Below are 57,671 nucleotides of genomic sequence, written 5' to 3'. Positions count from 1 at the left end.
GATCCGTTCGCCAAGCCACGGACGATCCGGTTCAATCACGATCTTGCGGGCAGAAACAGTATCGATCAAAGGCGTGCCGGTTTCCTTTTGCCAATCGACAATCGAACGCCCTGACGCATCAATCACCTCCAATGCCCGCACGATGCGCTGGCTGTCGGTCGGGCGCAGTGTCGCCGCCGCCTGCGGGTCTTTCTCTTTTAGAACAGCATGAAGCTGTGCTGCCCCTGCTTTCGCATCCTGTTCACGCCAGTAAGCCCTGACAGCATCCGGAATATCCGGCATGGCCGACAGCCCGCCGAGCAATGCCCGGAAATAAAGCCCCGTACCGCCGACAAAGATCAGCGGACGATCACCGGCAGCCTCGGTTTTCAAAAAATGTTCCACATCGGCAAACCAGCGCCCGGTGGAATAAGCAGTCGACGGCGCAACGTGACCATAGAGAAAATGCGGTGCTTCACGCAGATCATCAACACCCGGCCGCGCCGTCAGCACATCAAGCACATCATAGACCTGCATGGAATCGGCGTTGACGATCCAGCCATCAACCTCTTTGGCCAAGCGCAGTGCCAATGCCGACTTGCCGCTTGCCGTTGGTCCGGCTATCAGGATTGTCTGTCTTCTTGTCACACCAATCGTCCAATCAGGAAATGCTCATGCCCTTGATGGCCACGCTTATCGCCAATCCGGCTTCACCCAGTCTCAGCCCATCGCTGGGGATTAAAGCCTCAGCGGCAGTCAATGCAACAGGACTTTATTGGCTGGCCGACGGAATTGCCTGCGATCTCGCCTTGCGGACAGGTTCTGACCCGCTGGAAAGCCATGCGGAACTGGCGCGGATCGTTGACGGCGAGCCTATTGATATCGTGGTGCAGGAGCAGGATATCCGGCGCAAGAAAGTCCTGATTGCCGACATGGATTCCACCATGATCCAGCAGGAATGCATTGACGAACTGGCCGAAGAGGCTGGCCTGCGTGACAAGGTAGCCGCCATTACCGCCCGCGCGATGAATGGCGAAATCGAATTCGAACCCGCCTTGCGCGAACGCGTCGCCCTGCTCAAGGGCCTGCCCTATACGGTGATCGACAAGGTCATTGCCAGCCGTATCACGCTCATGCCCGGCGGGCCGGAACTGGTCCGCACAATGAAAAAGCACGGTGCCTATACTGCGCTCGTCTCCGGTGGCTTCACCGTCTTCACCCAGCGCATCGCCGCCATGATCGGTTTTCACGAGAACAGTGCCAATACTTTACTCGACAATGGCGTAACGCTGACAGGCGAAGTCAGCGAACCCATTCTTGGCCGCGAGGCCAAGGTCGCGGCGCTCAACGCCATCTGCGAGCGGTTCAATCTTTCCCCGGAGGAAGCCCTTGCTGTGGGTGATGGCGCCAATGATCTCGGTATGTTGCAGCTCGCGGGCACCGGTGTCGCCCTGCATGCCAAGCCGTCAGTTGCCGCGCAGGCAAAAGTGCGTATCGATCACGGCGATCTCACCGCGCTGCTTTATATCCAAGGCTATCGCAAGACTGATTTCGTTATCTGATAGCACATATGAAAAAGGCGGCCATTGGCCGCCTTCTTGTTGATCTCGATAGTATCAATTCATCTGCAGGGTCACGAAGCGCAACTCGCCGGTCTTTGATGCGAGCATCAACAGGGCGTTCTTGCGGCCTTCGTCGCGTAGCTTTTCAATCCGCTTGGCTACTTCTTCAGGTGTCTTGACGGTTTCCTGCGCGATATCGACGATGACATCGCCAGCCTCGATCCGCTTGTTCGCAGCGACCGATTCAGCCTGTACTTCCGTAATCAGAACGCCTTCGACCTCTTTGGCAATGCCAAATGTCTTTCTGGTTGCCTCATCGAGAACACCGAGCGACATCCCCAGAACATCCACGTCCTGCGAAGAGTCTTCGTCCTGATCGGTCTGCGACTTGGGCTTGTCCTTACCTTTGCCCTTGTCGTCAGTGTCTTCAAGGCGGCCAAGCGTGACCTTGACCGTCTGTTCCTTGCCCTTGCGGACAATGACCACATCGACTTCCTTACCGACAGGGCTTTCCGCAACGGCGCGCGGCAAATCTTTCACATTATTGATAGACTTTCCGTCGAATTTTGTAATGACGTCACCAACAAGCAGCGAACCATTGGCAACGGGTCCGCCATCAATAACCCCGGCAACCAGTGCACCCTTGCCCGATGTCATACCCAGACTTTCAGCGATATCATCCGTAACCGGCTGAAAGCGAATGCCCAGCCAGCCGCGCTGCACTTCACCATGGTCGCGCAACTGTTGAATAACGCCCGATGCAAGTTCGGCGGGAATAGCGAAACCAATGCCGATTGATCCCCCCGTTGGCGAAATGATTGCCGTGTTGATGCCAATCACCTGACCATACATATCGAACAGTGGTCCACCGGAATTGCCCCGGTTGATTGCCGCATCGGTCTGGATGAAATTGTCATAAGGGCCGGAATTGATATCGCGGTTACGCGCCGAAACGATACCGACAGTGACAGTACCGCCCAGGCCGAACGGATTGCCAATGGCCATAACCCAATCGCCAATACGGGCTTTCGAGGAATCGCCAAACTTGACCGCGACAAGCTTGTGCTTCTTTGGATCAACCTTGAGAACGGCCAGATCGGTCTTGGTATCCTTGCCGACCAGCTCCGCCTTCAGCTTGGAACCGTCGGTAAAATTGACTTCGATATCGTCGGCATCGGCAATAACGTGGTTGTTGGTCACGACAATGCCCTGCTCCGCATCAATGACAAATCCGGAGCCAAGCGACTGAACCTTGCGGGATGGATTGCTTTCGCCTGGCTTCTGCTTGCCAAAATATTCGTCGAAAAACTCCTGAAATGGCGATCCTTCCGGGACCTTTGGCATTGGGACAGGTCCGGAATCAGAATCGCCATCCTGACCTTTCACGGTCTGTGATGTCGAAATATTCACCACCGCATCCAGCAGGCCCTCGGCAAGATCGGCAACCGACGCCGGGCCTTGCGCTCTTGGCTGCGCTGACTGTGCTGCGGCGACAGTCACAAAGGCTGGTGCCACGCTGGTGGCGGACAGCGCAACCAGCGCTATTACCGCGGTGGCAGAACGGAAAAACGGGCGACCAGGAGTGAAAACCATGCGTTCGGGCCTTTGTATGTATGGACAGATTAAAAAATAAATGGCGACGGATTACAACAGAGCCGCGAGAGTAGACGAAAATATGGCCATGGTCGCAAGCTTGATCAAGTTTGGTAATGGCGGGACCGCCATTACCCCCGTGCGAGCCAGACGATTCCCACGCCAAGGGCGATGGAGGCGACACCGGCAATACGCAAAAAACCATCGGGCTGGGCACTGACATCCCGGGCGACGCGTTTTGCGATAAGTGGGAAACAGCCGTAGAGCAGCCCCTCAAAGACGAGGAACAGCCCTACGGCATCCAGAAAATCAATCATGCTTCACCTGCCCCGATTATGGGGCAGGTTTTGGAAGAGCAGGCGGTGCCGGTGGTAGAGTGCCATTGGCATCCTGGAAATAACGGAAGAACTCGGAATTGGGCGAAAGCACCATCGTTGTTCCCGTATTATCCAGCGCCGCACCATAAGCCGCCATCGAACGATAGAAGGCGAAGAAGCTCGGGTCCTTGGAGAAGACATCAGCGAAGATACGGCTGCGCTCGCCTTCACCTTCACCTCGGGCGATTTCCGATTCCTTGCGGGCTTCCGCAACGATCTCGACCACCTGACGATCGGCAATCGCCTTGATGCGCTGTGCAGCTTCACGGCCACGGGCGCGCAGGAACTCGGCCTGCGCGAGACGTTCAGCTTTCATGCGCTCATAGGTCTGCTGCGAGACTTCCTGTGTCAGATCAGTCCGGCGAACACGCACATCGGCAATCTCAAGACCAAGCGATTCCGCATCGGGACGCAGTTGCTCGCGCACTTCACGCATCATGCCCGCACGTTCATCAGAAAGCGCAGCTTCAAATCCACGCAGACCATAAACGCTACGCAAGGACGCATCGAGACGTGTCTTCAAGCGAGCCTGCGCAAAATCCACGTCACCCGACACCGTCTGGCGGAACTTGCGTGGATCGGTAATGCGATAGACGAGGAAAGCATCGACTTCATAGAACTTGCCGCCCGAAACCTGAACACGAATATTGTCGAGTTCAAAGCTCAGGAGACGATCTTCGACCATCTGGACATTGTCGGCTTCAAGAAAACCGAAAGGCAGTTTGAAATAGATGCCCGGTTGCGTTTTCACATCAACGATCTGACCAAAGCGCAGGACAATGGCCTGCTGACGTTCATTGACGACAAAAACCGACGAATAAACCAGCAGGGCGACGAATGCGATCAGACCCGCAATAAGAGGTAAACGGTTCTGGTTCATTACTTTGTCCCCTCGGTCTGGCGCTGCTGCTTGGTGATCTCTGACAAGGGCAGATAGGGCACAATTCCCTGACCATCTTTCTGGTCGACAATCACCTTGTTCGAGTCCTTCAGCACACGCTCCATTGTTTCGAGGTAGAGACGCTTGCGGGTCACTTCCGGCGCCTTGACGTACTGGTCGTAAACAGATGTAAAGCGCTGCGCCTCACCCTGTGCTTCCTGCACGATCCGGTTCTTGTAAGCGGCAGCATCTTCGCGGATCTGCGCGCCTTCACCGCGAGCCTGACCCAGCTTCTGGTTGGAATACTGGTTCGACTCTTCAACGAAACGGTCTTCATCCTGCTCGGCACGCTGCACTTCATCGAAGGCATCGGCAACTTCACGCGGTGGCGAAGCATCTTCGATCGAGACGGCGTTGACAGCTATTCCGGAACCGTAATCATCCAGTGTCTTCTGGATGATGCCGCGCACGTCATTGGCTATGCCAGCACGATTATCGCGGAAAATGTCCTGTGCCGGGCTGCGGCCAACGATTTCGCGCATCGCGCTTTCGGAGACCTGCTGCACCATATTCTCAGGATTTTGCACATGGAACAGGTAAGCAACCGGGTCGGAAACGCGGTAAAGAATGGAGAACTGAACATTCACGATGTTCTGGTCACCCGTCAGCATCAGACCTTCTCTGGCGCCGGATACACCCTGCCCGCCAATGTTCTTCTGCTTCTCGACGATCTGTACCTTTTCATAGGATTCGATTGGCCACAGATGGAAATGCAGACCCGGCTCGGCAATATCTGCCTTCGGCTTACCGAAACGCAGCTCTACAGCGCGTTCATCCGGCTGGACCGTATAGATCGACTGAAAAAGCCAAAAAGCAACGAGCGCAAGCGCAACAAGTCCGAAAATCGTCGAGCTGCTGCCAGTACCACCGGGAAGTGCCTGGCGCAGACGGTCCTGACCACGGCGGATAATATCTTCAAGGTCGGGTGGATTGCCACCGGGGCCTCCACCTTGTGGTTTTTGGCCCCATGGACCTCCACCACCGCCGTTATTGTTACCGCCGCCACCCCAAGGGCCGCCGCCACCATTCTGATTACTCCAGGGCATTCCTACCTCATATTTTGGACGAGATTCGCCACCCCATGGCAACGTCCCTCTAACCCGACTTCCCGTTTATAGGGATCGCGAGGCCCGCTTTCAACGCGCGGCGCGGTTTTTCATGCTTATTTGGTAAAAAGATGAATGATTATGCCCCCTTATCACGACATTTTCATATCAAGACCTATACGGAGTGCCATTTTCAGCGCCGTTCGTAAATTGCGTAGCGTGTCGGATAATTGTCTTTTTCGCCTGCGGGAAATTCTTCCTGAGAAACTTCGTTCCAGATCTTGGGATCAATCGGGGGGAAGAAAGCATCTCCTTCAATATTCGCCAGAACCCATGTGATGTGAAGCCGGTCTGCCCGGTCAAGCAGCTGGCGATAAATCTCACCGCCGCCGATCACACAGATTTCGTCAACCTTGTCAGCCGCCGCGTGGCTTCCGGCAATCATCAGCGCCTCGTCAACCGAACGGACCGCGATAACGCCCTCCACGGCAAAGGCCGGATCGCGGGTAATGACGATATTGGTGCGTCCCGGCAATGGCTTGCCAAGAGTGTCCCATGTCTTGCGACCCATTACGATGGGTTTGCCCATCGTAACAGCCTTGAAACGCTTCAGGTCAGAGGACAAGCGCCAGGGCAGACCATTGTCACGGCCAATAACACCGTTCTGTGCGACGGCCACGACAAAACTGATCATGGGACCTTGTTCCTTTCGAGAACCAGAATGTTGAGATCTTCTTCGGGTAAAAAGTCCTTGGCGGTCATTTCGAACGTGGTTGGTCCCGTCTTTTTGATCCCGGTGCCACAGAAACTGATCAAATTATCAGGATCACCCTTATCAACTGTCAGTTTGAAATTCTGAATGGGCCCCGCCCAATTGGCACCTGTGGTCAAGACGTAGGAAATCCAGCTTTCACGAAACGGATAGCTGTTCACCGCATATTTCTGCAAGACTTTGGCAACAGTCTGATCAAAATCCTTGTCGCGGCAATATTTTCGCGCATGCGCCGCATCTTCCGCTGACGGGGTTTTGGCCAGAGGATCAAACCGGATAGCAACAAAACCGCCGACGCTCGGCGTATAGCGATGCGAGACCCGTATCTCCTTGCCCGCCGGAAACTTCATCGACCACCAGAAGGTCGCCTTCAATATCCATGCCGGGGCATAGCTCAACTTGCCGTCGACAAGTTCGCCACTGTCGACAAGCAGCCCCCGGCTCATCCAGTCATTCTTCGTGTTGTCATCAAGGGCGTTGATCGCCGCTATCACTTTGCTGTCAAAGGGCGATACGGCTATCCCCTTCCCGGTCAAAATATCCGTAACGTCGAGACCACCAGCAACCGCCCTTTGCTGCAATTGCGGCTTGATGGGTTGTCCGTCTGCTGTGACACTAAAATCAAAGAAATTGTCCGACTGCGGGTCCGGTATTGATACCATGGACTGGGTGTCAAGCCGCATGTCAGGCATAGGAAATGCGACCACGCTTTCGACATCTTCCTTGGCGCTGTTGCTGAAGACGTAATCGACCCGGACCTGTTTTTGAGAGATAAACAGGTCTTCCTGTCTCATCCAAATGTCCTGATTGCGCAAAAAGACCAGACCGCCGGTTGCCAGCGAGGCGGTCGAGTCATTTGCCCATGACATGGAAGGGTAAGTAAGCGAAGCAAGCAGAGCAGTTAAACACAAGCGTTTCAGCACGATGTCCTCCAGACAATTGCCTATACGGCGATGGGTGCCTTGATGCTCGGTTCTGAGACGTAGTTCTCTAGATTGAAATCTTCGAACTTGAAGGCGAAGAGATCTTTCACGTCAGGATTGATACGCATAGTTGGCAAATGACCGGGGGTACGGCTTAATTGCAGCTTTGCCTGCTCGAAATGGTTGGCATAAAGATGGGCGTCGCCCAGCGTGTGAACGAAATCGCCCGGCTTCAATCCGGTAGCCTGCGCCACCATCATGGTCAGCAAGGCATAGGATGCGATATTGAAGGGCACGCCGAGGAAAATATCCGCAGAGCGCTGATACATCTGGCAGGAGAGCTTTCCGTCGGCCACGTAGAACTGGAACAGGCAATGGCAGGGCGGCAGCGCCATCTCGTCGACAAGCGCCGGATTCCACGCCGAAACGATCAGACGTCGCGAATAAGGATTCTGCTTTATCGCACTGACAAGATTCGCGATTTGGTCGATATGGCGGCCATCGGGCGCAGGCCACGAGCGCCATTGATAACCATAGACGGGCCCGAGGTCGCCGTTCTCGTCAGCCCATTCATCCCAGATCGTTACACCGTTTTCCTTCAGATAGGCGATATTGGTTTCGCCGTTCAGGAACCAGAGGAGTTCATGGATGATGGATTTCAGATGCAGCTTCTTCGTTGTCAGCACGGGAAAACCGGCAGACAGGTCGAATCGCATCTGGTAGCCGAAAACGGACCGCGTGCCGGTACCGGTCCGGTCACCACGATCAATGCCCGTATCGAGCACATGCTGTAAAAGATCAAGATAAGCGCGCATGGCTTCTCTTTAGCAGATTCGCTCTGTGAAATAGTAAAACTTCTATGTGATCCACAAGCACAGCTATCAAAATCCCCGGCGAATCACCGGGGATTGTATTTTATCCGTGAGGACAATCAGAGGCTGCCGAGCAGTCCGAGTTCTTTTGCCGTCAGATAATAGAAGGTGACGCGGCCCTTGGAACGGTCGGCTTTCATCTTTTCGCAGACGGCGTGAATGGCAGCATCGGCCTTGGCAGCATCGGTAACGCCAAGCTTCTTGCCAACCCAACTGGTGCGAACACGGCCCAATTCTTCCGGGTCCGAGCAGGAAACGAGCGAAGAATCCTTGTTGCGCAGAGCAATTCCGAGATGTTTGACGATTTTGGCTACCGTGGCTTCATCGGCACCGGCATCATAAATGCGTACATCTTTTAGATAGTCACTCATGGATAAATCCCCTGATTGTTAGGTTCAGCGCCCAAGCACTGTAACGCTCCCTGACACGAAAGACATCGCACAACCGGCAGATGCATGAGGCGATGTCTCATTAGACAAGAAGAAACATTCCCCACCAACAGGAACCTGTCAATGCCACTCTTTCATTTCGTCGCGACACGACCTATATAGGTCCTGCTGGTCTCGGCCAGCTATAGTGATAAACGGACGATGTAATAAGCCCATTGGACCCGGGGGCGGTACCCGGCGCCTCCACCAGAGTGCAGTTGAAAGACTGCATTGTGGCGGGGGCGAAATAGGATCGACAAGGGTGTAAAGATCGATCTTTTGCTCGGCATTGTACCACCGTTATCGGGCTAACTCAGTAGTTGCAAACGACAACTATGCGGAAGCACGTCTCGCTGCTTAATTGCGGTGTGATCGCTTCAAATTAAGTCCTAGGGGTTCGCACTTCTAGGCGGGGTTCGGAGGTACCTGGCAACAGAAACCTCCACTTTCCCCCTTCTGAACATCTCCAGCGCTGCAAGCCATCCTCAGGCTTTGCGCATTCTTTTCCATTTCATCAACATTCGCGCATGGCGGCAGGGCTGCACTGCGCCGTCAGGAGTCTATCCATGCATAAGAGCAATGACCGCTACGTGATCCTTACCGGCGGACCGGGAGCGGGCAAGACAACCCTCATCTGCGCCCTGAAAGAACGTGGCTATGCCACCGCGCCGGAAGCGGGCCGCGCGATTATCCAGAATTATCAGGCCATCAACGGACCAGCCCTGCCCTGGCAGAACAAGGCGCTGTTTGCCGAACTAATGCTTTCATGGGAACTGCGATCCTATGGAGAAGCCGCTGAACAGGAAGGAATCGTGTTCTTTGATCGCGGCGTGCCGGATGTTCTTGGTTATTTTGACCTCATTGGACTTCCAGTCCCCGAGCACGCAAGACAGGCGGCAAAACTGTTTCGTTACAACCCCAGCGTGTTCATCCTGCCGCCATGGCCGGAGATTTTCGAACAGGATGCCGAACGCAAGCAGACACTGGAAGAAGCAGAATTGACATACAGCGCGCTGGCAAACGCCTATGCGCAAAGTGGTTATAATCTTGTCGAGGTTCCCAAGTGCTCCGTTGCCGAACGCGCCGATTTCATCCTTGCCCGCCTTGGTGGTCTCTGAAAGCAAAAGGCCCGGAACTGTTCATTCCGGGCCTTTGTCTTATCAATGCTAGGGGCCGATTATTCAGCCGCGGCTTCCACTTCAACCACGCGGCGGCGCGCAATGGTTACCTGTGTGAGGATGAAGGCAGCCACGGCGCATAGGCCTATGCCCGCCGCCATCGGCAATGCTGTACCGTCGAAGAACAGGCCCGCAATGACCATGGCAACGGCTGCTGTCACGAAGTGCAGCGTTCCCATCAGGGCTGATGCTGTACCGGCAATCTCGCCATGATCTTCAAGCGCCAGTACCGCGGTCGTTGGGATGACCAACCCGAGGAAGCCGTAGCCGATGAAGAGGAACGTCGCCAATACAGGCAGCTGATTGAAGCCAAGCGCCATAACCACAACCATTGCAGCCATGGTGAACGAGAAGGCTGTCAGCGCCATGCGCATAACCCGTACCAGACCAAAGCGATCACCCAGCCAGCCCGTCAACTGCGATACCGTGAAGAACGAAACCGCATTGATCGAGAAGGCGATGCTGTATTGCGTTGGCGTCAGGCCATAATGGTCAATCAGCACGAAAGGCGAATTGGCGAGATAGACGAGGAAGCTTGAAATACCCAGACCACCGATGAAGGTGAGCGTCAGGAAGTTACGGTCGCCAAGCAGCAGACGATAAGCCGCCATGGCACTGCCAAGGCCACTTTCGACGCGTGCTGCCTGTGGCCGGGTCTCCTTTAGCTGCGTCGACAGCAGGATCAGGCCAATGAAAGCCGCAATCGTCACCGCCCAGAATACGCCGCGCCAGCCGTAAAAGCTGATGACAGCACTGCCTGTCAGCGGCGCCAGAATCGGCGAGATGCTGAATACCAGCATCAGCAATGACATCAGACGCGCAGCCTGCACACCCGTATGCATATCGCGAACGATAGCGCGCGGAATAACCATGCCTGCGGCACCGCCAATCCCCTGCAGGAAGCGGAAGGCGATCAGCGTTTCAATGTCCTTGGAAAGCGCGCAGCCAACACTGGCCACGGCAAACAGGCCGATACCCATATAAAGCGGTGCCTTACGGCCCCACATATCGGAAAGCGGTCCGTAGATCAGCTGGAAGATGGCAAATGAGATAAAGAAGGCAAGAAGGCTCATCTGCACGACATTGTTTTCCGCGCTCAGGTCCTTGCCGATTGATGGCAGCGCCGGAAGATACATGTCGATCGCAAATGGCCCGATGGCCGACAGGAGCCCCAGAATGAGGGCCGTACGAAAGAATGAGGTCGTCATGGTGTTTTTCTTTCAGAAAACGGCAGCGTGACACTCTTCAGCTTCTGCGCTGCATTGCTCTCAGGAGAGGTTCAGAATTCTTACCTGCGAAGCGGCGGCGCGCTTGGGAGGACGCTCGTCACATCACAAAACAGTGTGTCAATATTTTTAGACACAAGTGTCAAATTAGACACTATTGTCTAAAACGTCAATGCGCCTTATCTTTGGTTCATGAGAAATCCAAAAGAAGCAGCGCACAAGGCGACCGGCCCTATTCTTGGCCATACTCAACGCGGTCAATGTTCAAAACGACTATCGATATTGGATGCGGCGGCGGAGGTATTTTGCCGTGAAGGCTTTGCCGGAGCGAGTATTGACGAAATCGCTGTGGAAGCGTGCGTTTCGCGCCAGACTATATATAACCACTACCGCGAAAAGGAAACACTCTTTACCGCTGTGGTGGAAGATGTGATGAACCGCACCAACTCCAGTCTCTATTCCATTCTGGCGACATTTCCCGACAAGCCGGATAGTCTTGAGGATGATTTGAGCGCTTTCGCGGTTCGATTGACGAAGAATTGCCTGTGCAATCAGGACGGCAAATTCCTGCGCAAGCTCGTGCAGTCCGAGGGCGAACGCTATCCGCAACTGTTCGAGGGCTGGCGCAAGCATGGCCCCGGCAAGATCGGCACCGCCCTCGCCGCGCTGTTTGCCCGCCTCTCCTATGGCGGTGCGTTGCAGATGGAGGATTTTGATCTGGCCGCCCGGCAGTTTCTCGCCTTGGTCAACGCTGATCTGCAAATACTCACGCTGTTTGGCGAATCGCCGACCGATGAACAGCTGGAAACGGCAGCGCGCAATGCGGTGCGCACCTTCCTCAGGGCTTATTCGGCACCCGCGACAAATGCGACTGCTACGCAACCTCCCGTCAAAGCCGTTGGCTGAAACGCTCCCTCAAACTCAGGGAAATGGCAGCAACTTTGTCTCGTTCACAGCATCAGTGAGGAGGCTCACACAACCTCCCAAGATGTGAGGGACAAGCATTATTTACATCAGGCGCTTACAACCAGTCGCAATTCCTTTATCCATGCGCCATAATGGCTCAAATACGTTTGTCTTCTCTGCTTGACAGAGAGGGGCGAATCCATGGGATAAGAGTGCATGCCACAAGATATGATCCGCTACGATATACTGGCCCAGGAAGCGCTACGCGGCGTTATCCGCAAAGTCCTTGGAGAAGTCGCCAAGGCTGGTCTTCCTGGCAACCATCATTTTTTCGTCACGTTCCTGACCGGTGCGTCGGGCGTGCGCATATCCACACGTCTGCACGAAAAATATCCCGAGCAGATGACTATCGTGCTGCAGCACCAGTTCTGGGACCTGCAGGTGACTGACACGCTTTTCGAAGTTGGCCTGTCCTTTGGTGATGTGCCCGAGCGTCTTGTGGTTCCTTTCTCGGCTATTCGCGGCTTCTATGACCCCTCCGTCAATTTCGAGCTGGAGTTCGATGTCGAGGTGGAAGAAACCGTTGGCGACAACGATCAGGGCATTACCAGCATCGCGCCGGTGCCAACAGCCGAAAAGCCCAAAACTGCCTCTTCAGGTTCCAAGCCCAAGCCAGCAGCCAAATCGGCCAAGAAGCCTGTGAAAGCTGGCGGTGAGAAAACCGATGCGGCGCGCGAGGAAGGCGGCGAAAAGACATCAGCCTCCGTTGTTTCGCTGGATTCCTTCCGGAAGAAAAAGTAGCCGCTGATATGGCCGACATCGTCAATCTGCGGCAATTCAAAAAGCGCAAGGCGAAGGACGCAAAAGAGCAGACTGCGGCCGAGAACCGGATTGTTTTTGGCCGCACCAAAACCGAAAAGCAGTTCGAAYAGAGCGCCAACCGCAAGAGTGAACTGTTTCTCGACAGCAACCGGCTTGAGAGCCAGCCGCCTTCCATTGACGCCGACAAGGATAAGCCTTGAGCCTCGTGCGCAAACGCTCCGTGACCATCCGCGGTCACCGCACCAGCTTTTCCCTTGAAGACCCATTCTACGACATCATCACATCCATCGCCGCAAGCCGGGACATGACGGTCGCAGGTCTGATTGCCGACATTGACGAGGGCCGCGACCGTAATTCCAACCTCTCCTCTGCGCTCCGCATCTACGCGCTGGATTGGGTGATGAACGGGATGAAGCCCACCTCATAAGTTGCCGTTTTGACTCGTTGATCCTGTTCCAAGATACAGAGGCCGCCATTCGTGACAGGCACCCCTTACCCTCCCCCTATATGGGGAGGGTCGGACCGCAGGTCCGGGGTGGGGGAGCGAGGTGGCAACCTATTCAACTGTCATTGAGGGTTATTGCCCCCACCCCGCTGCTACGCATCGACCCTCCCCACATAGGGGGAGGATAAGGTGGTGCCTCCTGCAGCTTAAACGAGCTGGCCGACAGATTGGGTGTGTTGTTTGTGGTTCGTGGTTCGTGGTTCGACAAGCTCACCATGAGGGAGAGTGTGGATGCAACGCTAATCGCAGAGATTGCAGATCAAAAAAATTGCTGATCATAAAGCTTGCAGATCACAAGGGGTGCAGAATTTAGCTCCCTTTCAACATCCCTCTCCCTCATGGTGAGCTTGTCGAACCACGCACCCATGCACCATCAACCGCAGTCACCACATCACCCAAGGATATTACTGAACAGTCGGCCCAAGTGTTTTGAGAAAATCATCGACTGACTGCTTGTTGATGGAGCCGGTTCCCTGCGGTGGTTCGGCTTGTGCACCGCCATTGGCGGGAGCCTGCTGCTCGCGGGCTTTGCGCGCGGCCTCTTCAGCTGCCTTCTCCGCCGCTGCTTTTTCCGCTGCGGCTTTCTCCGCAGCAGCCTTATCCGCCGCCTGCCGTTCAGCCTCCACCTTGGCTGCGGCTTCCTGCTCCGCTTTCAGCTTCGCTTCTTCAGCCAGTTTCTGCCGTTCCGTCGCCTTGCTCTGATAAAACAGCGCCTCGCGCCGCAGGCGCTGCTTTTCCACCAGCGACGCCTGCATGGTTTCAACCCGCTGCTGCTCACGTTCCAGCGTGCGCTGCGTCAGGAACTGTTCCAGCGGCTGACGGTTGAGTGTCCATTTCGGCGCGCGCCATGGCCCTTCCCCGGTGAATTCTACAACCGGTTCGGCCCCGGCAACAACCAGCTTGCCCGGATCAAAGGAAAAGCGTCCCTGCGAAGCCATTGTCATATCAGGCAGATTGAGGCGCAGATCCGCATTGAGTGTCGCGCCTTCGCTTTTCAGCTGAAATGTCGAGGTTCGCGCCATGCCGCCCGCAATGGTAAAGGCGAACTCCGCCGCTCCGGCATTGAACGGCCCCGCATGCAGATATTTGCCAATGACGGCACTGACCGCATCTGATGTAATCGCCCCCGGCAGATTGTCGGCATCGTTCAAAATGGGCTTGAGCGCACCGGGATTGATGGCGTCAACAGCCAGATCGTCGACGGACACAACGCCGGAACCTGCAACAGACGCCATCATATCCGCAATGGATGTTCCGGTCGCATTGACCGATGCGACAATCTTGGCCGCACCCATCAAGGGTTCATGATCATCGGGCGTATAGAGATCATCAAGGGTCGCCTGCTCCAGCGTGAACTGGCCGGTGGCCAGACCATTGCCGCCCGTATTGCGCAGTTCAAACATGCCTTTGAAGTTGCCGCCGAGCACATCCCCTTGCGTGTCATCAAGCCGCAAATAGCCATCCTTCAGCGAGGCGGTTGATTGCAGCTTGGTCACAGGCCCCAGAAGTCCTGCGTCGGCCTCGTCAGCCTTGATTTTCAGATTGAAACCAACGGGAAACAATGGCGCTTTGGCAAAGACTTCCTTGGGCCATGATTTTTGCCCGCTCGCATCAAGCGTGCTGGTGCCGAGCATGAACTGCGCCACCGAGGACAGATCAAGCTTGCTGAAAGTCAGATTACCCTGAACATCGGGAATATTGTTCTCTGTTCCAAGATCAAGCCGGCCCGCCATCTTGGTATCATTCACTTTACCGTTAAGATCGGGCAGCACCAGCCTGCCCTTGGCAAGCTGAAAGCTGCTGGCCATATCCACCGGCATACCGCTGCCGAAGCCCGGCAGAGAATAACCAGCGGTTGCCAGATAGGGCTCTATGTCGCTGGCTTTGATCGATGCGCGTCCTTCGCCGTTCAACAGGCCGCCGGTGCTGCGCAAACTGCCATCGAGCAGTGCCTGGCCATCCGGCGCTTTAAGGGAAAGCTGGGTCTGAATGCCATCCTTGCCATTGCCCTTGAGCGCAAGATCAGCCTCAAGCTCACCAGCCAAGCCAAGCGGCAGCGCCGGAAGCCCCATCAGGGCCATCAGGTTCTCGCCATGGTCCGTGCGTGCATTCATGGTCAGCTCAAGCGCCCGGAGCTTGTCGGCGCCCTGACTGGTTGTGCCTGATAAGGTTACATTCATGCCACCGGTTTTTCCCGAGGCACTGAGGGAAAATTCATCCGCTGCATTTTTGCCATGGAGAGCATTGGCGAGGATGCTCAATTGCGTTTCCTCGAATAGTCCGGGAAATCTCGCGGCATGTTCATTCAAGGCTGTGACAAAAGGAAAGTCGGGAAATCGCTTCGCCAGTGCTGAAACAAATGGAGCAAGGTCATCTGCAAGAATGGTGGCATCCAGCGAACCCGTCGGTTCATCCTTGAACGGCTCCATCCTGCCCGTCGCGGTAATCGTTGCCCCGGAAAGATCGCCGACCGTCAAACGGTCAATATCGAAAACCCCATCGCGCAGGCGAAAACCCGTATCAAGGCTTTCAGCCACCAACCCGCCATGGCTGACCGGACCGGCTTTCAACCGCACATCGAGGTCTTCGCCCGCCAGTTGCGGCGATCCCTTGCCCGCCTCCGATGGTGCATTCCGGCCAAAGATTGCGGCAAAGGCTTCCAGCGCGTCGCCATCCAGCGCGCCGCCCTCCAGTGTCAACTGGGTCAGCGGCACGGATTCGCCTTTGGCACTGCGGATCAGCGAACCCTTTAGCGACGCGCCGCCAAGCGCTACCTCAAGATTGTCAATGCGCTGCAAATCATCATGCAGCTTCACGTCACCGGAAAAACCCGCCCCCTGAAGGCGCCTGATCGACTCGTCAACAGTATCCGTCAGCCATGCAGCGAGACCAGAGGGCTGACGTGAGGCCACGAGGAGTTTACCGTCAAAACCGAAATTCTCGCCAATCTGCAACATGCCATTGGCTTCAAATTGGGTCCGCCCGGGCAATTCCGCCCGAAGCTGGTTGATTTTCCACTCGCCACCTGACGGTTCCGCATCGATCGTCACTGAACGGATTGTCGTATCTCCAGCCACAATCGCAGGCAGCTTCAGATCAATCGTACCCGGAACGGTCGGTATCGGGAGCTGATCCATCAGGCGGCGGAACACTCCGAGCCGCTGCGCCGCCGTGTGCGGTTTCGGTTGGCTGCCCTTCGAATCTTCATTCTGATCGCTGAATGTGACCTGCTGGCCGTCAGCCCTGATTTCAAAGCGTGGGTTCTTGCCATAGTCAAAAAGCGCATTGCCATTGACGATGTAAGGATCATCAGCGGTCCCCTGCTCCATACGGAAGTCAGGAATGGATATCCGCGCATGGTCGGCCTCAAAGCGCCCGGTCACCCGCACGCTTGATAGTAGCGGCTTCTCAGCAACCGCTATATTCTTGTTCGCATTTTCCGCCTTGCCCGCACTTCCCATCTTGGGCGCGGTTTCATCAACAGAGCGGATATTGATATTGCCGGCATATTTCAGCGCCCCCTTGTCGAGGGTGATGCCGCCATCAGTTTCAAGCACCGCGGGCATACCATCAGGCGTGACCCGTGCATGTACATTCAGCGAGCCATCGGCTTTCACTTCGCCTGTCGAGGCTGAAACAGCCGTTTTCTCGCCATTGAAAAGCAGGGTGCCGTCAAACTTCCAGGGACCGCTCAACTTGGTCGCGGAAAGCGTTGCATCGAGATCATCAACCGTGCGCACCGTCGCCGTGGAAGCATCGCGCACCACCACCGATCCATCGGTGATCTTCATGTTTTCCAGTTTCACCTGCGCAGAGCCAATTGAGGTCTGCGGGCGGATGGCCCAGTCGATCACACCATTCTTGTCGATATTCACCTTGGCGGTCGGCTTTTCCAGCCGCATGTCGAAGATGAGGATTTCACCGCGCAGGAATGGCGCAAGCTCCGCATCCATCGAAAACTTGTCGATGGTCATGACAGGTTCCGATCCGGGATCACCCACTTTCACATCGGAAAATGTCACCGAAGGAAATGGCAGAAGGCGCGCACTGGCAGACCCGGCAACCGTGACCGGCCGCCCCAGAAGCGCCGAAGCTTCCCGCTCAAACGAAGAACGATAGCCCGCCCAATCGACAAAATACGGCACCACCAGTGCCGCAGTCAGCACCAGTACCAGTAATCCGCCGATGAAAACAAAAAGGCGTGCCAGTGTTTCACTCCATTCCTACGTTCCGAACACCCTATACGCCGCATCGTTCACAAATTGGGCGAACATGCGGATTCAAAACGCAAAGTTACAGACGTAAGATCTTGCCGGGATTCATGATATTGCCCGGATCGATAGCCCGCTTGATGGATTCCATCACATCAACCGCGCCGCCAAGCTCCAGCCGCAGGAATTTTATTTTCCCCTGCCCGATGCCATGCTCGCCCGTGCAGGTTCCATCCATGGCAATAGAGCGCAGAATGAGGCGTTCGACAAAGGCTTCCACTTCACGGATTTCGTCCGGGTTCTTGTCGTCAAACAGGATCTGTACGTGGAAATTGCCATCGCCCGCGTGCCCGACAATCGGCGCGACCAAACCGGTTGCTGCAATGTCTTTTTCCGTTTCAACAATACATTCGGCCAGCCGCGAAATTGGCACACAGACATCCGTGGCAAGCGATTGCTTTCCGGGTGCAAGCGCCATGCAGGCAAAATAGGAATTGTGCCGCGCCGACCACAGCTTTTCGCGCTCTTCCAGATTGGCAGTCCATTTGAATGCGCCGCCGCCATTGGCCGCAGCAATCTCGCCAAACAGTTCCGCCTGTTCCGCCACACCCGCATCGCTGCCATGAAATTCAAGGAAGAGACAGGGTGCGATGGGGTAATCAAGCTTCGCATAATTGACCATTGCCTGCATCTGCAAGGTGTTGACCAGTTCGATGCGCGCGACGGGAATACCCATCTGGATGGTTTCGATAACCGTGTTGCAGGCACTTTCCAGATCAGGAAACGTGCAGATGCCACCGGAGATCGCCTGCGGTATGCCGTAGAGTTTCAGCGTCAGTTCCGTGATGATGCCAAGCGTGCCTTCAGAACCAACCAGCAGACGTGTCAGATCATAGCCCGCCGATGTCTTTTTCACCCGTTTGGCTGTGCTGATCAGCCGGCCATCGGGCATGACGGCTTTGAGTGCCAGAACATTTTCGCGCATGGTGCCATAGCGCACTGCATTGGTGCCCGAGGCGCGGGTTGCCGCCATCCCGCCAAGGCTGGCATTTGCGCCGGGATCAATCGGGAAAAACAGACCCGTATCGCGCAGATATTCGTTGAGTTCCTTGCGCGTAACCCCCGGCTCCACGACGACATTGAGGTCTTCACTATAGACCTTGAGGATGCGGTTCATGCGCGACATGTCGATGGAAACCCCGCCCGCAGGCGCGTTCACATGGCCTTCCAGCGACGTGCCGGTGCCGAAAGGAATAATCGGCACATGCCACTCGCCGCACAGACGCACGATCTCCTGGATATCCTCAACATTCTCAACAAAAACAACCAGATCGGGAGCCTGGTTCGGAACATAGCTTGTAGTGTGAGCATGCTGTTCGCGGATGGATTTTCCCGTCTGCGCGCTATCGCCAAATCTTTTCTTGAGAATTGAAACAACGGTCGCAATACCATTTTCGTTGCGCACCATTGCTCCTGCATCAGCCAATGCCATTCCAGTCTCCAGAATTCCAATCGAGGATTCGTTCAAATTGCGCGCATTTTCAGTCAGTGCACGCGACTTGTCCAGTTGTAACTCTGTGTGACAGAACCGCAAGGGTCAGGGCTGGGTTTGAGTTAAATGATATGATCGGTGATGTCAGCACCGCCGGTGCATGGTCCGCGGCCCGTGGTTCGACAAGCTCACCGTGAGGGAGAGGGGTGATGCAACGCTAAGCGCAAAGAGTGCATCACAAACATTGCAGAACTTGGCTCCCTTTCATCACCCCTCTCCCTCACGGTGAGCTTGTCGAACCACGAACTACATTCATACAACCCCTAATCATCCTCATCATCATCACTCGGTTCCCAATCGGTCACCCGGACGAACCGCTCCTGCTCGCCGGTGCGTTCAAAAACGCTGCCAATGGGCGAGTCGAGCAGCGGAATAATGCTGGGATCATAATTGGCGATGGTGTTGACGTCGAATATCCCGCTGTTCTCAGGATCACCCATGTAGTCATCACTCTCGAAACCAGAGAGAAAACGCCAGCCGCTATCAAGCTCATTATCCGGATCCTCACGGTACATGAAGCGCACGGGATATCCGTCGATTGTTATCGTATCAGTTGCGATACAGCCGCCGTAATTGCGGACCAATGGCCGTATCTCGTCCTTGGTGAGTCGATAGGTTTTATCCATGCCTAATTTTAGTTGATCGTCAGCGACTTGGCCAGCCTGCGGAAACGTTCTGCATATTTATCCTTCTCGCTGTCGCGCACGATCAGGATGGCGCGAACATAGCGGGCAGTCTCGAACCGGGCGATCTGCGCGACATAAAGTGCATCGCCGCTGGCAGCATCAGTGGCGCTTCCGTCGATCTGAACCCATTCTCCCCCATCCGCTTCAGAACTCGTTTCATTGTTGGAGCGAACGTCCTTGATGCCGGTCAACGACGCAAAGGCCTGCTTGGCAAAATCCATGCGTTGATCCGCCTCGGGCGCGGTACCAAGATTAGAGGCAATGATCACCACCGGCTGCGAGGAATTGGCGGGAATATCCTGCGGACCATCAGTCAGAAGATAGGTTGCCCCGGCAATGGCGCGGATCGGGCGAAACCCCTCCAGTTGACCCACTTTGAATGGCAGAGCGGCCACCTGCTCTTCCAGTGTTGGCGGCGTGCGCACGGCAATTGAACGCAACGTATCTTCCACATCCGCATCGGAAGGACCACCCGCAGCGCCGTCAGGAACCTGCATGGTGATCATTGCTGTGGTCGTTGGCCCCTGCGTCAGCACGATCCATTTGCGATACTTGATACCCGATGCGATCTGGCTGCCGTGAACAAACTTGGCAGCGGACGCGCCCTTGACGATCCAGTCCCGAACCGCGTCGGTGACCACGATGCCGGTCGGAGCCAGGCCTTCCGCGTTAAACTTGCCAGATATCTGAGCATAGGCTTCAGCCGGCAGTTCGGTCAGGACGATTGACGCACCCGTCTTGATGTCTTCGAAGCCGCTGAATGTGGATGATGCCTGCATGTTCTTGGGAACAACCAGCCCGACGCTTGATCCTTCCGGGAAAACCGCTTCCTGCGCAAACGCCATCTGTCCGCCGCCAAGCGACAGTGCGATAAAGACCAGAATGGCAGTTATATAGCGCATGAAGGCAATCCCCGTTTCGGCCCTGTCAGTAGCAATGACTGGAACGGTCTGGCAAGCGATTGGTTTCACACCAGTGGATCAGCTCAGATACTTCTTGAAGAATGCAACCGTCCGGCTCCAGGCAAGGTCAGAGGCTTCCTTGCTATAGCGTGCGGTGGATGTGTCATTGTTGAACGCATGGTTCACACCTTCATAAACCTCGATATCGAAGGTCTTGCCATTGTCCTCAAGGGCCTTCCTGTAGCCGTCAATGCCCGCATTGATCCGCGTATCCAGTCCCGCATAGTGCAACAGCAATGGTGCTTTGATCTTCGCCACATCCTCGGCTTTCGGCTGGCGGCCATAATAGGCAACACCGGCGCCAAGCTCCGGCGAATTCACCGCTAGATCATTGACCAGTCCGCCACCCCAGCAAAAGCCCATCACGCCGACCTTGCCATTTGTGTATTTTTCCGCCCTGAGATAGTCGATGGTCGCCACCCCCTCGGCAATCGTCTTATTCGCATCAAGACTGGCAATCAGGTCCCGCGCCTTGTCTTCATCAGCGGGCGTACCACCGGCCGATGACAGAAAATCCGGTGCCAGCACCGTAAAGCCTTCCAGCGCCATGCGCCGGGCGACGTCGCGAATATGACCATTGAGACCACGATTCTCGTGGATGATGATGACCGCAGGCAGTTTACCTGTCACGTCTGCCAGACGCGCGCGGTATCCCTTCATATCGCCTGACGAGCCCGAATAGATCACATCCTTGGTGAAAAGCCTTGCATCATCGGTGGCAACAATGGCGGCCTGTGCGGAGTTTGCCGCCAGCATCGGTGCGATGACAGCCGCAGCTGCGCCGGAGCCCGCCAGCTTGGCGAGCTTGTCCATGAACGCCCGCCGGTCAAGGGTCAGATGCGTATATTCATCATAGGCATCGACCATGGCCTGATTGATCTTCGGGGTCTTCGGCTTGTCCATTATGGTTCTTTCCATCGAAGAGGGCTGCCGGGCCGTCGAACCCCTGCCGTTTCCCATCATCCCTTGAGACGATGGGAAAGGACACCGGTGGAGAGCGCAACGCCGAGTCCAGTCATCACTGCTGCGCTAATTTCCCAGACACCGACCGGCTCGTCAAGGAAGATGGCACCACCAAACGTTGCAAGGACAGGAGTAAGCGCGCTGAAAGCCGCCGCCTGACTGCCACCGAGGGCACGCACGGCGATCCCATAGGCGAGCATGGCGGCGAGCCCCGACAGAATACCCTGGCTCAAAAACTGCAAACCAATCTCGCCGAGCGGCACCGTCATGATCGTTGTTCCGAAGACCAAGGCAAGGCCAATATGGATGATGAAGGACCACACGGCGATGAGCGCGCCGCCTTCCAGCGCGGTCAGGCCCGAGCGGCGGAATGCATGGGTGTATCCAGCCCACAGCAAGGCCCCCAGCGGCAGGAAGACAAAGCTGATCCATGTGATTTCATGGCCTGCAACGGCGCGCACCAAGAGGATGGCAAGACCGCCGATAATCGCGGCAAGGCCGAGACTGCGGAACAGATCGGGCCGCTCGCCAAACAGAACCACTCCGATCAGCGCAGCAGCCAGCGGCATTGATCCGCCAAGCAGCACGCCGACGGCGGATGCCGGAGTGGAATGAATGGCAAAGGTGGTGAACTGGAAAAACAGGGCACCGGCGCCGCCCACCATAATCACCAGAAGGATCAGCGGTACATTGCGTGGAATAAGACCAGTGCGCAGCCAGACCGGCGACAGAACCAGCGCGGGAACACCATACCGGATCAGGCCAAGATCAATGGTACCCAGCTGTGTGCCTGTACTGTGGCGCGTGGCGATAATCCATGTGGCCCAGATGAGAACCGTCACCAGCGCCCCGGCATAACCTGCGCCTGATGATGTGGACTTCTTGTAGTCCTGAACGAGAGCAACCATCGGAATATCCTTTCAAAATCAGTCCTGATGACTTCTGTTGAAAGGAGATTACCGCCAATGGCACGAGCATGTCCTTGCAAGTTGATGCCACCACAACTACCATTTCAGCAATATTCGCAAAGTTTTATCGAACTGAAAGGTGATTTATGCCAAATCTGGATAAATTCGATATCGGCATTCTTGAAGCACTGCAGGATGACGCACGGGCAACCAATGTGGAAATTGCGGAGAAGGTGAACCTGTCGCCCTCACCCTGCCTGCGCCGTATCCGCAATCTGGAAAAATCAGGAGTGATCCGTGGCTACCGCGCCGATATTGATCGCAAGGAGGTCGGGCTTGGCCTCACTGTGTTTGTCGAAATCAAGGTCGGACAGCACAGCAAGGAGAACTCCGATGCCCAGCAGGCCGCGCTGATCGCCTTACCTGAAGTGACCGGAGCCTTTCTGATATCAGGAACCGCCGATTTTCTGGCCGAAGTGGTGGTGGAGGATTTGAGCGCCTATGAGCGTTTCCTGACGGAAAAATTGCTGGTGATGCCCGGTATTTCGGACATCCGCTCCAACTTCGCCATCCGCATCATCAAATCAGGCGCTCCGCTGAAACTGCCAAGGCGCTGAAAAAACGAACGCTTCCTTCTGGCAACCTAAAACACCTATCTCGCCACCGTCCTTAAACATCCATCTCTCTGTGATTCCAAAATCACCTATCTCGCTGTCATCGTAAAGCACCTACCTCGCTGTCATCTAGCATCGCTCTCTCCGTCATCTTAGCATCCCTCCCTCCGTCATCCTCGGGCTTGACCCGAGGACCCATCGTTGAGGTCAGTAATATTGCAATGTATCGGTACCGATTTTGCTTGTTTGCCGTGGGTCCTCGGGTCAAGCCCGAGGATGACGGAGGGAGGGATGCCCAGCATCTTTCATGATACCCAGCAACTTTCATGCAGATGAATGCTGGCAGCACCGGATCACTCCAGCACTGCCAACACAAGGCACTCTATTTATCCTCACAAAATGAAATGCGATTGCTGAACGGATCGGTCACATGCAACTCGCGGCCCCATGGAGCATCTTCAAGACCGGGTTTCATGAAGCGATAGTTCTTGGCGTGGAGTTCCTTATGAAAGGCTTCAATACCCTTCATCCGCACAAAAACCCGCGCACCGGGGCTTGCGTCACCGGAATGCTCGCTCAGATGCAGCGTCAAGCCGGAGCGTGAGACCTGGCAATAAAGCGGGAAATCGTCACCAAACCGGTGTTCCCAATCCAGCGTAAAGCCAAGAAAATCCAGATAAAACTCTCTTGCCTTGTCCACATCGAAAATCCGCAGGATCGGATTGGCAGGCCCGAAGGATACAGCATCCTTCCCGGCAGGTTCTTCTGCCGCAATTTTTGCTGCAAGCACGTTCCAGTTATCGAGACCGAACCCGGCCGCAACCAGTTCCAGACCATCACTGTGCGAAATATCGATATTTTTGGCAGCCAGTGCCTGTCGCAGCGATTTGGCCATCGCCTTGGCGTCGTGAAAAGTACGCATCGTCTATCCCTATCGTCATGTGAACGAGGAAAGTCAGTGCCCGCATTGCCGACCCGTTCACCAGACAAGGATGAAACGAAGCTTCTTTTGATACATTCACCTTGGGTTAGGAACCCGCGAGCGGCTGGCTGTATCTGCCTGCTTTATGGATAAGGGCAGTTTGGAAAGCAGTCAACAAAAAGCCTCCCGGACGGCAATCCGGGAGGCTTGTCATGCGGGGCTATTACTTCGGCAGCGTATAGGCGACGACGTAATCGCCCGGCTTGGTATTGATCGAGCCATGCCCACCGGCGACGATAACGACATACTGCTTCCCATCAGCCAGCGCATAGGACATTGGTGTCGACTGGCCACCGGCGGGAAGACGCCCTTCCCATAGCTGCTTACCGCTGGTCACGTCATAGGCGCGCAGGTAATTATCAACAGAAGCGCCGAGGAATGCCACGCCGCCAGCCGTGATGATCGGACCGCCAAGGCCGGGCACGCCGACCTTGAATGGCAGTGGCAGCGGCGAGGAATCATAGACCGTGCCGTTGCGATGCTTCCAGGCGATCTTGCCTGTGCGTAAATCTGCACCCGCCACGTAGCCCCACGGCGGTGTCTGGCAGGGCAGACCAAGCGGCGAGACAAACGGTCCCATCACCACCGCATAGGGCGCGCCTTCATTGCGGTTGAGGCCCTGCTCGCTGCCCTTTGTGCCAGCACCGGGCGCTGGCACGTCGGCGCGGGGCACCAGCCGCGAGGTAAAGGCGAGATAGGTCGGCATCCCGAACATGATCTGGCGTTCAGGATCAACGGCAACGCCGCCCCAGTTGAACACGCCGAAATTGCCGGGATAGATCAGCGAGCCCTGTAGTGACGGCGGCGTATACCGGCCCTCATAACGCAGCTTGAGGAAGTTGATGCGGCAGGCGAGCTGATCGAACATGCTGACGCCCCACATATCCTTGCCCTGCAAGGGTTGTGGCATGAAGGTCAGGCCCGAAACCGGCTGCGTCGGCGATGTGTGATCGCCCTCGATAGCACCGCCCGGTGCAGGCACTTCCTCGACAGGAATGATCGGCTCACCCGAACGCCGGTCGAGCACATAAAGATCACCCTGCTTTGTCGGACCAACCAGCGCCGGAACCGTGCCGGTTGCCGTATTCACATCGACAAGACTTGGCTGCGAGGGCACATCCATGTCCCACAGATCATGATGCACAGTCTGGCGCACCCAACGCAGCTGGCCGCTGTTCAAATCAAGCGCCACAATGGACGACGAGAATTTCTCCACATTGGCCGAACGCCCTGCCCCAAGCTGATCGGGCGTCTGGTTGCCGAGCGGCACATAGAGCAGTCCGAGTTTTTCATCGGCACTGGAAATTGACCAGCTATTGGGGGAATTGGCCGTATATTTCTGCCCTTCCGGCAGCGGCGTCGTCACATCAGGATTACCGGAATCCCAGTTCCACACCAGCGCACCGGTGTTGATATCGAAGGCGCGAATAACGCCTGACTGCTCGTGGATGGAGTAATTATCATTGACTGCGCCGCCGACAATAATCTTGCCCGCGGCAATAACCGGCGGCGAGGTGGAATAGTAATAACCGGCTGGATTATAGGGCATGCCGTTTTCAAGATGCACGGTGCCCTTGTCGCCAAAAGCCGGACAAACCTGGCCATTGGCCGCATCAAGCGCAATCAACCGTGCATCGGCGGTTGGCATATAAACCCGCTCTGCACAGGGCTGACCGGCGGCAATCGCCGTATCCGCATAATAGGAAACACCGCGGCAGGTCTGATGCTGCCGGTCATTATTGTCCTTCACCTGCGGATCAAAGCGCCATTTTTCCTTGCCGCTTGCCGCATCCAGCGCAATGACGAAATTGTGCGGTGTGCATATATAAAGCGTATCACGCACTTTGAGCGGCGTGACCTGATAGGTCGTCTCAGGCACATCAGTCGAACGGCGCACATCGCCGGTCTGATAGGTCCATGCCACCTGCAGATTGGCGACATTATCAGGCGTGATCTGCTTCAGCGGCGAATAGCGCTGGCCGTAAAGGCTGCGGCCATAATAATGCCAGTCATCATTGGGCACACCGCCAAGATCCGGCTCTGTAACGACCGCCTCCTTGCTGAGCTGGCCCGCGAGATCAAGCGGGTCCTGCGTCATGGAATAACCGGCAACACCAAGCGCTACCAGAACCGTCACAAACAGCGCAGCACTACCGGCTGCCGAACTTTCACCGCCTGCCCGCACAAGTTTGCCGCGCACCCATGGGGTCAGCAACCAGAGCGCGAGGAGAATAATCACACCGCCGCGCGGTGCAAGCTGCCACCAGTCAAACCCGATTTCCCAGATTGCCCAGCCAAGCGTGCCGATTACCAGCACCGCATAAACGAGCAAGGCGGAGGGTCGCCTTCGGAACAAGAGAATGGAGGTGAGAAGAAAGGCAAGAGCCGCGATGATGTAATACCAGCTGCCGCCAAGAGCGGCGAGCCAGACACCGCCCCCACCAAGGGCAGCCGCAATAATGAGAAAAAGGAGAGCCGTTAGAGTGATTGCCATGGTAGGGGTCCTTTCCAAGCTCAATCAAGATCGAATGGTCCTGACATGAGGCTGCGAACGGGCCATCGGCTGCCAGATTCCTCTTAATCACTAAGGCGTATGCCTTAATTCAAACCGGTGCAATATCGATGATTGAATTTTTCAATCGCAAGTTTCAGGGGAAACAATCAGGTAAATGCTGTATGTTCTTGCTTTGTATCGCATTGACCTAGTTTTTTGGTGCCGAATCACTACATTGGAGACAAATGTCCGGATTGCCAGACGATATTCCGTTTTTCGACGAACCTGATGCGCCTCGCCAGCCCTCGGGCATAGCTGCACGCGCCATGCAGGCGCGCGGCATGCCGCCTTACCTCAATGGCCTCAACCCCGAACAGCGCCTTGCGGTTGAAACCACTGAAGGTCCCGTGCTGGTTCTGGCCGGTGCAGGCACGGGCAAGACGCGGGTCCTGACCTCACGCATCGCCCATATCCTGTCGCTCGGCAAAGCCTATCCCAGTCAGATCCTTGCGGTGACCTTCACCAACAAGGCGGCGCGCGAGATGAAAGAGCGCATCGGCGTTCTCGTCGGCGGTGCGGTGGAAGGCATCCCATGGCTCGGCACATTCCACTCGATCGGCGTCAAGCTTTTGCGCCGCCATGCGGAACTGGTCGGTCTACGCTCTGATTTTACCATTCTCGACACGGATGATGTCATCCGCCTGATCAAACAGATCATTCAGGCCGAAGGGCTGGATGACAAGCGCTGGCCCGCCAAACAGTTCGCGCTGATGATTGATGGCTGGAAGAACAAGGGCCTCGGTCCCACGGAAATCCCTGAAGGCGATGCCCGCGCCTTTGCCAATGGCAAGGGCCGCGAGCTTTACACCGCCTATCAGAACCGCCTGAAAACCCTCAACGCCTGCGATTTCGGCGATCTGCTCTGCCATCCCATCCGTATGTTCCGCGCCTATCCGGATGTGCTCAAGGAATATCACGCAAAATTCCGTTATATCCTCGTGGACGAGTATCAGGACACCAACACCGCCCAATATATGTGGCTGCGCCTGATTTCACAGGGCTCAAAGAATGTCTGCTGCGTTGGCGATGACGATCAGTCGATCTATGGCTGGCGCGGTGCCGAAGTCGACAATATCCTGCGCTTCGAAAAGGATTTTCCCGGCGCCGTCGTGATCCGTCTGGAGCGCAATTACCGCTCGACGGCACATATTCTTGGCGCAGCCTCGTTCCTGATTTCCCACAATGAAGGCCGCCTCGGCAAAACCCTGTTTACCGATGCGGCAAACCCCGAAGACGCCAAGGTGAATGTCCACGCCGCATGGGATTCCGAAGAGGAAGCCCGCGCCGTCGGCGAGGAAATCGAACAGGCGCAGCGCAAGGGTCACAAGCTCAATAATATGGCGATCCTCGTGCGCGCCTCCTTCCAGATGCGCGAGTTCGAAGACCGTTTTGTTACCCTTGGCCTGAATTACCGCGTCGTTGGCGGTCCGCGTTTCTATGAACGGCTCGAAATCCGCGATGCCCTCGCCTATTTCCGCGTTGTCGCGCAAGGATCTGATGATCTGGCGCTGGAGCGCATCGTCAACACCCCCAAACGCGGTCTGGGTGAAGCAGCGATCCGGCAGGTGCATGATTATGCCCGCGCCCGCGATATTGGCATGCTGGATGCCGCTGCCGATCTGGTGCAGACGGAAGAGTTGAAACCCAAACCCCGCTCCGCCCTGCGCGAAGTGGTGGAGAATTTCCACCGCTGGCAATCCCTGATTGATTCTACGCCGCACACGCAATTGGCGGAAATGATTCTCGATGAGTCAGGCTATACGGCCATGTGGCAGGCGGATCGTTCGGCCGAAGCACCGGGGCGGCTGGAAAACCTGAAAGAACTCATCCGCTCCATGGAGGAGTACGAGTCCCTGCGCTCCTTCCTCGAGCATGTGGCGCTGGTCATGGATGCCGAGCAGAACGAAAATCTCGATGCCGTCAATATCATGACGCTGCATTCGGCCAAGGGGCTTGAGTTTGAAACCGTGTTCCTTCCCGGCTGGGAGGAAGGTCTTTTCCCGCATCAGCGTGCGCTGGATGAGGGCGGGCGTTCCGGCCTTGAGGAAGAGCGGCGGCTCGCCTATGTCGGCGTAACCCGCGCCAAGAAAAACCTGCATATCTGGTTCGTCTCCAACCGGCGCATTCATGGCCTGTGGCAATCGACAATCCCGTCGCGTTTTCTCGAAGAACTGCCGGAAGCGCATGTCGAGGTTGTCGCGACTGGTAATTCCTATGGCGGTTACGGCTCCGGCGGCGGTTATGGCCAGTCGCGTTTTGACCGAGCCGACCCGTTTGAAAACACTTATTCCACCCCCGGCTGGCAACGCGCCCAGCAAAACCGCTCCGATGCCACGCGCAACAATTGGGGCTCGCGCTCCGGCTCAAAGGTCGAGCGCATCGGTTACGGCGAAACGGATTCCGGCCACGGCGCCGGACGCGGCTCGGTCAAGGGCCGCATGATCGACGGCGAACTGGTGGCCAAATCCGTCAGCGAAACCCCATCGAATTTCGATGTCGGCGACCGGGTTTTCCACATCAAGTTCGGCAACGGCAATGTGTCGTCAATCGAAGGCAACAAACTGACCATCGATTTTGACAAGGCCGGTCAAAAACGCGTGCTGGATAGTTTTGTAAAGCAGATTTGAGCCAACGTTCATGACGGACCGCAGGTCTGGGCGTGTAGCGGCACCAACTTGGAAGTGTTGGCAAGTATTCACCCCCCTCTGTCCTGTCGGACATCTCCCCCACAAGGGGGGAGATCACATTGACATGAACGCTTTTGCACAACAGGAAAAGTTTCAGATTGTGCAAAGGCGGTAGTGATGGCTGATCTCCCCCCTTGTGGGGGAGATGTCCGACAGGACAGAGGGGGTGAATGCCGCCGTGGTTCGACAGGCTCACCATGAGGGACTTGGGTGGATGCAACGCTAATCGCAGAGATTTCACATCACCAATGTTGCACTTCACAAAGGTTGCAGAACTTGGCTCCCTGCAACCCACCTCTCTCCCTCATGGTGAGCCTGTCGAACCACCAACAATGTTACTGCAACCACTAATTCTCAAAAAAATCACACCAACTTATCCAACACCATCCCACCTCGCTTATTCTGATGGTGTCCTTTCCGGCGGGAATGCTCCGGAAACCTTCTGAAGTCAGGAAAGGATCGGTGATTTCATCTGCGGGGAGAACCCAGCCGCAGGGGAAAGGTTTTATCTCACAAGGGTAAAACAGTCATCGGGACGGGTGATCCGGTTATTTTCTTGGTTCAAACAGGAAAATCTCCGGGGAACGCATGACTACACTACTAATACCAAGACTTCCGCGTTCCTCTTTGGATCGCCCGTCTTTCCCACCTTTCAATAGCCAGACGCAAAAGCGGGCGTGGTAACGAGGGAAATTTGCAAAACCGTTGTTGCGCCCTTCGACAAGCTCAGGATGAGGGGGGCTGGTTGCAAAACTAATCTTCACCATTGCAGAACTTCACTCCCCAGCAACCCACCCTACCGCAATCTACCCCACCCGCAACCTACCCCACTGTCATCCTCGGGCTTGACCCGAGGACCCACGGCTAAGGAGAATAAACGAAACCGATACTCAGCAGTTATCAACATGGGTCCTCGGGTCAAGCCCGAGGTTGACGGTGGGGGGCAATGGGGTGGGTTGCGGGGGAGTCAAGTTCTGCAACCTTTGCGATTCGCGTTGCATCCATCTCCCTCATGGTTGTTATGTCGAACCACGACGCACGCACACCCCCTCTTACTCGGGCTTGCCCTTCGCCCAAGTCACATTCCCGGCAAACAGTGGAATGGTCGAGATCGAGGTTTTGGCCGAGCCGTCCTGTACCTGGCTGGCATGGGCGAGATAAACAAGCGAATTGTTCTGCTTGTCATAGATACGGGTGATGTTCAGCTTCTTCCAGATCAGGCTGGTGCGTTCGGAAAAAACCCGCTCGCCGCCTTCGCCAAGCTTGATATCGCCGATCACAATCGGCCCTGTCTGCTGGCAGGAGATCGATGCGTTGGATGGGTCCTCGAACCAGTTGCCCTTCTGCAGCCGGTCAATCATGCCGCGCGAGAATGAAGCGAGATGGCAGGTCACGCCCTGTATTTTCGGATCGACAACCGCGTCAATGACAATGTCATTGCCCAGCCAGTCAACGCCGACCTTGCCGACCTCCTCCGCCTGTACAGGCAGGATGGTAGCGCCCAGAAGGGCCAGAGCAGCAAGCATACGCTTCATCGAAATTCTCCTGAAATTATTAGAAGTGCCAGACAACGTTGAACCCAGACACAGTTGGACACTGGCTCTTGGAATTTCAAGCAGAACGGCCCGGCGCTTCTATCGTTCCCACTTTGCGAGAAAATCTTCGATGCTGAGCGACTGGATATCAGGAATGGCGTCAAAAATCGTCTCGGTGGGCCAATCCCACCATGAGAGCGCGATCAGGCGTTCGGCAATCTCAGCGGGAAATCGCGGGCGGATCACCCGTGCTGCATTACCGGCAACAATCATATAGGGCGCAACATTCTTGGTCACGACAGCATTGGCGCCGACAACAGCACCATGGCCGATGCTGATGCCGGGCATGATCACCGCGCCATGGCCAATCCACACATCATGGCCGATGCTGACGCGCTTTGCCTGCCGGCGTGCCCGAAATTCGAAATCGAGGCCACGATAGCGGAAAAACTCGTTTGGCCGATAGCTGACCTTGTGGGTGGTCAGCCGCTCCATCGGATGTTCGAGCGCATTGATACGCACATTGGAGGCTATGGAACAGAAGCGGCCAATATCGGCGTAAATGCCTTCGCTATGGCGTTCAATATAGGAAAAATCCCCCATGGTGACATCGCGTAAAATCACCCGTTCATTCACCTCGGCAAACCGGCCAAGCTTGACGCCCTTCAGCTGTGCCGTCGGGTGAATGCGCGGCTCGGGATTCTGGAAACGCAGGTCGTCAGGGTCAGCCATCATGTTTTCTCAAATAAGTGTGCGCCAATCCTTTTGCATAAATGCGGGTGAAATCCTATAATCAAGCAATGAAATCATCATATTCCATCAGCCCATCGCAAATGGCGCTCTATGCAACGCTGGCGCTTATTGCCGCCACCGCAACGGGCATTACCTTTGCCGCATGGTTCAACCATGGTGATACGATCTTCCTGTCGCTGATTCAGGCTGGTCTTTCGTGGTGCATGTAAAAGCGTCCGGACGGCCCTTAAAGGAAATTCCCCTATGAACAGACGCTTTATGCCGGTGCTTGTCATCGCAATCATCGCCCTTGCCGCGGTTGCCGGATGGACCACTTTCCAGTCCTATCGCCAGCAATCAGGGTCGGCCAATTCAGGGCCGTTTGGCGTGCCTTTTCAGCTTGTGAATATGAATGGCCAGCCAATCACCGAGGCGGCTTTCCGGCAAAAACCATCGGCGGTTTTCTTCGGCTTCACCCATTGCCCGGAGATTTGCCCGACCACCCTGTTTGAACTCGATGCATGGTTGAAGCAGCTTGGTCCTGATGGCCAGAACATCAACGCCTATTTCGTCACTGTTGATCCGGATCGCGACACGGCTGATGTCATGAAATCCTATGTGGGCAATGTATCCGACCGCATTGTCGGCATCACAGGCGATCCGGTCAAAATGGCAGCGATGCTGAAAGGCTATGCCGTTTATGCGCGCAAGGTGCCGACCGAAGGCAATGACTACACCATGGACCACACCGCCTCCGTGTTTCTTCTGGATAGCAAGGGCGGTTTCTTCGGCACCATTGCCTATGGCGAAAATCCTGATACGGCTGTCGCAAAATTGAAACGTCTGGCAAAGAGTTGATGTTGTGACTGATGGTGCGTTGCATGAACATTGTTCATCGTTCATTGCATCAATATGGTTCGTGGTTCGTGGTTCGACAAGCTCACCATGAGGGAGAGTGGGGATGCAAGGGAGTCAAGTTCTGCGACCTTACTGATCTGCAACGTTGGTGATTAGCGTTGCATCCACCCAAGCCCCTCATGGTGAGCTTGTCGAACCACGAACCACACAATTCTGATACAACCAACCACACAAACACCACCCCAAGTCCGAAAGTACACGACCTGATGACCCAGACCCGCCTGTTCCTCACCGCTGGCAAGATTGAAGCCGACCGGGTGTTTGATCTGTTGCAGCTTGCCTTTGAAGAGGACGGCCTGCCGATCTCCACATTCGAGGTGGACGAGGATGCGGAAATCTTCGATGTCTCGGTCTATACGTTCGAGCCTGATGAGATCGAGCCGCGCATCCGCGATATTCTCAGCGCCAATGCCTTTGATCTTGAGGTCAAACGTGAACAGGTGCCCGACATTGACTGGGTGGCCCATTCGCTGGAAGGGCTTTCCCCCGTGCGTGCTGGCCGCTTTTTCGTGCATGGCTCACATGATCGCGATAAACGCCGCGTCAATGATCTGGGTATCGAAATCGATGCGGGGCTTGCTTTCGGTACCGGGCATCACGGCACCACCTCCGGCTGTCTCGACATGATCGGCGAAGTGATCCGCCGCGAGCATCCGCGCAATGCGCTGGATCTGGGCACCGGCAGCGCGGTGCTGGCCATCGGCATTGCCAAACTTGCGCCCATTCCGGTTCTGGCAACCGATATCGATCCGGTTGCCGTGGCGGTGGCGCAGGATAATGTGGTGAAGAACGGTGTTGCAGCGCGCGTGCAGACGGAAACAGCAACAGGTTTTCATCATCCTGCCCTGCGCTTTGCCGCGCCATTCGATCTGATCGTTGCCAATATTCTGGCGCGCCCGCTGATGCAGCTGGCACCTGAGATGCGCAAGCATCTGGCCTGGGGTGGATCGCTCATTCTGTCGGGAATTCTGGAAACCCAGCGCGACAAGGTGCTGGCCGCCTATCGCGTGCAGGGCCTTTTTCATCAGAAAACCCTGCGGCGCGAAGGCTGGGTCACTCTGCACCTCAAGGCAAAATCCACCTATTGATGCCAATTACACTTGCAGCAAATAAAAAGGGCAGCTTCGGGCTGCCCTTTATTTATACGAAGTAGACAATGTGCTTGGTTCTTTCGCGCTTGCCATCAACAGTGCGGACAACATACCGCTCTATCTGCGACGTGCGGTAAGCGATCAGATTTTCGAGCGCTGTCTTGAAAAACCCGCGGACCTTCTGTGCCATCTTGAATCTCCATGATTGGCAGCCGATCCTCCCGTTGCACTGCTATAGCTGACTCTCCCCTGTTCCAGCCATCCGCGTTGCTGCATGACAGCCATGCTTTTGTGCATGTGCGAAGTCATAATTGTGCAATGCACACATGAATCACCTCTGTAAAAGTGGCGTTCTCCATTGCCTCGGAGATGGTGGAAAGATAGGTTCCATCACCCACCAACAGAGGTTTGCATCACTATGTTCCAGTCGTTTGAGGTCGTCAGCAATCCGGCCACCGGCGCTCCGCGCGTCGCCAAGCTGCGCGCCGAACTCGAAACCCTTGGCCTTGACGGTTTTCTCGTTCCCCGCGCCGATGAGCATCAGGGAGAATATGTCCCGCCGCGCGCGCAACGTCTGGCCTGGCTGACCGGCTTTACCGGTTCCGCCGGTGTTGTCCTCGTTCTGAAGAGCAAGGCGCATCTGTTTGTCGATGGCCGCTACACGCTGCAGGCCGCCGAGCAGACCGATCCTGCCGTCTTTACCGTGGAAAGCCTTGTCGAAACCCCGCCCCCGGTCTGGCTTCGCAACAGCGGCCGCAAGCTCACCATCGGCTTTGATCCATGGCTGCACACCATCGCCGAAACCAAGGCACTGCGCGAAGCGCTTGAGGCCAATGGCGGCACACTCGTTGCCGTGAAGGACAATCTGGTTGATCTCATCTGGGAGGATCAACCCGCGCCGCCGCTGGAAGCAGTCTCGATCCAGCCGGAAAAATATGCCGGGAAGCTTGCCAGCGACAAGCTGAAGGAACTGGCCGAAGCGGTGGAAAAAGCCAGGGCCGATGCAACCGTGCTGACCGACCCTTCATCCATTGCATGGGCCTTCAATATTCGTGGCAATGACGTCAGCAATACGCCGTTGCCGCTCGCCTTTGCCATTATTCCCGTCTCAGGCGAACCTCTGCTCTTCATCGACAAGCGCAAATTGCCGATCGAGACGGAAGCCTATCTCACCCAGCTCGCAACACTGCGCCCGCCATCAGCTCTTGAAGGTGATGTGGCATCCATCGGCGCACAGGGGAAAACCCTGATGCTTGATCCGGCATTGGCAGCCGAAAAGCTGCGGCTGGTGGTCGAACATGCCGGTGGCAAGATTGTCGAAGGAACCGACCCGGCCCGCCTGCCCCGCGCCCTGAAAAACCCGACCGAACTTGCAGGCGCACGCAAATCCCATGAGCGCGACGGTATTGCCATGGTGTCTTTCCTCGCATGGATTGACGCGCAGGCTCCCGGCACGATCGATGAGATCGACGCCGCCAAGAAGCTTGAGGAAACCCGCCGCAGCGTGGCCGAAGGTTTCCAGATGCCGCTGGAAAACCTCTCTTTCGACAGCATCTCCGGTGCAGGTCCCAATGGTGCTTTCGCCCACTACCGCGTCAACACCCAGTCCAACCGCAAGCTGCAGGAGGGCGAACTTTATCTCATCGACAGCGGCGGCCAATACCGGGACGGCACGACGGATATCACCCGCACCCTGCCCGTCGGCAAGCCAACGGAGGATATGAAGCGCAAGTTCACATTGGTGCTCAAAGGCGTGATCGCCATCACCACGGCGCGTTTCCCCAAGGGCACGCGCGGCATGGACATTGATGTGCTTGCCCGTATTGCGTTGTGGAAACAGGGCTACGACTACGGCCACGGCACCGGCCACGGCGTCGGGTCATTCCTGTCGGTTCATGAAGGTCCACAGAGCATTTCCAAGCGCGGTGTGCATGAACTGCTGCCGGGCATGATCCTGTCCAACGAACCGGGCTACTACAAACCCGGCGGCTACGGCATCCGCACGGAAAACCTGCTCATCGTCACGGAACTCGAAGTGCCCGAGGGCGGCGACCTGCCGATGATGGGTTTTGAGACGATCACGCTCTGCCCCATCGACAAGCGCCTGATCGACACAAGCCTGCTGATCCGGGAAGAGCTGGTGTGGCTCGATGCCTACCATGCGCAGGTGCGCGAAGCATTGCTGCCACACACCAGCGCTGGCGACAAGGATTGGCTGATCAAGGCGACCGAGCCGTTCGGACAGCAATAAACAATCAGATCGGAAGCTGGCGCAGCAGGATAATCATTGCTGCGCCGGCGAGAAACATTGTCAGTGCGTTGAAACGCAGAGATACCAGCCCGGCAAAAACCAACGCGACAATTCCGCGCCAATCCGCCGTCGCGATAGCGGGCGCCACCAGTGTTGTCAAAACCGCTGCAGGCACGGCATTGAGCGCCACTTCCACCCGCGGATGCACATGGTCAAAGCGCGACAACACCAGATGACCGCCGATACGGGTGAGGAACGTCAGCACGGCACCGGCGAGGATGATCCAGAAGATCGTCGACATCTCAATTCTCCCCTTCGGTTTTACCGGGTTTGGCCACGATGACAGCGGTCAGGATACCGGCGAGCGCGCCAATGCTGACATGCCAGGGCGAACCGATGGTCTTGGCCGCAACAATCGACGCGATACCGCTGGCAATCACGATAGGCGCCCAGTTGGAGCGCTTGCGGAAACCCATGACCAGTCCAAGGAAATAGATGGGCAGCAGCATATCGATGCCGAGCGCATGCGGATCCTTGATCAGATTGCCGAAAAGTCCGCCAATCCAGGCTTCAACCACCCACATCACATAGATCGGGGTGGCAACACCGAGATACCATGCAAAGGTGACACGAACACCTGATTCCGCCCGCTTTTCTGTCTCCGCATATTGCGGATCGGTAAGCAGGAAGTAACTCAGAAAACTTTGAACAATGGTGAAATGGCCGATGCGGCGACCCACGGCTGCCGAATAAAGCACATGGCGGAAATTGACCGCAAAAATGGAAAAGACGATCAGCCACGCCGGAATATTGTGGCCGAAAAGCTCGATGCCAACCATCTGGCTTGCACCGCCAAAAATCGCCGCGCTCATCAGCACCGCTTCAAACACGGTAAAACCATTGTCGATGGCAAGGGCACCAAATAACAGGCCAAAGGGTGCCGAGGCAATCATTACAGGAATGCCGCGCCGAAAACCTTGCCAGAATTCCAGGCCAAAGCCTGATTGCCGCGCAGTGGCGGTGTCATCTTGATATATTTGTTCGCTCATGCGGGTGGTCTACGGCAGGTTTGGCAGCCTGTCACGTGAGAATTCTTGATCGCTATCATCAATGTTGCTGCAATGTCAGGTGCTTGTCAGGAGCACAGTGCCAAGCGTAGGTTCCCTTCAAGGTCGTACCGGGAGGAGACGCATGGTACATATCATCAACCGTGAGGATTGGGCTGAACACCCTGAATTGTGGAAGGGTGAATTTACAGGAAAGCCCTATGGCACCAATGTTTCGGTGATTTTCTACAGCACGCACAAGATCGGCGGCGGACCCAACCTGCATACCCACCCCTATGCGGAAACTTTCATCATCCGCAGCGGCAATGCCCGCTTCACCGTGGGCGATCAGGTGATCGATGCCCATGCAGGACAGGTCGTCATCGCCCCGGCAAATACGCCGCACAAGTTCAAAAATCTCGGTCCCGATCTTCTGGAGACCATCGATATCCACGCCAATGAGGTGTTCATCACCCAATGGCTTGAATAGACGACAAGAAAAAGCCACCGGGCGAGGTCGGCACCCGGTGGCAGTAGACCAGCAGAAATTTGGCTAAAATTTCTGGGTCAGGGAAACGCGGAAACTGCGACCAACTTCGGAATAACGATCGCTGGTGGCGAGGTTGATACTGTTCGGAACATCAGTGGCATTCCAGTATTTCTTGTCGAACACATTGAAGACACCGGCCTGAATCTTCATGCCCTTGGCAAATTTCGGTTCCCAATAGGCTGTCGTGTCGACGATGCCGTAGCCCGGAGCAACGAAACCACCCGTACTAACCTTGTCGCGGGCAGCGGCCATGGTCAGGGAGACGTCGGCACCCCAGCTGTCGGCGTTATAGCCAAGGCCGACAATCGCGCGAATTGGCGGGATCGAGTTCAGATACTCGTCCGTTTCCGTGTTCTTGCCCTGCGAAAAGGCAACGGATGCCCAAGTGACCCAATGATCGGCAAAGTTGATGCGGCCGTTGAGTTCGGCACCGTAAATATGAACACGGCTGAGGTTGGCGTAACCGGTGATACCGCCGACGGGGTAGTCCCCGCCGGGAGGCGCAATTGTTATCGTGTCGATGAAGTTGCGATAGTAATTGTTGAAGACACTGGCCGACAGCGCATATTTATCGCTCTCATATTTGGTGCCAATCTCGAAACCATTGCTGGTTTCGGACTTCAGGTCCGGATTGCCGACACGGGCGTAAGAACCGGGCGCGCCGTAGTTCTGGAACAGTTCCATAGCGGAAGGGGCGCGGAAGCCCTGAGCCCACTGCACATAGAAATCAAGCTCGTTTGTTGCATGGTATGTCGCACGCAATTTCGGCGTGAAGCGCGAGTCGCTGTTGGACGCGGGCAAGGCTCCGTTGAAATTGGGACCATGTTCGTAAGCCGCTGTCGCCTGCGGGTTGTGCTCGTACCAATCGAAACGACCGCCCGGCGTCAAGGTGAGACGACCATTCAACAGGTCAATGTCGTCTTCGGCATAGATACCGAAGCCCGTTGATTGCACGTCGGGCATATCGGAGCTGTTGGCATGCAGCATCCGGCAAGTCTGCGGACCGAAAGGTTGTGGCAGCTTGCTCCAGTCAACATTTGGGCAATTGTCGACACCGGCTGCAAATTGATGCAGCTTCTGCCGATAGATTTCCGTGCCGACACGGAACTTGTGTTTGATGTCACCGATCTCCGCTTCCTTGACGATATAACCGGTGAAGCCATAGGCATCGAGGTTCAGCTCGCTGTCACGTTTGTAGACACCTGATGGAAAGCCGTAGCGGAATGGATCGCCGCGAATGATACGCGCTCTTGCATCCGGCAAACGGACGGCATCCGTCGTGTTGTTGAGGGTCTGCTGCGTCCAGTAGACTGTGGCATGCGCCTCGTCGATCCATCCTCCCTTTTCAGGCGCGATATAGTCGTAGCTGCCGGAAATGCGCTTGCGATCATAGTTTTCACCGGACTTGAAACTGTCGCGCACATAGGCGGAGGTTGTGCCGACGAAGTTATCGCTGTCGGAATCCTTTTTAAAAATCTCGCCGGTCAGACCAAAACGGTGTCCTCCCTCAAGGTTCTGATAGAGTTTGACCAGCACATTGCCCTGATCGTAATCGAGCGGGTTCTGTTCGGTTCTCAATGCACCGTAGCCACCAATATCGCCGGGAATATCCTTCTCATGCCCCTGTCGGTAACCGCCCTGCACAAGAAATTCCGTATTGCCGGCACGCGCCGCAACAGCCGCATTTGTACGCCAACTCTTGTCACCGCTGTCATAGGTGCCCTTGGTCACAACACCCCAGTTGCGCCCTTCGCCAATGACATCCGATGGATCAAGCGTGCGCAACTGAATGACGCCGCCCAACGCACCGGAACCATAACGGCTTGAATCCGCACCTTTGGTGATATCGACCTTGGAAAGTCCATCGAAGTCGAAACCGTCAAGGCCACCCTGCGTTCCGCGCGGGTCCGACAACCACGGGACACGAATGCCGTCAATTGTTGTCAGGACACGATCCTGATCGAGACCGCGCAGGTTGATGCTTTTCGAGGCGGAGTTGAAATTCACGCCCGCATCGACGCGGCGGCCCAGATCCTGGAAATTATCGACCATGCGTTTCTGGATCGTTTCCCGATCCGTGGTCGTCGTCAGCGGCGTTGCTTCTGTACCACTCTGATTTCTTTTCAGAACAATCGGCGCAAGCTCGATCGTCTCGCCCGTTTGCGGCGCTGTTTGCGCGAGTGCTGCGCCCGTACCTAACCCCACAATCAACAAAGTACCGGCGCTACCGCACATCAGGCGCGCAAGCAGATTCCGTGTCATAGCCATATCCAACAAATCCCCGAGAGAGAGTGCTTGGCTGGCTTAACGTTGAGCGCAATAACCGCGCCGTGTTTATGGCTTGCTGAGCTGAATTTATCTGCGTGTATTCACGCTGTACATTTGTTCAGTACAAAAACATGACCATAAAAGTCAACATTAATAAGCTGAATAATCCGCCGATAATTTATTGCCTGAACGGGTGTTGCCACGACAACACAATTTGGCCTTATTCACCCAAGTCCTTGGTGTTTTGGATCAAACCGGGATCTGTTATCCTTTATAAAAATCATCAGGAAACGAGTGTACCTTCGATCTTCCTGCCCCAATCGATGAGCGGCTTGGCCTTCGTCGCAAACGCCAGCAGTTCATCGGCAAGTGCAGGTGATGTAATGCCATCAGGATCGATCGGGTAACGCACGGCAAAATGCCGGTTGCGCAAGGCTTCGATGAGATCGGCATCCACGACCGTTTCAAAGCCGCGCGGCGTGCGCTTCAACCGGTCATAATCGCTGAGGGTCAGGCCACCCTTCTTCAGCGCGGCAACCATGGCGCGGTAATTCTCCGGCTTTTCAACAATGGCCTTGCGCATGGCAAGCAGAAGTTCCGGCTTTTGCTGCCACCACGCCACCGCAGCATAGCAGCCTTTGTAATCCTCAAGGCCAATGCAGACGTAGAAACAGCCTGATTCGGCCCATTTGCTCCCATCCGGCGAAAGCAATGCCGAGAGATGCCGGTTGTAAGGGCTTTTGTCCTTGGCAAAGCGCGTATCGCGCTTGATGCGGAACTGCGATTTCCTGCGGTCGCCTTTGAACGGCAACCCGGCTTTTTCAAACCTGACGATCAGATCATCGATCAGATCGCCCAGCGGTTCCAGCAGATGCGCTTCGAACAGGTCCTTGTTCTCCAGAAACCATTCCCGGTTCTGGTGAAAATCCAGTGCTTTGAGAAAAGGCAGCGCCTTGTCGCCAAAGCCTTTGAAAACCGTCTCGCTCATGCGCCCACCAGTGTGAACCAGCTATCTTCGTCAATGACTTCAATGCCCAGTGACTGCGCCTGTGTCAGCTTCGAACCGGCGCCCGGTCCCGCCACGACAAGATCAGTCTTTTTCGACACGGAACCGGCTGTCTTGGCGCCATAGCGTTCGGCCATGGCTTTTGCCTCGTCGCGCGACATACGTTCCAGCGAACCGGTGAAGACAATCGTCTTGCCCGCAACCGGTGAGTTGCCGACAGTGCGCACTTCCTCGTCAAGCGGTGTCACCTCCGCCAGCAAAGCAGAAAGCGCCGTGCGGTTATGCTCTTCCGCATAGAAATCCACCAGTGCTTCGGCGACGATACTGCCAATGCCTTCAACATCGTTGAGTTCGCGCCATGCATCATTGCCCTTGTCGGATTTATCCACGGGCAGGGTTGCCGCCTGCGCAACCGCCGCAAGCGCCTCATAGGAGCGATAGGCCTTGGCCAGACGCTTGGCATTGACCTCGCCCACATGGCGAATGCCAAGCGCGTACACAAACCGGCTGAGCGTTACCTGCCGTCGATCATCAATCGCATCATAGAGTTTCTTGACGGACACAGCACCGAAGCCGTCAATATTCTCAAGCTTGGTCAGCGACGCTTCCTGCCTTTTCCTCAAGGTGAAGATGTCGGCAGGGGTGCCGATATGCAGCGCCGGATCATCGGATTTGAAGAAGAACTCGACCTGCTTTTCGCCAAGACCTTCAATGTCGAAAGCATTGCGCGATACAAAATGCCGGATACGTTCCACCGCCTGTGCCGGGCAGATAAGACCGCCTGTGCAGCGCCTGACGGCTTCCCCCTCCTCACGCACCGCATGCGAACCACACGCCGGGCATGTATCGGGGAACACATAGGGCGACGGACCGCGCGGCTTGTCCGCGACAATATCAACAATCTGCGGGATGACATCACCCGCCCGCTGCACGACAACCGTATCGCCAACCCTGAGGTCACGGCCCTCGCGGATCGGCTGGCCATTCTGGCCGATCCCTTTGATATAATCCTCATTGTGCAGGGTCACGTTGGTGACGACAACGCCGCCCACCGTCACCGGCTCCAGCCGCGCCACGGGCGTCAACGCGCCGGTGCGGCCAACCTGAATGTCGATGCCGCGCAAAATGGTGATGGCCCGTTCCGCCGGGAACTTATGCGCGATAGCCCAGCGCGGACTGCGAGAGACAAAGCCTAGCCGTTGCTGCAAAGCCAGATCGTCGACCTTGTAGACAACGCCGTCAATATCGTAGCCCAGCGTCGCGCGCTGTTCCTCAATCTGGTGATAATGTGTCACCAGCCCTTCCACTGTGTCGAACTTCTGCATCAGCGGATTAACGCGGAACCCGTAGGACTTGAACGCCTCGACCATGCCCATCTGGGTTGAGGCAGGCATCTCGCTGACCTCGCCCCAGGCATAGGCGAAAAACTGTAGGGGCCGCGAGGCGGTAATCGTCGCATCAAGCTGGCGCAGGGAACCCGCCGCCGCATTGCGCGGATTGGCAAAAACCGGCTTGCCATCCTGTATCTGGCGCTCGTTCATCGCCGCGAAATCCGCATGGCTCATATAGACCTCGCCGCGCACCTCAAGCACTTCAGGCGGATTACCGCCAAGCACGTTCGGAATGCTGGCTACGGTGCGGGCATTGAGCGTGACGTTTTCGCCCGTCGTGCCATCGCCGCGGGTTGCCGCCGTGACCAGCCGGCCCAGCTCATAGCGCAGCGACAGCGACAGCCCGTCAATCTTTGGCTCTGCGGTGATTGCTACCGGCGCGCTGGCACCCAATTTCAGGAACCGCCTGATGCGATCAACAAAATCCTGCACGTCCTGATCGGAAAAGGCATTGTCCAGCGACAGCATCGGGATGGAATGGGTGACCTTGCCGAATTTCTCCGAAACGGTCGCACCCACCTTGTTGGAGGGCGAATCCTCACGCTTCAGGTGCGGAAAACGTTGCTCGATGGCAAGGTTTCTGCGCCGCAGGGCATCATACGCACCATCCGAAATCGTCGGGGCGTCTTCCGTATTATAGCGGTAATCATGCTGGGCAATTTCTGCCGCCAGACGGCCAAGCTCCTCTGCCGCTTCTGCTTCGCTCAATTCTTCTACGGAAATATCTGCCATGACCTGTCCGACGCTGAAAATACGGATTCGGCGGAGATTAACTGAAGAAGGGCGGAAAAGCATCGCCAATATCAGTTGAGTATGCGGGTTGTGACCATATGCTGACAGTTGAACGATAAGGACCGCAGGGCGATGTGATTTCACCCCCCTCTGTCCTGTCGGACATCTCCCCCACAAGGGGGGAGATCACATTGGCATAAACGCCTTTGCACAACCGGAAATGTTTCAGATTGTGCAAGATGCTATTGAAGGCTGATCTCCCCCCTTGTGGGGGAGATGTCCGACAGGACAGAGGGGGTGAACGCCGCCGGTTCGTGGTTCGACAAGCTCACCATGAGGGAGATGGGTGGATGCAACGCTAATCGCAAAGAGTGCAGAATGAAGCTCCCCTCATCCTGAGCCTGTCAAAGGGCCTCATGGTGAGCTTGTCGAACCACGAACCACAACCCACACACAACTCAAGCAGCGCTGTTTTCCCGCAGCAACCGCACAGCTGCAGCGCGCGCTTCATCCGTCACGCTGGCACCGGCCAGCATGCGGGCGATTTCTTCCTGACGATCACCGGTTTCCATCGCATGGATCGATGTTGCCACCCGGTCATTGCCCGCGGCGGATTTGGCGATGAGAAAATGTGTCTGGGCGCGCGCGGCAACCTGCGGCGCATGGGTGACGGAAAGCACCTGCACCCGGTCGGACAAACGGCGCAGACGCTGGCCAATGGCATCGGCCACCGCGCCGCCAACGCCCGTATCGATTTCATCAAAGACCAGTGTCGGCGCGGAACCACGGTCAGCCAAAGCCACTTTCAGCGCCAGCAGAAAGCGCGAGAGTTCGCCGCCTGAGGCAACCTTCATCATGGGTCCGGCACGGGTGCCGGGATTGGTGCGCACCCAATATTCAACCGTATCAATGCCCTCGGGCAGGCGGTTCTCGGGATTAGCGGACATTTCAACAATGAATTCCGCCCGCTCCAGCTTCAAAGCGGGTAGTTCCGCCATGACAGCAGCCTTGAGGTGGTCGGCAGTTTCGTGCCTTTCCCCGGACAGGCTCAAAGCGGCTTCATCATAGGCAAGACGCGCGGCGACAGCCTCTTTTTCCAGTGCGGCAAGCCGTTCGGCGCCCGCATCAATATCGGCGAGATCCGCATCCATCTTGTCACGCAGGCTGGCGAGGTCATCGACCGGAACCGAATATTTACGCGCCGCACCGCGCAGGGCAAACAGCCGCTCTTCCGTTTGTTCCAGAATACGCGGATCGAAATCAATGGCGCGAATGGCCTGTTCGATCCCGTTCTGCGCTTCTGCCAGAGCGTTGAGTGCTTCATCGATTGCCTTGACCACCGGTTCCAGCAATTGCGGTGCTTCAGGCACCTTGCGCTCCAGCCRCCGCACAAGGCTGGCCAGCGATGGCACCGGAGAACCGGAGCCAGACAGCACTTCATTGGCATCGTTTACATCACCGGCGATCTTTTCAGATCGCATCATCTCGGTGCGTCTGGTTGCCAGCGCCTCTTCTTCCAGCGGTTCCGGATCAAGCTTGGACAATTCATCGACCGAAGCGCGCAGGTAATCCGCCTCGCGCGTTGCCGCTTCCACCTTGGCGCGATGCCGGACCAGTGTGTTTTCGGCATCACGCCACGTCTTGTGCAGGGCGCGCACTGTCGATGCCTTGGTTTCCAGCGCGCCAAAGGCATCAAGCAAGGTGCGGTGAATATCAATATCGATCAACGCACGATCATCATGCTGGCCATGAATTTCCACCAGACGGCGACCGAGTTCCCGCAGCAGCGTGACGCTCGCGGCCTGATCATTGATGAAAACCCGGCTGCGTCCATCCGATGTCTGCACCCGGCGCAGAATAATGTCGCCGTCATCGCTGATATCATTGTCGCGCAGAAGCGCCCGCGCGGGATGAGCGCCTGCCACGTCGAACACGGCAGTCACCTGCCCCTGCTCTGCGCCATGACGCACAAGCGAGGCATCGCCGCGTGCCCCAAGGGCAAGCGACAAGGCATCAAGCAGAATGGATTTACCGGCGCCGGTCTCACCCGTGAGTACCGACAAGCCATCGCGAAACTCAATGTCGAGCCGTTCAATCAGAACAATATCGCGGATCGACAGGTGCGAAAGCATGAGTAGCTCAGGTTAAAGTCTGTTATGCGCCATCTTTTTTGCCGCCAACAATCGATTGGGCAGCCTGTGACAACCATGAACCGGCATTCTGGCGAGGCTCTAGACCACCTGATTGCAGCAGCTTGTAGCTGTCCTTGTACCACTGGCTGTCAGGATAATTCTGTCCAAGCACCGCAGCGGCTGTCTGGGCTTCACTGGTCAGACCAAGCGCATAATAGGCTTCTGTCAGACGTGCCAGCGCTTCTTCGATGTGGCGGGTATTGGAATATTGTTCAACAACGCCGCGGAAGCGCTTGATCGAAGCAAGATAGTCCTTGCGCTCCAGATAGTAACGCCCGACCTGCATTTCCTTACCGGCGAGCTGGTCGCGGCCAAAGCGCATCTTTTCCCTGGAGTCATCAATATATTCCGACTGCGGGAAGCGTTCGATGACTTCATTGAATGCAGCGATGGAGCGGCGTGTCATGCTCTGTTCGCGCGTCACATCGGGGATCTGCCGGTAGTAGCAAAGGCCGGTGATGTAATAGGCATAGGCAGCTTCCGGCTGCGTCGGATAAAGCGCGATGTAACGCTTTGTCATGGCGAGCGCATCATCATATTTGCCGGAGCGATAATTCGCGAAAGCGCCCATGACGAGCGCCTTCCGGGCAAATTCAGAATAGGGGTGCTGGCGGTCAACCGCATCGAACTTCTTGGCAGCCTCGTCAAGACGGCCGGCGTTCAGATTGGCAAGGGCCTGATTGTAAAGCACATCGGCGGGCTCGATTGTGTCGACATAAGCAGACAGATCGAGGTCATCATCTTTCGAAGCACAACCTGAAATAGCGGTAATACCAGCAACGGACGCCAGAAGAAGGGCCAAACGGGCCTTGCTGCCAAACCCTGCACTCATCGACATTCTGCAACTCGCCATTCTGTCTTAGGCCCCATTCAAGAAATTAGAGCATTCTGCGCAAATTCGATATCACGTTTGCGCATCATGCTCTAGATACAGTCAAACTAACCGTCAGTTGGGCGTTCTTAAACCACAAGCCGACAGAATCAGCAATCTTATTGCCATCTAATCGTCCAAATTTGTGGCAGAGACAGAAATGAGCTGTGAAAAGGCAATATTCCTTTATTTTGGCAGCGAAAGATGGCCGACCTTGTAAATCTGGGTGGCGTCATTGACCGGACCCGGCCCTTCAGCGCTCCACAGACGGAATCGCACAACTGTCCATGTGGTGGGCTCAAAGCCGGTGACAGAGGCGACAACGCCCGATTGTTCGATGTCTTCAATGGCCTTTTCGCTCTCCAGACGCCGACGGTCGCCGACGGATATATTGACATCAACAGGCAAAATCTCCCGCGTTGCAAATACCGCCTGTGCAACATCTGGTGCTATACGCGCCCGCCAGACGAACCAGGATTTCACCTGTGGCCGTCCAAACGAGTGTGAAACAGCAACAAACCCATCCCCGCCGAGAAAATTGTTCAGGCCCTGCACGTCGTCCCAGAGATAAAATGGTGCATAGAGATTGTCACGGCTACGGGTTTCATCGGTACGACGTGCCGACAGATAGGCCTTGAAGCGAAGATGCGGGAAATTGTCGAGCAAATGCCCCTTCTCCGCAATACGGCGGTCAATGATCCCCATGTCGTAATCGGCAGGCAGGGTAAAACTATACTGCATGGCGATCATGGTTCGATGCCTTTCCGGTCGACAGGTTCAAGCCAGTGCACGGACTTGCCCTCATGCACAGCCTGGATGCTGACATAGGAGAATGCGCTCCTATCGCTGGCGCCATGCCAATGGCGTTCATTCGGGGCAAACCAGACGCAATCCCCTGCCCGCAGTTCCTCAACCGGGCCACCATCGCGCTGGGCGAGACCAACACCCGACAGCACGTAGAGAAATTGCCCGCGTGGATGGGTATGCCAATGCGTGATGACATCAGGATCAACCGTTGCACGCATGACGGTGTTCTCGCCCTCCTGTTCGCTTTCAAGCAGCATTTCCGCCCAGAACGGCGCGGAGGAAATGCCATCAGGAGAACGTGCGATTGCTGTTCCTGCCCGGCGCACCGTCATTTGGCCGGGGCAGGTCTTTGGTTTGGTTAGTACATGGTCATTCATGGGACTATCACCTGTTTTGAAAGAAGCTTGATCAGGCAACCTCGAACATCTGCATACCGCCATTGGCGAAGGACCATTCATCCCGGCTGGAGGTGCTGATGATGATCATGACGTCTTCGGACCGCACACCGGGGGCAGCCGCAAGCCGCTCAACCAGCCGCTCGTAAAATGCCTTTTTCGTTGCCGTATCGCGCGGCTTGCCGATCGCAATGGCGAAAATGATGAAATCATCGGAACGTGGACCACCAAGATAGTTGCGGTCAAAAATGAACTCGTTCGGGCGGTGCTGATGGATAACCTGGAATAGATCGTTAACAGGGACATTGAAGGTCTCGATCATGGCCTGATACAGGCTGTCAGACACGGCCTTCAGATAGTCATCAGACTTACCCTCACGCAGGGAAATACGGGCGAATGGCATGGACCTATCCTCTTTGATCTGGCGCTCCGGTTTCTGGTGGCGGGCGCTATGGAACTTGACGAAATGGTTTTAGCACGCCACAATCATCCTGATAATCAGAAATAACTGGATCAATGATCCTGAAAAAGTGGATTAATGGCGATGCGTCAAACCACATTTGATCTCGATGTTCTGCGAACCTTTGCCACGGGCGTTGATCTTGGCAATTTTGCCAAGGCGGCGGACAGGCTCGGCCGTTCCACCTCGGCTGTCAGCGCGCAACTGAAAAAGCTGGAGCAGCAGGCGGGTACACCCATCTTCCAGAAATCCGGGCGCGGGCTGGCGCTCACCGATGCGGGCGAGACCATGCTTGCCTATGCCAGACGGTTGCTTGACCTGAATGACGAGGCGGCAAGCGCCATCCATGGCATTGAACTGGAAGGCTGGGTACGGCTCGGCCTGCAGGAGGATTTCGGCGAAACCCTGCTCCCCAATATTCTAGGGCAATTTGCCCGGGCACACCCGAAAGTGCGCATCGAAGCGCGCGTTGCGCGCAATGCCGAGCTGGTTGATCGCGTCACCTCGGGCCGTCTTGATCTCGCATTGGCGTGGAATATCGGCGCACCACACCCCTACGGTCAACGCATCATGGATGTGCCCATGTGCTGGGTGGGTTCGGTCAATCCCAATATGCTCTGGCAAAAATCCGATGGCGACCCCCTGCCGCTGGCCGCGCTGGAAGCGCCCTGCCTTTTGCGCACGGCAGCCATCAACGCGCTTGACCGTGCCGGCATTGCCTGGCGGCTGGCGTTTATCAGCCCGAGCCTTGGCGGCTTATGGGCAGCAACGGCGGCGGGGCTGGGCCTGACCATCCGCACACCGATTGGCTTGCCCAAATCTGTCCAGCTGATTTCACCCGAAGAAAACGGGCTGCCCGTTTTGCCAAAAATTGGACTGGACCTGCTGCGTGCCGACTCAGAACCCGCAGCTGTTACCGCGCGATTGGCCTCGATCATTTTGCAAGCATTGCAGGATTTCATGCCTGTCCGGGCGGAGGCTGCTTAGTTGCATGACGATTGTGTGTGGTTCGTGGTTCGTGGTTCGTGGTTCGACAAGCTCACCATGAGGGAGAGTGTGGATGCAACGATCATCGTCAACGTTGCAGAATAAAGCCCCCCTCACCCTGAGCTTGTCGAAGGGCCTCGTGGTGAGCCTGTCGAACCACGCACTCCCGACAGCACCGTCACCTCTACCTCTCTCCGTCATCCTCGGGCTTGACCCGAGGCCCCCCTAGCGGAACAGCAATATCCGCATTTGTGAAATGCATTGGCTAAATCCCGACTTCAAAGTGGAATTGTACCATCTCACGCGATGCGAGATTGGGTCCTCGGGTCAAGCCCGAGGATGACGGAGGGTTGAGCGTTTTTGGATGACGGAGAGATGGGTGCTTTAAAATATGGAGAGATGGGTGCTTTAGAATATGGAGAGATGGTGCTTTAGAATATTCAGCATGTCTAAATCACCTGGGCGCAAACACCGCTGCATTGACCGCGCCCAATGATGCAGCTTGACCGGCTTGATCAGGCATCTCGACAATCTCAAACCCCGATGGATCAGACAATAGCGCGCGCAATGCCATGGCGTTCAATCGGTGCCCGCCACGATAGGACCGGAAGCAGCCGATAAACGGGCTACCGGCCAGCGCAAGATCACCCACCGCATCCAGCGTCTTGTGACGCACGAATTCATCCTTGAAGCGCAGGCCGCCGGGATTAATGATATTGTGGTCGTCACCAATAACGAGCGAATTATCGAGCGATGATGCCAGCGCCAGCCCTGCTGCCCAGAGCTTTTCCACATCACGCATGAACCCGAAAGTGCGGGCGCGGGAAATTTCTTCGCGGAAAACCGCTTCGCTCATATCGCCGGTGAAGGCCTGCCTGCCGATGACAGGGGTCTCGAAATCGATCTCCACCTCGTAGCGCGTACCATCATAGGGGCGAAACTCTGCCCACGACGCTCCAGCCTCAATGCGCGATGGCTTGAGCACGCGGATATACCGGCGCTTGGCCATTTGAGCCACAAGCCCGGCCTGATCAAAGGCTGCAAGGAAAGCCGCTGATGTTCCATCAACGATGGGCACTTCCGGTCCGTCAATCCTGATAGTCAGATTGTCGATCCCTGCCCCCGATATGGCGGCCATGACATGCTCGACGGTGCTGACACTGACGCCATCCCGATTGGTAAGGGTGGTGCTCAGATCCGTTGTGCCGACTTCCGAGATCAAGGCTTTGATCTCATGGCCGGCGCCCGCCGAATCGAGCCGGTGAAAGACAATGCCGGTATTGGGGTCCGACGGCAGAAAGATCAAGTTCACGGGCGTGCCACTGTGCACACCAATCCCGGAAAGCGAGACGCTCTTCGCTATTGTTGTCTGAAAACTTTGCAACAAAAACCCCATGCCTGTGTGGCAACATCAATAGCGCCATATGGCTATCGTGCTCGGCTGCCCGTGATTCCGAAGCGCCGTCATACTGAATTTTCTGCGCTTTAAGCTACATATGGCAAAGCGAAACGCAAAATCAAGCTCACGCACTGCCTGCCATGAACGCAGCCGCTTTATGTCTTGGTTCCTTTCGTAAAGGTATTTTTGACCCGCTCGGAACGCGCGAAGTAGATGATCCAGAGCACACAGCCAACATAGGCACGGGACATATCGTCAGGCACTCTTGCTGTCAGTGAAAAATCACTGAACACCTTGGAAAAATAATACAGCGACACATTGTCAAACGTACTGGCAAGGCTCGTTAAGACAATAAAATTGATCGCCCAATCTGGAGCTCTGAAATTTTCAGAAAGGATCAGATTCAAAGTAAAGACACCAAGGGAAACGCTAGTGACTCCCAAAAACAGGGATATTGCTGCGGATATGGCAACACCAGGATAGGCTGTACGAACTGGCTTCCATTCTTCTGCCGTTAATTCAAACGCGTCGTAGCAGATATTTATGCAGGTCAAAACGATGGCCAGACAAATAACAATCACAGCGACATTGAGCCAGCCGCCAAAGCCCTTGGGACCTTTATCAACCGAAGATTCCTCCGTCACTWCAATGCCCCCAGCACAATAAAAAGAAAAACCCGCCATTGATACAATGGCGGGTTTTTCGGCTCCGAACAATCCGTGATCGGATCAATTAGCCTGACGGCGCAGGAATGCCGGGATTTCAAGCTGATCATCTTCCGACGACTGGCGGGACTGCGGCTGAACACGGCCCTGCTCGTCAAGCTGTCCGCGGCGCGGTGCATAGATCGATGCATCCTGTGACAGCGGGCGGCGTGGCTCTGCCGGGCGCATGGCCGGTTCGCGTGACTGCGCTGGCTCAAGCCGTGCCGTATCGTCTTCACGGCGGGTCAGACCAGCGGTCAGGCGCTTCAGGAGACCCATCGGGCCACGGTCTTCGTGGCTGTCATAGGATGCCTGATCACGGCCATGATCGCGTGCATTGAGTTCTGCCTGAACAACCGGCGGGAAATCAGCAACATTAGGCATGCGTGGTGCCGGTGCTGGCTGCGGTGCCGGTGCGGCCTGAACCGGAGCCTGTGGCTGCGGTGCTGGCTGATGAACCGGCTGCTGCGGTGCAGCGGCAACAGGCGCATCGAACACCTCAGGAGCAGGTGCCTGGAAAATACGGCTCTGCGGGCGGAATTCCTGTTCGGCAGGCTGCGGTGCGCGCTGTGGCATTTCCATTTCGGCGGCGCGCATTGCGTCGGCGACCGGATCTGCGATACGGGCGGCTGGCTGCTGCACAACAGGACGTGGTGCAACGGTTTCAACCCGGGCAGCTGGCTGCTGGACCGGCTTGGCAATCGGCTTCATCGGCTGGCGAAATTCGATCGGCGCAGGCGCCGCATCTCCCACCTGCTTGTCGATACCTGTTGCCACGACCGAAACGCGGATGATGCCTTCGAGGCTTTCGTCGAAGGTTGCGCCGAGGATGATATTGGCATCCTGATCGACTTCTTCGCGAATACGTGTTGCAGCCTCGTCAACTTCAAACAGCGTCATGTCACGGCCGCCGGTGATCGAGATCAGCAGGCCCTTGGCACCGCGCATGGAGGTTTCATCCAAAAGCGGGTTGGCAATTGCAGCTTCAGCAGCGGCCATCGCGCGGCCATCACCAGACGCCTCGCCCGTGCCCATCATCGCCTTGCCCATCTCGCGCATCACCGAACGAACGTCGGCGAAGTCGAGATTGATCAGGCCTTCCTTGACCATCAGATCGGTGATGCAGGCAACACCGGAGTAGAGAACCTGATCGGCCATCGCGAAGGCATCGGCAAAGGTCGTCTTGTCATTGGCGATGCGGAAGAGGTTCTGGTTTGGAATGACGATCAGTGTATCGACATTCTTCTGCAGGTCCTCAATGCCCATATCGGCGGTGCGCATGCGGCGCTGACCTTCGAAATGGAAAGGTTTGGTGACAACACCTACGGTCAGGATGCCTTTTTCGCGTGCGGCGCGGGCAACAACAGGGGCTGCACCAGTACCGGTACCGCCGCCCATACCAGCCGTTACGAAGCACATATGCGTGCCCTGCAGGTGATCATTGATTTCATCGATGCATTCTTCAGCGGCTGCGCGGCCAACTTCCGGCTGCGAACCAGCGCCAAGACCTTCTGTTACCGCAGCCCCAAGCTGAATAAGACGTTCAGCCTTTGACTGCGCCAGTGCCTGGGCGTCCGTATTGGCCACAACAAACTCAACACCGCGCAAACCGGCATTGATCATGTTATTGACCGCGTTGCCACCGCCACCACCAACACCAAAGACGGTGATCCGGGGCTTAAGCTCGGTAATGTCCGGCTTTTGCAGATTGATGCTCATTTGTCTGTTCCTTTTTCCTTTACCGCGTCGCCGCCGCGGTATCTTTTTTGGGTTTCCCCGGATTGATCAAAAACTCTCTTTCAGCCACTGGCCGATACGCTGAAAACGCCCACCCGTACCTGTCATCAGCGATGATGAACCGGCCTTTACAGAACGCTCCTCAATTCCTGCCACCTGCGGATAGATCAACAGACCAACCGCTGCGGAGAAAGCTGGCCCCTTGGCTGCTTCGGGAAGCCCCGTAACACCCAGAGGACGGCCAATACGTACGTTGCGGGCCAGAATACGGCGCGCCACTTCAGGTAAGCCGGCCAGCTGGCTGGCTCCACCTGTCAGGACAACACGCTTGCCGACAATCTGGCCGTAGCCGGACTGGTTCAGGCGATCACGTGCCAATTCCAGTGTTTCTTCCACACGAGCCCGGATGATGCGGGTGAGCACAGCGCGTGGATATTGATTGGGAACGTCGCGGCCATCATTGCCGAGTGGCGAAACGCTGATGAGGTCCCGGTCATCGGCAGCACTTGGCAGGGCCGAACCGTGCATGACCTTCAAACGTTCCGCATCGTCCATATGGGCGGAAAGACCGCGCGCCACATCCATGGTGACGTGATTACCGCCAATCGCAATAGCATCGGCATGAATGAACTTGCCTTCGGAGAAAACCGAAATCGTAGTCGTGCCGCCGCCCATATCGATGCAGGCAGCACCCATTTCCGCTTCGTCATCGACAAGCGCCGAAAGGCCGCTCGCATAGGGCGTTGCAATCATCGCTTCAACCGAGAGGTGGCAGCGGTTGACGCACAGCTCGAGATTGCGCAGCGGTGCCGCATCGGCGGTCAGCACATGCATCTCGACACCGAGCGTGTCGCCGATCATGCCAAGCGGATCGCGGATACCTTTTTCGCCATCAAGCGCATAACCGATGGGCAGCGAGTGAACGAGGTGACGCTCCGTTGCCAGCGCCTGCTTGGCACCCGCAGCAAGCACGCGGCGAATGTCGGACTGATCAACTTCGTGACCACCCAGATTGATACTGGCGGAAAAGCTTTCGCTCTTCAGGCGACCGGCAGAAATATTGACGATCATCGAATCAACAGTCAGGCCAGCCATGCGTTCAGCCGCATCGACGGCGAGACGAATGGCCTGTTCGGCTGCATCGAGATTGACGATGACGCCGGATTTGATACCGCGTGATTTCTGATGGCCGATACCAAGCACTTCAATGCGATGGGTACGGCCGGGCAGATGCGAACTTTCCTCGCGCGGACGCAGCCGGGCGATGATGCAGCACACCTTGCTTGAACCAATATCAAGAACTGTCAAAGACCGCGTCCGTTTTGCGGAAGCAGCTCCAGATGACGCGCTCTTTCCGTTCAGAATACTCATATACGCTTCTCCGAACGCTTAGGCGCTTTGTCTCGCGCCTTCAAAAACTCTACGCGCTGAACCATCGCATCTGGTGTCAGCTTCACAACAACCCGGTCCGAAAGCCGCATATCCACCGACGAGATCGCGCGGGACAAAAGCCCGTCTTTACGGTCCATATTCACGATATCCGCAAGCGCCTGATCAATACGGAATTCCGGCAACATCACGGTTACGCCGTTCTTCAAGATCAGGTCCCAGCGCCGGTCGGCAACGCGGGCATAGGCCTTGACCTCGGAAACGACCTGCGGAAATGCAGCAATCTGGGCGAACAGCATTTTCGCCTGCTTGTCGGCACCGGCACCCATGATCAGCGGCAGTCCAGCATTGCGGCCAGCCGTGTAGGGAACAATCACGCGACCATCAGCATCAATGACCGACAGATCATCGCCGTTCTGCCAGATGGCCAGCGCCGAACGCTCATGGATCGAAATCTGGATGGTGTTCGGGTAGACCTTGAACACATCGACGGATTCAACCCAAGGCAAGGTAGCAACAGCCTTTTGCGCATCGGCGGCACTCAGGCCAACCAGCGACGTCTCGCCATCAAGACCAAGCGCACCAAGCACGTCGATCTCCGAAGTTTCCTTGTTGCCGACAACCTTCACATCTTCGATGGCAAAACCGAAGGTCGAAGTCGTCACCTTGACCACCTCGGGCGCATGGCCGCCGAGAATGGCACCGTAAGCACCGGTCAGAGCCAGAAACACCACGGCACCGAGCGTGCCGGTGTGATTGGGAATATGAACTTCACCCTCGACCATGCGGGTAAAGACGCGCACAGGCTTGCGCAGGAATTTCGGCAGGACAAAGCGGAAACGGCCAAAAGCAGCCGTCCTGTCCGAAGACACCGGCGCCACACCCCGTGGGTGTATATTTTTGCCCTTCAACGCAAACACGATGCGTCCTCCACCATCCAACTCAACAATTCACCGAAGGTATGCCCCGCAGCTTTGGCGATATCAGGTACAAGAGATGTTGGAGTCATGCCCGGCTGAGTGTTTACCTCCAGCCAAATCAGTTCACCATCTTCGGAAAAACGGTCGTCGTAACGGAAGTCCGACCGGCTAATCCCTTTACATCCAATTGCCTGATGCGCCTTGAGTGCTAGTGTTTGTATTTTTTGGTAAATTTTTAGTGAAATTTTTGCCGGACACACATGATTTGATCCGCCTGCAACATATTTTGAATCATAATCGTAGAACTGATGGCCCACGGGGATGATTTCGCACACCCCGATTGCCACATCGCCCATCACCGCGCAGGTCAATTCGCGTCCATGAATGTAACGCTCGACCATAACTGTGTTGCCATATTTCCATTCAGGCGAGGTGATCACCTGCGGCGGATGCGACTGATCCTCCTTGACGATGACGACACCGAAGCTCGAACCTTCATTGACAGGCTTCACCACGTAAGGTGGCTTCATCGGGTGCTTGGTCGTAAAATCAAAACGGTTCATCACCTTGGCTTCCGCCACGGGAACACCGGCAGCCTTGGCAACGGTCTTGGCCTGCTCCTTGTCCATGGCCAGAGCCGAGGCAAGCACGCCTGAGTGCGTATAGGGAATTTCCAGATATTCGAGGATGCCCTGGATTGTGCCGTCTTCACCAAAAGGACCATGCAGGGCATTGAACGCCACATCGGGGCGCAGCTCAGCCAGCACACTGGCGACATCACGCCCCACATCAACACGGGTGATCTGGTAACCTTCAGCTTCCAGAGCAGCAGCACAGGCATTGCCCGAGGAGAGACTCACCGGACGTTCCGATGAAAACCCACCCATCAGCATCGCAACATGCTTTTTCGCCATGGAGGCAACCCCTTTTACGCATCCCGCCACTACTGCACCGCGCACCCCCATCGGACACGCAAAGGACACAGCAGCATCCCTCACTGGCGCATCACCATTCCAAAAACCGATGTGATTTCCGGGGCTCTGCGCAGCCGAAAAAAGACATGAGTTTCCGCAAGCCCGGCGATCAAGACCGCAGGCACCCGAGGCTGACGCAAATCAGCCGACTCAAATCAGTTAACGCTTGTCCCTAAAGAATCAGAGAGTTGATTCGCTGACAAGTCCCCTTTGATTCAACAATGATATTTCGTGGAAAAAAAGAGTCATGAGCCCGATTATGCGGCCCGTGTTGCCGCTTCGATTGCCCCGGCAATCCATTCATTCAGACTTTTGTTCTCCGCTGCGGCTGCCAAAACGGCAGCCTCGTGAATTTCAGCAGCCAGACGAACATTAAAACGGCCGGAAAATTCGCGAAATGGCGCAATGCCCTTCTCCGCACACATCTCCAGAAATATCTGAAGAGACTTTCTCCCCTCCAAAAGAAGCCCCTCGACGCTTTGCGCGTAAAAATCTGCACCGCCGTTCAGCCCAAGAAACTCACCTCTTATCAGGCCGATCTCAGGGTCAAATGAAATGACAGCCTTGTGGCCATCCACGTCAAGAATGTTCTTCAAGGTCTTACTCCGTGGCTCTCAAGCCATTTTCGGATAGCGGCAACAGCGCCCTTATCGGTATCGGGAGATGGGTGGGACGATGAAACACTCTGACTTCACCAAACAGAAACACACCAATGCGCGAACCTTCCCTTTCGCTCACCTCAGCGCCCAGACAAATAAACAGCGCTTCAATCTCCGCCCAGCGGATTGAACCACTGACCGGACGAGTGAATATCAGCACCAAGGTTGCGCGGTGTTTTCTCTTCAAATTTATGGTACCAAATTATAGTACTAAAAACAATAAAAATGATTTCGGTATTCAAAACTTATAATAGCTGACCCAGATACTCCTGGACTTCCTGACCGGGACGGAAAAGCCCCAGACGCTTGATTTCCCAATGCAGGTGAATGCCGGAATTTTCCAGCACGCGGGCGCGGATTGTCTCACCGAGCGTTTCCAGATCATGCCCGCTGGCAGTACCCGTATTGATCATGAAATTGCAGTGCATCGGCGACATTTGGGCACCGCCAATCATCAGGCCACGACCGCCAGCAGCGTCGATTTCCTTCCACGCGGAAGTGCCTTCCGGGTTCTTGAAGGTTGACCCCCCGGTTTTTTCGCGGATCGGCTGCACCGTCTCGCGGTGTTGCTGAACTGCGTTCATCGCCGCCTGAATGGCGTGAGTTTCGCCGGGTGTTCCCTCAAGCAGGGCGGAGGTGAAAATCAGATCCTTGGCCGCACCGGAATGGCGGTATTCATAGCCCATATCGGCATTGGACAGGATGTGCACATTGCCCTTGCGGTCGAGCGCTCGCACTTCGACCACGCGCTCGCGCGTTTCGACACCATTGGCACCGGCATTCATGCGCAGTGCGCCACCGAGGCCACCGGGTATGCCATGGTAAAAATGGAAACCGGCAATTTTTGCCTCGAGCGCTGTCGCAGCAAGCCGCTTATCTGGCGTTGCCGCTCCGGCGCGCAACTGCGTATCGCCGACACGCTCGACCTCACCAAAGCCCTTGGCTGACAGGCGCACGACAAAACCCGGCACACCGCCATCGCGCACCAGAAGGTTGGAGCCGATGCCAACAACGAGGATCGGATATTCTTCGGGGACGGCTTGTAGGAAGGCAGCAAGGTCTTCTTCGTCGGCGGGCTGGAACATGACTTCAGCAGGGCCACCGGCGCGGAACCATGTGACTTTTTCCATACCCATATTGGGCGTCAGCCGCCCACGTAGCCCCGAGAAACGATTTCCCAGCTTGCCAAGCAGAGCCTCGCCATCAATCCTTGAAGACATGATATCCTTCCAGCAGTTATGGCGTGAGGCACCCCGTCCTCACGCAACCGCAAAAATCTAAAGCGCAGCGAGTTCCTTTGGCAAGGCATAAGCCCACTGGGTGATGTTACCGGCGCCAAGGAAAATCACGAAATCATCCGGCTTGGCAATTGTCGCAATCAATGGCGCGATTTCCTGCGGACCGTTGAT

The 57,671-nt window shown here is 56.1% G+C and carries 54 protein-coding genes and 1 other RNA gene (2 of these 55 cut by a window edge); 15 read left to right on the top strand and 40 right to left on the bottom strand.

The features are described 5' to 3' along the window. On the bottom strand, positions 1-633 hold the 5' portion of the coding sequence (gene miaA / locus AB4Y96_RS10350; RefSeq protein WP_441917200.1) for a tRNA (adenosine(37)-N6)-dimethylallyltransferase MiaA. The gene continues 264 nt to the left of window position 1, outside the view; 633 of the gene's 897 nt are visible here — the first part of the coding sequence; the start codon lies at positions 631-633; the stop codon falls past the left edge of the window. 20 nt (positions 634-653) lie between these two features. Between miaA and serB the strand changes: the two genes are divergently transcribed. Continuing rightward, positions 654-1,541, top strand: coding sequence for a phosphoserine phosphatase SerB (gene serB, locus AB4Y96_RS10345; RefSeq protein ID WP_441917145.1), 888 nt, complete (start codon positions 654-656; stop codon positions 1,539-1,541). A gap of 54 nt (positions 1,542-1,595) precedes the next feature. Here the strand turns inward: serB and AB4Y96_RS10340 are convergent, their stop codons facing one another. From AB4Y96_RS10340 to AB4Y96_RS10305, 8 genes are all read right to left on the bottom strand, one after another. Further along, complete coding sequence (locus AB4Y96_RS10340) at positions 1,596-3,134, bottom strand: DegQ family serine endoprotease (protein WP_182509594.1); 1,539 nt, start codon at positions 3,132-3,134, stop codon at positions 1,596-1,598. A 131-nt stretch (positions 3,135-3,265) separates the two neighbouring features. Further along, positions 3,266-3,451: a DUF2065 domain-containing protein gene (locus AB4Y96_RS10335; RefSeq protein WP_091877796.1), complete on the bottom strand. Its 186-nt coding sequence runs from the start codon at positions 3,449-3,451 to the stop codon at positions 3,266-3,268. A 16-nt stretch (positions 3,452-3,467) separates the two neighbouring features. Next, a complete protein-coding gene (hflC, locus tag AB4Y96_RS10330) occupies positions 3,468-4,391 on the bottom strand; it encodes a protease modulator HflC (protein WP_441917143.1) in 924 nt (307 codons plus the stop codon). Further along, positions 4,391-5,497 carry an FtsH protease activity modulator HflK gene (gene hflK / locus AB4Y96_RS10325; protein WP_091877798.1) on the bottom strand — a complete coding sequence of 369 codons (1,107 nt, stop codon included), beginning with the start codon at positions 5,495-5,497 and terminating at the stop codon, positions 4,391-4,393. Before hflK ends, hflC begins: the two co-directional genes overlap by 1 nt. Before the next feature lie 193 nt (positions 5,498-5,690). Continuing rightward, positions 5,691-6,191 carry a dihydrofolate reductase gene (locus tag AB4Y96_RS10320; RefSeq protein WP_091877799.1) on the bottom strand — a complete coding sequence of 167 codons (501 nt, stop codon included), beginning with the start codon at positions 6,189-6,191 and terminating at the stop codon, positions 5,691-5,693. Next, positions 6,188-7,192: a DUF4424 domain-containing protein gene (locus AB4Y96_RS10315; RefSeq protein ID WP_441917141.1), complete on the bottom strand. Its 1,005-nt coding sequence runs from the start codon at positions 7,190-7,192 to the stop codon at positions 6,188-6,190. The genes AB4Y96_RS10320 and AB4Y96_RS10315 overlap by 4 nt, the downstream gene beginning before the upstream one ends. A 20-nt stretch (positions 7,193-7,212) precedes the next feature. Then, positions 7,213-8,007, bottom strand: a complete 795-nt coding sequence (locus AB4Y96_RS10310; protein WP_441917139.1) for a thymidylate synthase — start codon at positions 8,005-8,007, stop codon at positions 7,213-7,215. A 116-nt stretch (positions 8,008-8,123) separates the two neighbouring features. Further along, the gene (locus AB4Y96_RS10305; RefSeq protein ID WP_091877801.1) at positions 8,124-8,435 is read right to left on the bottom strand and encodes a DUF2853 family protein; all 312 of its coding nucleotides are present in this window, start codon (positions 8,433-8,435) and stop codon (positions 8,124-8,126) included. A 146-nt stretch (positions 8,436-8,581) separates the two neighbouring features. Between AB4Y96_RS10305 and ssrA the strand changes: the two genes are divergently transcribed. Together ssrA and AB4Y96_RS10295 are read left to right on the top strand one after the other, a co-directional pair. Further along, positions 8,582-8,939: a transfer-messenger RNA gene (gene ssrA / locus AB4Y96_RS10300) on the top strand. A 119-nt stretch (positions 8,940-9,058) separates the two neighbouring features. Continuing rightward, the gene (locus AB4Y96_RS10295; RefSeq protein ID WP_441917137.1) at positions 9,059-9,610 is read left to right on the top strand and encodes an AAA family ATPase; all 552 of its coding nucleotides are present in this window, start codon (positions 9,059-9,061) and stop codon (positions 9,608-9,610) included. Between the two features lie 59 nt (positions 9,611-9,669). Here the strand turns inward: AB4Y96_RS10295 and AB4Y96_RS10290 are convergent, their stop codons facing one another. Then, complete coding sequence (locus AB4Y96_RS10290) at positions 9,670-10,878, bottom strand: multidrug effflux MFS transporter (protein WP_112527560.1); 1,209 nt, start codon at positions 10,876-10,878, stop codon at positions 9,670-9,672. Between the two features lie 210 nt (positions 10,879-11,088). On the opposite strand from AB4Y96_RS10290, the gene AB4Y96_RS10285 reads away from it, so the two are divergent. From AB4Y96_RS10285 to AB4Y96_RS10270, 4 genes are all read left to right on the top strand, one after another. Continuing rightward, complete coding sequence (locus AB4Y96_RS10285) at positions 11,089-11,802, top strand: TetR/AcrR family transcriptional regulator C-terminal domain-containing protein (protein WP_441917135.1); 714 nt, start codon at positions 11,089-11,091, stop codon at positions 11,800-11,802. Positions 11,803-12,018: 216 nt separating this feature from the next. Continuing rightward, entirely contained in the window at positions 12,019-12,603 is a 585-nt protein-coding gene (locus AB4Y96_RS10280; protein WP_091877805.1) for an SspB family protein, read from the top strand. A gap of 8 nt (positions 12,604-12,611) precedes the next feature. Next, positions 12,612-12,824: a DUF4169 family protein gene (locus tag AB4Y96_RS10275; protein WP_441917133.1), complete on the top strand. Its 213-nt coding sequence runs from the start codon at positions 12,612-12,614 to the stop codon at positions 12,822-12,824. After that, positions 12,821-13,051 carry a ribbon-helix-helix domain-containing protein gene (locus AB4Y96_RS10270; protein ID WP_441917131.1) on the top strand — a complete coding sequence of 77 codons (231 nt, stop codon included), beginning with the start codon at positions 12,821-12,823 and terminating at the stop codon, positions 13,049-13,051. Before AB4Y96_RS10275 ends, AB4Y96_RS10270 begins: the two co-directional genes overlap by 4 nt. 482 nt (positions 13,052-13,533) lie before the next feature. Here AB4Y96_RS10270 and AB4Y96_RS10265 read toward each other — a convergent pair whose 3' ends face one another. The 6 genes from AB4Y96_RS10265 to AB4Y96_RS10240 all read right to left on the bottom strand — a co-directional run bounded on the left by AB4Y96_RS10265 (position 13,534) and on the right by AB4Y96_RS10240 (position 22,411). Further along, entirely contained in the window at positions 13,534-17,337 is a 3,804-nt protein-coding gene (locus AB4Y96_RS10265) for an AsmA family protein (protein WP_441917198.1), read from the bottom strand. Positions 17,338-17,422: 85 nt separating this feature from the next. Beyond that, positions 17,423-18,832, bottom strand: coding sequence for an FAD-binding oxidoreductase (locus AB4Y96_RS10260; protein WP_441917129.1), 1,410 nt, complete (start codon positions 18,830-18,832; stop codon positions 17,423-17,425). A 323-nt stretch (positions 18,833-19,155) separates the two neighbouring features. Beyond that, the gene (locus AB4Y96_RS10255) at positions 19,156-19,518 is read right to left on the bottom strand and encodes a DUF2185 domain-containing protein (RefSeq protein ID WP_112530501.1); all 363 of its coding nucleotides are present in this window, start codon (positions 19,516-19,518) and stop codon (positions 19,156-19,158) included. An 8-nt stretch (positions 19,519-19,526) separates the two neighbouring features. Next, a complete protein-coding gene (locus AB4Y96_RS10250) occupies positions 19,527-20,480 on the bottom strand; it encodes a hypothetical protein (RefSeq protein WP_441917128.1) in 954 nt (317 codons plus the stop codon). Between the two features lie 78 nt (positions 20,481-20,558). Continuing rightward, positions 20,559-21,443, bottom strand: a complete 885-nt coding sequence (locus AB4Y96_RS10245; RefSeq protein WP_441917126.1) for a dienelactone hydrolase family protein — start codon at positions 21,441-21,443, stop codon at positions 20,559-20,561. Positions 21,444-21,499: 56 nt separating this feature from the next. Continuing rightward, entirely contained in the window at positions 21,500-22,411 is a 912-nt protein-coding gene (locus AB4Y96_RS10240) for a DMT family transporter (RefSeq protein ID WP_441917124.1), read from the bottom strand. A 146-nt stretch (positions 22,412-22,557) separates the two neighbouring features. On the opposite strand from AB4Y96_RS10240, the gene AB4Y96_RS10235 reads away from it, so the two are divergent. Continuing rightward, positions 22,558-23,028, top strand: coding sequence for an Lrp/AsnC family transcriptional regulator (locus AB4Y96_RS10235; protein ID WP_441917122.1), 471 nt, complete (start codon positions 22,558-22,560; stop codon positions 23,026-23,028). 379 nt (positions 23,029-23,407) lie between these two features. On the opposite strand, the gene AB4Y96_RS10230 is transcribed toward AB4Y96_RS10235, so the two are convergent. Together AB4Y96_RS10230 and AB4Y96_RS10225 are read right to left on the bottom strand one after the other, a co-directional pair. Beyond that, positions 23,408-23,947: a glyoxalase superfamily protein gene (locus AB4Y96_RS10230; RefSeq protein ID WP_441917121.1), complete on the bottom strand. Its 540-nt coding sequence runs from the start codon at positions 23,945-23,947 to the stop codon at positions 23,408-23,410. A gap of 223 nt (positions 23,948-24,170) precedes the next feature. Next, the gene (locus AB4Y96_RS10225) at positions 24,171-26,501 is read right to left on the bottom strand and encodes a glucose/quinate/shikimate family membrane-bound PQQ-dependent dehydrogenase (RefSeq protein WP_441917119.1); all 2,331 of its coding nucleotides are present in this window, start codon (positions 26,499-26,501) and stop codon (positions 24,171-24,173) included. Positions 26,502-26,746: 245 nt separating this feature from the next. Here AB4Y96_RS10225 and AB4Y96_RS10220 point away from each other — a divergent pair, with 245 nt between their 5' ends. Next, positions 26,747-29,188 carry an ATP-dependent helicase gene (locus AB4Y96_RS10220; protein ID WP_441917117.1) on the top strand — a complete coding sequence of 814 codons (2,442 nt, stop codon included), beginning with the start codon at positions 26,747-26,749 and terminating at the stop codon, positions 29,186-29,188. 1,112 nt (positions 29,189-30,300) lie between these two features. Here AB4Y96_RS10220 and AB4Y96_RS10215 read toward each other — a convergent pair. Both AB4Y96_RS10215 and AB4Y96_RS10210 read right to left on the bottom strand, forming a co-directional pair. Then, complete coding sequence (locus AB4Y96_RS10215) at positions 30,301-30,783, bottom strand: CreA family protein (RefSeq protein WP_091877818.1); 483 nt, start codon at positions 30,781-30,783, stop codon at positions 30,301-30,303. A gap of 99 nt (positions 30,784-30,882) precedes the next feature. Then, positions 30,883-31,515 (bottom strand): DapH/DapD/GlmU-related protein, encoded by a 633-nt coding sequence (locus AB4Y96_RS10210; RefSeq protein WP_091878479.1) that lies wholly within the window; start codon positions 31,513-31,515, stop codon positions 30,883-30,885. Between the two features lie 68 nt (positions 31,516-31,583). On the opposite strand from AB4Y96_RS10210, the gene AB4Y96_RS10205 reads away from it, so the two are divergent. The 3 genes from AB4Y96_RS10205 to AB4Y96_RS10195 all read left to right on the top strand — a co-directional run bounded on the left by AB4Y96_RS10205 (position 31,584) and on the right by AB4Y96_RS10195 (position 33,521). Then, positions 31,584-31,745, top strand: coding sequence for a hypothetical protein (locus AB4Y96_RS10205; protein WP_175540508.1), 162 nt, complete (start codon positions 31,584-31,586; stop codon positions 31,743-31,745). Between the two features lie 34 nt (positions 31,746-31,779). Further along, complete coding sequence (locus AB4Y96_RS10200) at positions 31,780-32,373, top strand: SCO family protein (RefSeq protein ID WP_091877819.1); 594 nt, start codon at positions 31,780-31,782, stop codon at positions 32,371-32,373. A 266-nt stretch (positions 32,374-32,639) separates the two neighbouring features. Then, complete coding sequence (locus AB4Y96_RS10195; protein ID WP_441917114.1) at positions 32,640-33,521, top strand: 50S ribosomal protein L11 methyltransferase; 882 nt, start codon at positions 32,640-32,642, stop codon at positions 33,519-33,521. A gap of 52 nt (positions 33,522-33,573) precedes the next feature. On the opposite strand, the gene AB4Y96_RS10190 is transcribed toward AB4Y96_RS10195, so the two are convergent. Further along, a complete protein-coding gene (locus AB4Y96_RS10190) occupies positions 33,574-33,714 on the bottom strand; it encodes a hypothetical protein (protein WP_162700438.1) in 141 nt (46 codons plus the stop codon). A gap of 228 nt (positions 33,715-33,942) precedes the next feature. Here AB4Y96_RS10190 and AB4Y96_RS10185 point away from each other — a divergent pair, with 228 nt between their 5' ends. Then, a complete protein-coding gene (locus AB4Y96_RS10185; protein WP_441917109.1) occupies positions 33,943-35,775 on the top strand; it encodes an aminopeptidase P family protein in 1,833 nt (610 codons plus the stop codon). 4 nt (positions 35,776-35,779) lie between these two features. On the opposite strand, the gene AB4Y96_RS10180 is transcribed toward AB4Y96_RS10185, so the two are convergent. Further along, positions 35,780-36,076, bottom strand: coding sequence for an AzlD family protein (locus AB4Y96_RS10180; RefSeq protein WP_091877822.1), 297 nt, complete (start codon positions 36,074-36,076; stop codon positions 35,780-35,782). A gap of 1 nt (position 36,077) precedes the next feature. Next, complete coding sequence (locus AB4Y96_RS10175; protein ID WP_441917107.1) at positions 36,078-36,824, bottom strand: AzlC family ABC transporter permease; 747 nt, start codon at positions 36,822-36,824, stop codon at positions 36,078-36,080. Positions 36,825-36,966: 142 nt separating this feature from the next. Between AB4Y96_RS10175 and AB4Y96_RS10170 the strand changes: the two genes are divergently transcribed. Further along, entirely contained in the window at positions 36,967-37,311 is a 345-nt protein-coding gene (locus tag AB4Y96_RS10170) for a cupin domain-containing protein (RefSeq protein ID WP_441917105.1), read from the top strand. 63 nt (positions 37,312-37,374) lie between these two features. On the opposite strand, the gene AB4Y96_RS10165 is transcribed toward AB4Y96_RS10170, so the two are convergent. The 8 genes from AB4Y96_RS10165 to AB4Y96_RS10130 all read right to left on the bottom strand — a co-directional run bounded on the left by AB4Y96_RS10165 (position 37,375) and on the right by AB4Y96_RS10130 (position 47,436). Continuing rightward, positions 37,375-39,633 (bottom strand): TonB-dependent hemoglobin/transferrin/lactoferrin family receptor, encoded by a 2,259-nt coding sequence (locus AB4Y96_RS10165; protein ID WP_441917104.1) that lies wholly within the window; start codon positions 39,631-39,633, stop codon positions 37,375-37,377. Positions 39,634-39,922: 289 nt separating this feature from the next. Beyond that, positions 39,923-40,627, bottom strand: a complete 705-nt coding sequence (locus tag AB4Y96_RS10160) for a DUF2461 domain-containing protein (protein ID WP_441917102.1) — start codon at positions 40,625-40,627, stop codon at positions 39,923-39,925. Further along, on the bottom strand, positions 40,624-42,768 hold the full coding sequence (gene ligA, locus AB4Y96_RS10155; protein WP_441917100.1) for an NAD-dependent DNA ligase LigA: 2,145 nt from the start codon (positions 42,766-42,768) through the stop codon (positions 40,624-40,626). Before ligA ends, AB4Y96_RS10160 begins: the two co-directional genes overlap by 4 nt. A 458-nt stretch (positions 42,769-43,226) precedes the next feature. Continuing rightward, positions 43,227-44,900, bottom strand: a complete 1,674-nt coding sequence (gene recN, locus AB4Y96_RS10150) for a DNA repair protein RecN (protein WP_441917098.1) — start codon at positions 44,898-44,900, stop codon at positions 43,227-43,229. Positions 44,901-44,922: 22 nt separating this feature from the next. Beyond that, positions 44,923-45,792: an outer membrane protein assembly factor BamD gene (locus AB4Y96_RS10145; protein WP_091877830.1), complete on the bottom strand. Its 870-nt coding sequence runs from the start codon at positions 45,790-45,792 to the stop codon at positions 44,923-44,925. A gap of 225 nt (positions 45,793-46,017) precedes the next feature. Beyond that, a complete protein-coding gene (locus tag AB4Y96_RS10140; RefSeq protein ID WP_441917096.1) occupies positions 46,018-46,581 on the bottom strand; it encodes a DUF4865 family protein in 564 nt (187 codons plus the stop codon). Beyond that, entirely contained in the window at positions 46,578-47,015 is a 438-nt protein-coding gene (locus tag AB4Y96_RS10135) for a cupin domain-containing protein (protein ID WP_441917094.1), read from the bottom strand. Before AB4Y96_RS10135 ends, AB4Y96_RS10140 begins: the two co-directional genes overlap by 4 nt. A gap of 31 nt (positions 47,016-47,046) precedes the next feature. Continuing rightward, complete coding sequence (locus AB4Y96_RS10130; protein ID WP_441917092.1) at positions 47,047-47,436, bottom strand: tautomerase family protein; 390 nt, start codon at positions 47,434-47,436, stop codon at positions 47,047-47,049. Between the two features lie 141 nt (positions 47,437-47,577). On the opposite strand from AB4Y96_RS10130, the gene AB4Y96_RS10125 reads away from it, so the two are divergent. Beyond that, complete coding sequence (locus AB4Y96_RS10125) at positions 47,578-48,480, top strand: LysR substrate-binding domain-containing protein (RefSeq protein WP_441917090.1); 903 nt, start codon at positions 47,578-47,580, stop codon at positions 48,478-48,480. A gap of 454 nt (positions 48,481-48,934) precedes the next feature. Here AB4Y96_RS10125 and lpxC read toward each other — a convergent pair whose 3' ends face one another. The 9 genes from lpxC to murC form a co-directional block, all read right to left on the bottom strand. Then, positions 48,935-49,876, bottom strand: a complete 942-nt coding sequence (lpxC, locus tag AB4Y96_RS10120; protein WP_441917088.1) for a UDP-3-O-acyl-N-acetylglucosamine deacetylase — start codon at positions 49,874-49,876, stop codon at positions 48,935-48,937. Positions 49,877-50,034: 158 nt separating this feature from the next. After that, positions 50,035-50,523, bottom strand: a complete 489-nt coding sequence (locus tag AB4Y96_RS10115) for a DUF2569 family protein (RefSeq protein ID WP_441917087.1) — start codon at positions 50,521-50,523, stop codon at positions 50,035-50,037. 84 nt (positions 50,524-50,607) lie between these two features. Next, positions 50,608-52,302, bottom strand: a complete 1,695-nt coding sequence (gene ftsZ / locus AB4Y96_RS10110) for a cell division protein FtsZ (protein ID WP_441917085.1) — start codon at positions 52,300-52,302, stop codon at positions 50,608-50,610. Positions 52,303-52,368: 66 nt separating this feature from the next. Then, a complete protein-coding gene (gene ftsA / locus AB4Y96_RS10105) occupies positions 52,369-53,691 on the bottom strand; it encodes a cell division protein FtsA (RefSeq protein WP_091877836.1) in 1,323 nt (440 codons plus the stop codon). Continuing rightward, positions 53,688-54,629, bottom strand: a complete 942-nt coding sequence (locus AB4Y96_RS10100) for a cell division protein FtsQ/DivIB (protein WP_091877837.1) — start codon at positions 54,627-54,629, stop codon at positions 53,688-53,690. The genes ftsA and AB4Y96_RS10100 overlap by 4 nt, the downstream gene beginning before the upstream one ends. Continuing rightward, positions 54,617-55,543, bottom strand: a complete 927-nt coding sequence (locus tag AB4Y96_RS10095) for a D-alanine--D-alanine ligase (protein WP_112529114.1) — start codon at positions 55,541-55,543, stop codon at positions 54,617-54,619. The genes AB4Y96_RS10100 and AB4Y96_RS10095 overlap by 13 nt, the downstream gene beginning before the upstream one ends. Positions 55,544-55,860: 317 nt before the next feature. After that, positions 55,861-56,199 (bottom strand): type II toxin-antitoxin system HicB family antitoxin, encoded by a 339-nt coding sequence (locus tag AB4Y96_RS10090; protein ID WP_441917083.1) that lies wholly within the window; start codon positions 56,197-56,199, stop codon positions 55,861-55,863. A 308-nt stretch (positions 56,200-56,507) separates the two neighbouring features. Continuing rightward, positions 56,508-57,482, bottom strand: a complete 975-nt coding sequence (murB, locus tag AB4Y96_RS10085) for a UDP-N-acetylmuramate dehydrogenase (RefSeq protein ID WP_441917081.1) — start codon at positions 57,480-57,482, stop codon at positions 56,508-56,510. Positions 57,483-57,539: 57 nt separating this feature from the next. Continuing rightward, positions 57,540-57,671 carry the 3' end of a UDP-N-acetylmuramate--L-alanine ligase gene (gene murC / locus AB4Y96_RS10080; RefSeq protein ID WP_441917079.1) on the bottom strand. The gene runs 1,269 nt beyond the window's last position, so 132 of the gene's 1,401 nt are visible here — the last part of the coding sequence; its start codon lies beyond the right edge, outside the window — the gene reads right to left on this strand; the stop codon is at positions 57,540-57,542.

This window comes from Phyllobacterium sp. TAF24 (assembly GCF_052113785.1).
Lineage (GTDB): Bacteria > Pseudomonadota > Alphaproteobacteria > Rhizobiales > Rhizobiaceae > Phyllobacterium.
The sequence above is the reverse complement of the archived record's forward strand: the minus strand, read 5'-3'. Positions and strand labels throughout refer to the sequence as shown.

What these genes read in the sequence shown, in the direction of transcription:
- serB (WP_441917145.1), top strand. Translation starts at nt 654, where the DNA reads ATGCCCTTGATGGCCACGCTTATCGCCAATCCGGCTTCACCCAGTCTC.
- AB4Y96_RS10340 (WP_182509594.1), bottom strand. Translation starts at nt 3,134, where the DNA reads ATGGTTTTCACTCCTGGTCGCCCGTTTTTCCGTTCTGCCACCGCGGTA.
- AB4Y96_RS10335 (WP_091877796.1), bottom strand. Translation starts at nt 3,451, where the DNA reads ATGATTGATTTTCTGGATGCCGTAGGGCTGTTCCTCGTCTTTGAGGGG.
- hflC (WP_441917143.1), bottom strand. Translation starts at nt 4,391, where the DNA reads ATGAACCAGAACCGTTTACCTCTTATTGCGGGTCTGATCGCATTCGTC.
- hflK (WP_091877798.1), bottom strand. Translation starts at nt 5,497, where the DNA reads ATGCCCTGGAGTAATCAGAATGGTGGCGGCGGCCCTTGGGGTGGCGGC.
- AB4Y96_RS10320 (WP_091877799.1), bottom strand. Translation starts at nt 6,191, where the DNA reads ATGATCAGTTTTGTCGTGGCCGTCGCACAGAACGGTGTTATTGGCCGT.
- AB4Y96_RS10310 (WP_441917139.1), bottom strand. Translation starts at nt 8,007, where the DNA reads ATGCGCGCTTATCTTGATCTTTTACAGCATGTGCTCGATACGGGCATT.
- AB4Y96_RS10305 (WP_091877801.1), bottom strand. Translation starts at nt 8,435, where the DNA reads ATGAGTGACTATCTAAAAGATGTACGCATTTATGATGCCGGTGCCGAT.
- AB4Y96_RS10295 (WP_441917137.1), top strand. Translation starts at nt 9,059, where the DNA reads ATGCATAAGAGCAATGACCGCTACGTGATCCTTACCGGCGGACCGGGA.
- AB4Y96_RS10290 (WP_112527560.1), bottom strand. Translation starts at nt 10,878, where the DNA reads ATGACGACCTCATTCTTTCGTACGGCCCTCATTCTGGGGCTCCTGTCG.
- AB4Y96_RS10285 (WP_441917135.1), top strand. Translation starts at nt 11,089, where the DNA reads ATGAGAAATCCAAAAGAAGCAGCGCACAAGGCGACCGGCCCTATTCTT.
- AB4Y96_RS10280 (WP_091877805.1), top strand. Translation starts at nt 12,019, where the DNA reads ATGCCACAAGATATGATCCGCTACGATATACTGGCCCAGGAAGCGCTA.
- AB4Y96_RS10260 (WP_441917129.1), bottom strand. Translation starts at nt 18,832, where the DNA reads ATGGCATTGGCTGATGCAGGAGCAATGGTGCGCAACGAAAATGGTATT.
- AB4Y96_RS10255 (WP_112530501.1), bottom strand. Translation starts at nt 19,518, where the DNA reads ATGGATAAAACCTATCGACTCACCAAGGACGAGATACGGCCATTGGTC.
- AB4Y96_RS10250 (WP_441917128.1), bottom strand. Translation starts at nt 20,480, where the DNA reads ATGCGCTATATAACTGCCATTCTGGTCTTTATCGCACTGTCGCTTGGC.
- AB4Y96_RS10245 (WP_441917126.1), bottom strand. Translation starts at nt 21,443, where the DNA reads ATGGACAAGCCGAAGACCCCGAAGATCAATCAGGCCATGGTCGATGCC.
- AB4Y96_RS10240 (WP_441917124.1), bottom strand. Translation starts at nt 22,411, where the DNA reads ATGGTTGCTCTCGTTCAGGACTACAAGAAGTCCACATCATCAGGCGCA.
- AB4Y96_RS10235 (WP_441917122.1), top strand. Translation starts at nt 22,558, where the DNA reads ATGCCAAATCTGGATAAATTCGATATCGGCATTCTTGAAGCACTGCAG.
- AB4Y96_RS10230 (WP_441917121.1), bottom strand. Translation starts at nt 23,947, where the DNA reads ATGCGTACTTTTCACGACGCCAAGGCGATGGCCAAATCGCTGCGACAG.
- AB4Y96_RS10225 (WP_441917119.1), bottom strand. Translation starts at nt 26,501, where the DNA reads ATGGCAATCACTCTAACGGCTCTCCTTTTTCTCATTATTGCGGCTGCC.
- AB4Y96_RS10220 (WP_441917117.1), top strand. Translation starts at nt 26,747, where the DNA reads ATGTCCGGATTGCCAGACGATATTCCGTTTTTCGACGAACCTGATGCG.
- AB4Y96_RS10215 (WP_091877818.1), bottom strand. Translation starts at nt 30,783, where the DNA reads ATGAAGCGTATGCTTGCTGCTCTGGCCCTTCTGGGCGCTACCATCCTG.
- AB4Y96_RS10210 (WP_091878479.1), bottom strand. Translation starts at nt 31,515, where the DNA reads ATGGCTGACCCTGACGACCTGCGTTTCCAGAATCCCGAGCCGCGCATT.
- AB4Y96_RS10205 (WP_175540508.1), top strand. Translation starts at nt 31,584, where the DNA reads ATGAAATCATCATATTCCATCAGCCCATCGCAAATGGCGCTCTATGCA.
- AB4Y96_RS10200 (WP_091877819.1), top strand. Translation starts at nt 31,780, where the DNA reads ATGAACAGACGCTTTATGCCGGTGCTTGTCATCGCAATCATCGCCCTT.
- AB4Y96_RS10195 (WP_441917114.1), top strand. Translation starts at nt 32,640, where the DNA reads ATGACCCAGACCCGCCTGTTCCTCACCGCTGGCAAGATTGAAGCCGAC.
- AB4Y96_RS10190 (WP_162700438.1), bottom strand. Translation starts at nt 33,714, where the DNA reads ATGGCACAGAAGGTCCGCGGGTTTTTCAAGACAGCGCTCGAAAATCTG.
- AB4Y96_RS10185 (WP_441917109.1), top strand. Translation starts at nt 33,943, where the DNA reads ATGTTCCAGTCGTTTGAGGTCGTCAGCAATCCGGCCACCGGCGCTCCG.
- AB4Y96_RS10180 (WP_091877822.1), bottom strand. Translation starts at nt 36,076, where the DNA reads ATGTCGACGATCTTCTGGATCATCCTCGCCGGTGCCGTGCTGACGTTC.
- AB4Y96_RS10175 (WP_441917107.1), bottom strand. Translation starts at nt 36,824, where the DNA reads ATGAGCGAACAAATATATCAAGATGACACCGCCACTGCGCGGCAATCA.
- AB4Y96_RS10170 (WP_441917105.1), top strand. Translation starts at nt 36,967, where the DNA reads ATGGTACATATCATCAACCGTGAGGATTGGGCTGAACACCCTGAATTG.
- AB4Y96_RS10165 (WP_441917104.1), bottom strand. Translation starts at nt 39,633, where the DNA reads ATGACACGGAATCTGCTTGCGCGCCTGATGTGCGGTAGCGCCGGTACT.
- AB4Y96_RS10160 (WP_441917102.1), bottom strand. Translation starts at nt 40,627, where the DNA reads ATGAGCGAGACGGTTTTCAAAGGCTTTGGCGACAAGGCGCTGCCTTTT.
- ligA (WP_441917100.1), bottom strand. Translation starts at nt 42,768, where the DNA reads ATGGCAGATATTTCCGTAGAAGAATTGAGCGAAGCAGAAGCGGCAGAG.
- AB4Y96_RS10145 (WP_091877830.1), bottom strand. Translation starts at nt 45,792, where the DNA reads ATGAGTGCAGGGTTTGGCAGCAAGGCCCGTTTGGCCCTTCTTCTGGCG.
- AB4Y96_RS10140 (WP_441917096.1), bottom strand. Translation starts at nt 46,581, where the DNA reads ATGATCGCCATGCAGTATAGTTTTACCCTGCCTGCCGATTACGACATG.
- AB4Y96_RS10135 (WP_441917094.1), bottom strand. Translation starts at nt 47,015, where the DNA reads ATGAATGACCATGTACTAACCAAACCAAAGACCTGCCCCGGCCAAATG.
- AB4Y96_RS10130 (WP_441917092.1), bottom strand. Translation starts at nt 47,436, where the DNA reads ATGCCATTCGCCCGTATTTCCCTGCGTGAGGGTAAGTCTGATGACTAT.
- AB4Y96_RS10125 (WP_441917090.1), top strand. Translation starts at nt 47,578, where the DNA reads ATGCGTCAAACCACATTTGATCTCGATGTTCTGCGAACCTTTGCCACG.
- lpxC (WP_441917088.1), bottom strand. Translation starts at nt 49,876, where the DNA reads ATGGGGTTTTTGTTGCAAAGTTTTCAGACAACAATAGCGAAGAGCGTC.
- ftsZ (WP_441917085.1), bottom strand. Translation starts at nt 52,302, where the DNA reads ATGAGCATCAATCTGCAAAAGCCGGACATTACCGAGCTTAAGCCCCGG.
- ftsA (WP_091877836.1), bottom strand. Translation starts at nt 53,691, where the DNA reads ATGAGTATTCTGAACGGAAAGAGCGCGTCATCTGGAGCTGCTTCCGCA.
- AB4Y96_RS10095 (WP_112529114.1), bottom strand. Translation starts at nt 55,543, where the DNA reads ATGGCGAAAAAGCATGTTGCGATGCTGATGGGTGGGTTTTCATCGGAA.
- murB (WP_441917081.1), bottom strand. Translation starts at nt 57,482, where the DNA reads ATGTCTTCAAGGATTGATGGCGAGGCTCTGCTTGGCAAGCTGGGAAAT.